We start from the raw sequence: 55,410 nt of genomic DNA on the forward strand, positions 1-55,410 counted from the left end.
CAGGTCCGTGGTGAGGTGCGGGCGGGCGGTGTGGCCGCCGGGGCCGTCGAGGGTGACCTCGAGGCGGTCGCACGCGGAGGTGATGGGGCCGGGCCGCAGCCCGATCTTCCCGGCGTCGACGCGCGGGTCGCAGTGGACCGCGAGGATCCGGCCCACACCGTCCAGGACGCCCGCCGCGACGGCGTCGGCGGCACCGCCCGGCAGCACCTCCTCGGCGGGCTGGAACAGCAGCCGTACGGCCGCGGGGAGGCGGCCCTGGCGGTCGAGCTCGGCGAGGACGAGTCCGGCGCCCAGGACGGCCGTGGTGTGGACGTCGTGCCCGCAGGCGTGGGCCCGGTTCTGCTCCTGGGAGCGGTACGCGACGGTCTTCACGTCCGGGATGGGCAGCGCGTCCAGATCGGCGCGGATCGCCAGCATCGGCCGTCCGCGGTCCCAGGTCCCGATGTCACAGATGAGCCCCGTGCCGCCGGGAAGCACCTGCGGGCGCAGTCCCGCGGCCTGCAGACGGGCCTTGACCGCGGCGGTGGTACGGAACTCCTGGTTGCCGAGCTCGGGGTGCATGTGCAAGTCCCTGCGGAACGCGATCAGTTCGTCACGCAGGGGTTCGGACAGCGTTCCGGGCAGGACTGTGGGCACCGCGCCGGGACCGGGCTCTCGGGACTTCAACTGGTTCACCTTTTGAAGGGTAGGCCCCCGGTGAGATCAACTGCCCGTCGATCACGAAAAGTTCAGCCCCTTAGGGGAAAGAAATCTTGTTCCTTGGGCATGACGGTCACCCTCTGTGGGTACGCTGACTCGAATTGCAATCTTTCGGTACGGGCCGCCGGCCCCGCCGCGCCCGAGGCCGCGGCGACGGGCACGGGCGACCGGTGAGCCGGCCGCCCGACCGTCGGGGCGACAGTGCGCCGGGGCCGGGGCGACCGGCGACAGGGCGCCGGGCGCTCCCTTACGCCCCGGGGCCTACGCGCGCGTGAGCGGCTCCTGGAGTTCCGTCACCCACCGGCCGCGATCCTCCGGGCACTCCAGGTACAGCTCGCGGGCGTAGCCGGCGGAGCGGTGACCGCTGTCGGCGATCCACGCGGCCAGGGCCTGCTCGGTCGGGAGGACGTCGTCCATCGAACCGCGGTGGACGATGGTGGCGGCCTCCTCGATGCCCGGCAGGACGTGCACGAGCACGCCCTCCGCGACGGTGCCCTCGGGGACGGTCGTGCCGGCGTGCACGACGACCGATCCGTCGCCCCGGCCCGCGTCCTCGTAGTACGCGATGCCCGGGCCGAACCCGGTGACGCCGGCGGCCTCCAGGCGGCGGCACAGCTCGTCGTACAGCGGGCCGATGACCGGGCTGATGTCCTTCGGGCCGAAGCTGCCGGCGGTGCCGCTCAGCTCGGCGATCCGGACGGCGGGGATCTTCTTGACGACGACGTCCTGGGTGGACATGCGTCCCTCGCTCTCGATGGCTCGGAGCCGCGCACCGACCTGGGCGAGCCGGGCCCGCGCCTCCTCCAGGGCCGTCTCCAGCTCGGCCTGGCGCAGGCGCAGCATGCCGCGCAGTTCGTCCGCGCCGATCTCGTCGTCGAGGACGGCCCCCACCTGTTCGAGGGTGAAGCCGAGCTCCTTGAGCGCGATGACGCGGTTGAGCCGGGCGAGCTGGTCCGCGGAGTAGAAGCGGTAGCCGCTGTGCGGGTCGACATGGGCCGGGCGCAGCAGTCCGATCGCGTCGTAGTGACGCAGCATGCGGACCGACACCCGCCCGTAGCGGGCGAAGTCTCCGATGGTGAACATGACGGCCCCTACGGAACGGCCTCACACGGTGTCAGGGTCAAGCGGCGCTGCTGAGCGACAGCTTCACGGCGAAGCCGAGGAAGAGCGCGCCGGCGGCGGAGGTGGCTCCCGCCGAGAGGCGCTTGCGGCGCCGGAACGCGGCGGCCAGGCGGGTGCCGCCGAATATGAGGGTGGTCAGGTAGAGGAAGCTGCCGAGCTGCAGCAGGGTGCCGAGGACCAGGAAGGACAGCGCCGGGTAGGCGTAGGACGGGTCCACGAACTGCACGAAGAAGGAGATCAGGAAGAGGATCGCCTTCGGGTTGAAGAGGCTGATGATCAGCGCCCGCCGGTACGGGCGCTCCACCGGCCCCGCGGCGTCGGCGGCGCCGTCGCCCGGCTCGGCCCCGGCGGCCCGCCCGCGGGTCCGCCACATCTCGCGGGCGGCGCGCAGCATCCCGTACGCCATCCACGCCAGATAGCCCGCGCCCGCGTACTTGACGATGGTGAAGAGCAGCGGGGTGGTCTGCAGCAGCGAGGCCGCGCCGAGGGCGGCCAGGGTCATCAGGACCGTGTCGCCGGTGAACACGCCTGCCGCGGCCCGGTATCCGGTCCTGGTGCCCTTGCGTGCGGCGACGGACAGCACGTACAGCGAGTTCGGCCCCGGGAGGAGGATGATGAGGACGAGCCCGGCGAGATAGGTCGGCAGATCGGTGACACCCAGCATGGAGCGGAGTGTCGCACGGCGGTACGACACTCCGCTCCCGTGTTTCGCATCGCGGAAGCTCCGCGTCCGGAAGGGGCCTCGGCGGGGCTCGCTCCGCGTCCGGAAGGGGCCTCGCCCGGGCCCGCCCCGCGTACCGAAGGGGTCTCGGCGGGGTCGGGCCGGGCCGTCAGAAGGCGTCGGTGGGGACGTAGGTGCCCCAGACCTCGCGCAGCGCGTCGCAGACCTCGCCGACCGTGGCCCGCGCCTTGAGCGCCGCCTTCATCGGGTAGAGGACGTTGTCCGTGCCCGCCGCGGCCTTCTTCAGCTCCGCGAGGGCCGTGTCGACGGCCGCCTGGTCGCGTTCGGCGCGCAGCCGCGCGAGCCGTGCGGCCTGCTGGGCCTCGATCGCCGGGTCGACCCGCAGCGGCTCGTAGGGCTCCTCGACGTCCAGGGCGAAGCGGTTGACGCCGACGACGACCCGCTCGCCGGCGTCGGTCTCCTGCGCGATGCGATAGGCGGAGCGCTCGATCTCGTTCTTCTGGAAGCCGCGCTCGATCGCGCTGACCGCGCCACCGAGGTCCTCGACCTTCCGCATGAGCTCCAGGGCCGCGGCCTCGACCTCGTCCGTCATCCGCTCGACGGCGTACGAGCCGGCGAACGGGTCGACGGTCGCGGTGACGTCGGTCTCGTAGGCGAGGACCTGCTGGGTGCGCAGCGCGAGCCGGGCGGACTTGTCCGTCGGCAGGGCGATGGCCTCGTCGAAGGAGTTGGTGTGCAGCGACTGCGTGCCGCCGAGGACGGCGGCGAGGGCCTGGACCGCGACCCGGACCAGGTTGACCTCGGGCTGCTGGGCGGTCAGCTGCACGCCGGCGGTCTGGGTGTGGAAGCGGAGCATCTGCGACTTGGGGTCCTTCGCGCCGAACTCCTCCTTCATCACTCGTGCCCAGATCCGGCGGGCCGCGCGGAACTTGGCGACCTCCTCCAGGATCGTCGTGCGCGCCACGAAGAAGAAGGAGAGCCGTGGCGCGAAGTCGTCCACGTCCATGCCGGCGGCGAGCGCGGTGCGGACGTACTCGATGCCGTCGGCGAGGGTGAAGGCGATCTCCTGCGCGGGCGAGGCACCCGCCTCCGCCATGTGGTAGCCGGAGATCGAGATGGTGTTCCACTTCGGGATCTCGGCCCGGCAGTACCGGAAGATGTCCGCGATCAGCCGCAGCGAGGGCTTGGGCGGGAAGATGTACGTGCCGCGGGCGATGTACTCCTTCAGCACGTCGTTCTGGATGGTGCCGGTCAGCCGGTCCGCGGGGACGCCCTGCTCCTCGCCGACGAGCTGGTAGAGCAGGAGCAGCAGCGCGGCCGGGGCGTTGATGGTCATCGACGTGGACACCTTGTCCAGCGGGATCCCGTCGAACAGGACCCGCATGTCGTCGAGCGAGTCGACGGCCACGCCGACCTTGCCGACCTCGCCGTGTGCGATCGGCTCGTCGGAGTCGTGACCCATCTGGGTGGGCAGGTCGAAGGCGACCGAAAGTCCCATGGTGCCGTTGGCGATGAGCTGCTTGTAGCGGGCGTTGGACTCGACGGCCGTGCCGAAGCCGGCGTACTGGCGCATGGTCCACGGGCGGCCGGTGTACATCGACGGGTAGACCCCGCGGGTGAACGGGTACGCGCCGGGTTTCCCCAGCTTCTCGGCCGGGTCCCAGCCCTCCTGGGCCTCCGGCCCGTAGACCGGTTCCACGGGCAGCCCGGACTCCGTCTCGCGCGCCATGTGCTGTGCCTTCCGATCGACGTCGTGGCTGTGTGTCGTGCGAGTTCCCAGCATGCCCGTCTCGTTTCGGTCACGTGCGCAACCACCCGGGCGTGGGAAGCATCACTTCGTACACACGTCGTTCTTCCCGGGGGGCTCCGATGAAGCGTTCGTCCGTCATACGCAGAGCAGTGCTGGCCACCGCCGCCGTGGTACTCGCCGCGGGCTGCACGGCCCAGGCCGCGGGTTCCGGCGGCGGTTCCGGCACCGGCGGCGGTTCCGGTGCGAGTACGGGCACGGGCGCCACGACGCCGCCCGCCGGCACCACGGCATCGCCGGCGACGCCCTCGTCCGACGACAAGCCGTCGGCCACGCCGACGACGGAGCAGCCGAAGGCCAAGGTCCTGATGGACGACGGCGACGAGAACGAGCAGGTGCGCGAGCTGCAGGCGCGGCTGCGTCAGATCGGCTACTTCGACCGGGCGCCCACCGGCTTCTACGGGACGATGACGGCGGGCGCGGTGAAGTCCTTCCAGAAGAAGCGGGAGCTGCCGCAGACCGGCACGGCCGACGAGGTCACCTGGCAGAAGCTGGTCGCCATGACGCACCGGCCGACCGCCGACGAGCTGAAGCCGTCCACCACCAACAAGCTGGACACTCCCGACCCGCGCTGCATGACCGGGCGGGTGATGTGCATCAGCAAGGAGAGCCGGACGCTGGCGTGGATGATCGACGGCAAGGTGGTGTCGTCGTTCGACGTGCGCTTCGGCTCGGAGAACACCCCGACCCGCGAGGGCGAGTTCAAGGTGGAGTGGAAGGCCCGCGACTGGACCTCGACGATCTACCACACGCCCATGCCGTACGCGATGTTCTTCAGCCGCGGCCAGGCGGTGCACTACTCGGCGGACTTCGCGGCCCGCGGCTACAACGGCGCCTCGCACGGCTGCGTGAACGTCCGTGACAAGAGCAAGCTCGCGGCGCTGTTCGACCAGGTGAAGGTGGGCGACAAGGTCGTCGTGCACTGGTGACGTCGACGGGCCGGCGACCCGGGGTGTGACCCCGTGGGAAGAGAGGGCGCGGGTGGGACCGGGGGAACGTGCCCCACCCGCGCCGGTGCGCCGAGCCGAAGGTACGGGGGGAACCCCGGCTCCTTGCGCTCGCCGATGACCAGTCGGCTCATTCAGTACTGCGTCGCGGGGTCGAAAAGTGTCACACCTGCTGTCGGGACTCTTTCGGGACTCTTTCGGGACTACGAACGCGAGCGGTCCCGGCCGTGCGTTCCACCGGGCGTTCCCCCGCCCGGGCCGCCGCCCGCTCCGGCGTTCTTCCCGCCGTCCTCGCCGCGGTTCTTCCCGTGGTTCCGGTCGCCTCGGTCGTTCTTGTCGTCGCCGTCGGAACCGCCCGAGCCGCCGGAACCGGCATCGCCGGAGCCGCCGCTGCCCGAGCTGCCGGAGGACGTCCGTCCGGCGGTGTGCTGCGGCGTGGGGGTGGCGGTGGTGGGCGCGCCGGAGAGGATCCGGTCGCAGTAGCGCTTCACGGTCTCGCCGCTCCTGAGCGCCCTCGCGAGCCGGTCCCGGCCGCCGTCGGCGAGCCGGCCGGAGCGGTAGTCACGGCAGGCCTGGATCACCTTGCTGCGCTCGTCGCCGATCGGCGACCGGCCGTCGGCGGTCGCGTCGGGCGTGGCGGTCCCGCCGTCGGGGCCGCCGGTTCCGGCCGTGGCGGTGCCGGGCCCGTCCGTGGCGCCGGGTGTGGCGGTCTTCCCGTCGCGTCCGGTCGGGACGCCGGGCACCTCCGTGCCGGCGCCGCCGCTGGGCGAGCCCGCGGTGCCGGGACTGCCGGACTCGCCGGTCGGCGGGGTGCCGACGGACACGACCGAGGTGCCGGGCTCCGGATCGGTGGTCAGCGGCAGCATGCCGGTGCCCGCGGCGACGGCGACGCCGCCGACCGTGACGGCGGCGACCGCGGCGGCCAGGCCGTAGCGCAGGGAGCGTCCCCAGCGGCGGCCGCTGAGCAGGGGCGAGATCCGGACACGACCGAGATCGGTGGCGGTCTGGCCGGCGTGCCCGGGCGCGGCGGCGCCGGCCGCGCGCTCGGCGACGGCCTTGCGGAAGGCGGCGAGTGCGGCGGCCTCACCGGGGAGTTCGCCGTCGGGGCCCGCGACCAGGCCCACGGCGGGGGTGCGGGCCGTGTCGAGGGCGCGCGCGAGGAGTTCGGCCTGCGTGCGGGAGGCGTCGTCGACGGGGTCGACCGGCTCGCCGCGCAGCAGCCGCTCCGCGGCCTCCTGGTCGAGCCACTGGTACCGCTCGTCGGCCATCACATGTCCTTCTGCGTCCGCGCGCGCGATTGCGTCACACCGCCGGGTGAACCGGCCTCCGGCCGGGGACCGCGTTGCGGAGGGACGCCGTCCAGGGCGGCGGTGTCACCGGCACCGGCCGCACCGAGGAGTTCGGCGAGTTTCTTGAGGCCGCGGTGGGCGGCGGTACGGACGGCGCCGGGGCGCTTGCCGAGGGTGTCGGCCGCGCTCTTGGCGTCCAGTCCGACGACGACCCGCAGGACGACGGCCTCGGCCTGGTCCTGGGGCAGCTGGGCGATGAGGTGCATGGTGCTGCCGGTGGCCAGGGCCTCCAGGGCCTCGCCCGCGGTGTCCGAGTCGGCCGGCTTGTCGGTGAGCTCGGTCTCGTCGCCGCCGACGGCGGGGCGCCGGCCGCGCATCCGGATGTGGTCCAGGGCGCGGTTGCGGGCGATCCGGGCGGCCCAGCCGCGGAAGCGGTCCGCGTCGCCGTCGAAGCGGTCGAGGTCGCGGGCGATCTGCAGCCAGCTCTCGGAGGCCACGTCCTCGGCGTCGGCGTCGCCGACCAGGGTGCGCAGGTAGCCGAGGAGCCGCGGGTGCACCGCGCGGTACACGGTGCGGAAGGCGTCCTCGTCACCGTTCTGCGCGGCGAGCACTGCGGCCGTCAGCTCCGCCTCGTCCCCCAGCACTCCCCACACCTGTTCGTCGTCGCGCTCATCGCGGCTGGTCGTCACCGCCACGCCGCCCAGGGCGCAGAAGAACGCTACGTCCTTTTCGGGCGCCGCGTCCACGCGGGTCCGGTTCTTTGTGCAACTCGCAACCTTCGGGGTGTGACAGAAAACGCATGCCCGGCGCTGTTAGGAGTACGGGGCCGTGCTGCGGCTCCGCGGACGACGACCGGGGCCTCTCCTGTGGGGGGTGGCGGCCCCGGTCGTCTTCCTTTTCGGGGCCCGTGACCAGGCGAGACGCAGGGCACGAGGCTTCTGCATGACCAACCTGTGACCAACGCGTCCGGGCGTGCACCCGATCCGCCTCGGGCCAATCCCCTGTGCCGCTCTCGTGGCGAGCTACCGGGCCTCCTCCACTCGACGGCTCACGTACTGAGACATCGTGTAGCCCGGCGAACGGTGGCGAACGTCAGCGGAGACCTCTGCCGGGTTCTCTCCCGCGTCCAGGTCGTCGGTGACCTCGCTGCGCCGGCGGTCGTGCACGCCTGCAATCGCCCCGGATCCGGACGTCCTGCGCCATAGCGCGGCCAAGTCAGCGGTTCAGGTCGAGCACGGGCACACCCCGCCCCTCGTACGCTTTCGGCTCGACGGTGGCGACCAGGGCGTCCGCGTCCCACTCCGGCAGGTGCCGGGCGGCATGGATCGCGGCGCCGATGCCTGGCGGAACGCCGTCGCGGTGCAGCTGGGCCACTGCCAGCATCGCCGGGTAATCCAGGTCCACGGTGTGGATGACGTCGAGCTGCCCGATGTGTTCGGCGAGCCCGGGGTGCTCACGATCCGCTTCGAGGGCCGACAGCACCGGCACCCACAGGCAGGTCTCCGTCTCGAAGTGAGCACGGTGGATCAGCGCGGACACCTGCCGGTTCCCCGAGAGCGCCGTCAGGGTCGGCGCGTCGAGGATGAGGTGGTGCAGGATCACGCGGCCGCGTCCTGCTGCCGGGCGAACGCCTCGCGGAGCCTGGCCCCCATGGCCGCGCTCTCCTCGTCGCTCACCTCGACACCGAAGTGCTCGGCCAGATACGCCCGAGTGCGCTCGGCGCGCTCGCGGCGCTCCTCCTCGGTCAGCGTCGACTCCGCGAACTCCTGAACCAACGAACGGATCGACGTCCCCCGCGACTCCGCGATCACCGCCAGCCGGTCCCGCACCTCGGCGGGCACCCGAATCATCGCATCAGACATGCCGCGAGTATACGTCGACGTCTACTCCCTGCGTTCACCTGCAAGCGTCAGAAGGCAGCGGGGGAAGGATGTGGCAGTCGCCGGCAATGACGCTGCGGGCGGCGCGACTCTCGTGGGCACGCCGCCGCAGCTCGACTCACGCGACAAAACGGGGTGAATCAATCACCTCAACAAGCAGCGATCACCGCTGACGAATCGAGGTTGATGCTGTGCAGATGTCAGGACAAGGCCAACATCCTGGGCAACGGCATGCCTTCTCATCTGTCACACCACCTTGGGCGTCAGGGCACCCCCAGGAGCTCCGACACTGTCCTTAGATCTGCCGCAGAAAGCGCGCTCAGACCATCTGGGTTACGCGGGCTGATTTCCGAGTCACAGAGATTCAGGCCGTCGTCGCTGGTGTACCAACGTGCTGGATCCCATTGCAGGTTGTCCGACGCAATAGATTCGGCGAGCTCCTCTGCGTCAGAAGCTCCTCCCGTAGCACGCAGAGCATCCGCAATAGCACCATGCCGGCACCGGCACCCACAGGCGGGTCTCCGTCTCGAGGTGAGCGCGGTGGACCAACGCCGGCGCCTGCCACTCGCCCCGCCCCGCCTCTCACCCGACGCACCTCCACTCGACTGTCAACCACCCGTTGACACCCTGCGACTGTCAACCTAAGGTTGCACCCATGACGAATCCCCTCGGCATGAACCACCCGGTGCGCCTCGACGACCTGATCGAAGCGATCAAGAAGTCCCACTCGGACGCCCTCGACCAGCTCTCCGGCGCGGTCATCGCGGCGGACCACCTCGGCGACGTCGCCGACCACCTCATCGGACACTTCGTGGACCAGGCACGGCGGGCCGGCGCCTCCTGGACCGACATCGGCAAGAGCATGGGCGTCACCCGGCAGGCCGCCCAGAAGCGCTTCGTCCCCAAGGACGACAAGGAGGCGGACACGGCGAAGATGGACCCGAACGCCGGCTTCAGCCGGTTCACGCCCCGGGCCCGCAACGTCGTGATGGCCGCACAGAACGAGGCCTCCGCCGCCCGCAACGACAAGACGGTCCCGGCCCACCTGGCCCTCGGCCTGCTGGCCGAGCCGGACGGACTCGCCGGGCACTGGATCTCCGGCCAGGGCGTCACCCCGGAGCGGCTCCGCGAGGCGCTCACCGCCACGCTGCCGCCGGCCGTCGAGGAGGTGCCCGCGCTCATCCCGTACGACGCGGAGGCCAAGAAGGTCCTGGAGCTCACCTTCCGGGAGGCCCTGCGACTCGGCCACAACTACGTGGGCACCGAGCACATCCTGCTCGCGCTCCTGGAGTTCGAGGACGGCAAGGGCGTCCTCGCGGGCCTCGGCCTGGACAAGGCCCGGGCCGAACGGGAGATCGCGGAGGCGATCGACTCGCTGATGATCACGGACCCCGCCTCGGAGTCCTGACCACCGGGCGGACCCGCCCGGAAGAGACGGCCTGAGCCGGGCCGGCCGCACGACGGGGGTTGCGGCCGGCCCGTACGGCTCAGGCGGTGCTGCCCGTACGGCTGAGGCAGTGCTGCCCGTACGGCTCAGGCGGTGCTGCCCGTACGGCTCAGGCGGCGCGGCCCGTACGGCTCAGGCCGTGCGGGCTCTGCGGGAGACGACCGCGCGCAGGACGCGGCCGCCCTCGGTCGAGAGGTCACGGGCACGGCGCAGCCCGGTCGGGCCGTGCGCCACGGCCTCGAGGACGGTCTGCTGCCGCAGGAGTTCGCCCGCGTGCAGCGGGCCCGCCTCAGTGGCGTCGTGCCGGGCGTGCGCGGCGAGCGCCGCCTCGGAGCAGCTCCGGGCCCATTCCCGCAGGGCCTCCTCGGCCCAGTCGGCGGGCGCGCCGTCGAGCATCCCGCGCACCAGGACGGCGGCCTCGTCGCCGGGCCCGGCGGCCGCGCCGCCGAGTTCGACCCGCGCCTTGGCGACGGCCTCGCCCCAGGCGCCGCCGTCGCCACGGGCGACGGTGGCCCAGACGGGCCGGAGGACGTCCGCGCCGTCGGGCGCGAGCAGCGGCAGACACCGGTCGAGGCAGGCGAGCCCGGCGGCGGCGAGGCCCCGCGCGTCGGCGCGGTCGATCAGTTCCTGCAGGCTCGTGCTCGTCACGGACGTCATGGACGCCTCCTTGCCGGCTTTGCGGACGCAGTACGTCCCCTACTGCGCCGTCCGGCGCGTTTTCGTCACGGCGCGGCCGGAATCATGCCAGTCGCCTTCGCGTGCTGCATAGAGGCCGGACGGCGGACGACGAGGAGTCCACGTGACGCGGACCGCTCCGCCTCACCGCACCCGGCCCGCCAGTGCCTGGAAGGCCGCCCAGGTGAGGGCCGGTTTCCGGGCGTCCCAGAGTTTCTGGGCGGTCGCCGCCAGGGGCATGCGGATGCCGGCCGCGACCTGGGCCTGCGTCTGGGCGTTCGGCAGGTCGCCCCAGATCGCGAAGCTGCCGCCGAGGATCTGGGAGTCGTAGCGGGCGGGGACCGGGGTGCTGCCCCGCAGGACGAGCGGCGTCCACTGCTCGTAGATGAGGCGGCCGGTCGGATAGACGAACTGGTTCGGCTGGCCGAGCACGTAGTAGAGGTACTTGTCGTTGTAGTTGATCACCTTGCGGCCCGCGCTCAGGTAGGAGACGGGCGTCCTGGCGCCGATCTCCTTGCCCGTCCAGTAGCCGACCTGGAGGTCCTTGTCGGCGCTGGTGACGCCGCCCGCGAAGAAGCCGTCGTTCCAGACCCGCATCGCCTTGCCGGTCGGGCGGATCACGGCCGCCCGGTCGTTCAGCCAGCCGGTCGCCAGGTCCTGGACCCGGCCCGAGGCCCCGTACTTCGCGGCCGCGGCGCGGGCCAGCTGCGGATACGTCGCCTCCGGGTTCTTCGCCATCAGGGCCACGTACTCGTCGCCGCCCAGGTTCCAGTACGCGCCGGGGAACAGCGCGGCGTACTCGCGGAGCAGCTCGTCGACGATCTTCGCCGAGGCGGGCTTCGAGATGTCGACGGCGCCGCGCGGAGTGCGGCCGGTCGCGCTGACGAGCTGCAGCTCGGGGTGCGCGGCGATGACCGCGCCCAGGTGTCCCGGCGAGTCGATCTCGGGGACCACCGTGATGTGCAGGCTCGCGGCGAGGTCCAGGATCCGCCGCACCTCGGCCTTGCCGAGGTGCTGCTGCGAGACCACCTCGGGGTGGCTGTCGGAGGCGATGCGGAAGCCCTGGTCGTCGGAGAAGTGCAGGCCGAGCTGGTTGAGCTTGAGGTCGGCCATCTCGCGCAGCCGGGCCTCGATCCAGTCCGCCGTGTAGTGCTTGCGGGCGATGTCGACCATCAGCCCGCGCTGGGGCTTCGCCGGGGCGTCGGTGACCACGCCCTCGGGTATCGCGCCGGTGGACCTGACGGACTGCTTGAGGGTGCGGGTGCCGTAGAAGACGCCGGCCTGGTCGGGCCCGGTGATGCGGACGCCGCCGCCCCGGACGCTCAGCGTGTACGACTCGGCGGCGCCCGTCCCGCCGAGGGCGAGGCTGACGTCGCCGGGCCGGGCGGCGGCGGTGCCGCGGTACGGGACGCGCAGCTCGGCGGCGATCAGCCGGGCCTCGTCGGCCAGCGCGGACGCGTCCTTCGCGGCGACCACGACGGCGGTGTCCCGGCCCGGCTTCCAGCCGGGGCCGCGTGCCGCCCGGTGGGCGAGGACGGCCGGGACGACCTGCGGCGCCTTCGACAGCGGATACGTCTTCGTGGGCGTCGGGCTCGGCACCGGAGCCGGCGGGCTCGCGGGCGGACCGCTCACGGCCGGGCTGGACGCGCCGGTCGAGCCGGTGCTTCCGGTGCCGGCGGGCGGCCCGGCGGAGGTGCCGTTCGAACAGGCCGCCACGGTGGTCAGTGCCACCGCGGCAGCCAGGAGTGCGGGGCCCCGGCGGGGCCTCCGTATGGAGTACCGCATCATCCGGAATCCTCTCTCACCACATGAAACACGGCATCCCGTGACCTATCGGCCGCATGCGGAAGCATCCGGCTACTCTCGGGACCTGTAGAGCTTACGGGGCGATTCGGGCCTTCCGCCGCATCCGTCCGTATCCGGCCCTTTCCGTCCCTCTCGTCGACACCGGCGACGAAACCCATCCGTTCAGGTGAAATTCGCGCATCCGTCGGACACCTCCCCCTCGCCGCTCCGATAGCGTGGCGTCACATCCTCCCCACCCTTCTCCCCGACACCTCCACACCTCCAGGCCGTCCGGCCCTTCCCACCTCGCTCCCGGAGTCCCCGCTGACCAGCGACACCCACGCCGCCTCCTGCCGGACCCCGGTGTCCCCCGCCATACCTGCCCAGCAGGGCACCGGCCGGCACCTCACCGGACTCGTGCGCTTCAACGCGGACCCGCCCGCGGCGGCCGAGGCGCTGCTGCTCGACTGCTGCGGCAGCCGCCGCTGGGCCGAGCGGGTGGCCGCGCACCGGCCGTACCCGACCCTCGACGCGCTGCTCGCCGCAGCCGACGAGGCCGGCTACGACCTGTCGGGACCCGACCTGGACGAGGCGCTGGCGCGCGAGACCTCGGCGCTGCCGCACCCGGACGCGCCGCCCGCCGCCCGCACCGCGCTCGGCGCCGCCGTCGCCGCGTACGAGAGCAGCTTCGGGCACGCCTTCGTGATCAGCCTGGACGGCGTCCCGGCGGGCGAACGGCTCGACCAGGCGCTCGCGGGCATCCGGTCACGCCTTGGCAACGAAAGGGAAGAGGAGCGGGTGATCGCCGCCGAGGAGCTGCGCCGGCTCGCCCGCACCCGGCTCACGCGTTCGATCGCCGCGCGGTGAGTTCGCCCGGAATGCGGCGATTCGGGGTCGGACGATAGCCCGTCCGTGCCTGTTTGATCACACCTATGGACCCCGCGCGAGCGAACCGACAAGTCGTCGCTACGATGACCGGGGCCGGTGGACCGTACCCGGCCGGGCCAGACCGACAGAGAAGCCGGCCGGCCCTGATCCCCGCTCCCGGAGGGTTTTTCCGTGCCGGCTGGAACGCTGTACCGCGGCCGGGAAGGAATGTGGTCCTGGGTGGCTCACCGAGTCACCGGCGTCCTCATCTTCTTCTTCCTGTTCGTACACGTGCTGGACACCGCTCTCGTCCGCGTCTCCCCCGAGGCGTACGACGAGGTCGTCGCGACCTACAAGACGCCGATCGTCGCTCTGTTGGAGTACGGCCTGGTCGCCGCCATCCTCTTCCACGCGCTGAACGGCCTCAGGGTCATCGCCGTGGACTTCTGGGCCAAGGGCCCGCGCTACCAGAAGCAGATGCTCTGGACCGTCGTGGGCATCTGGGTCGTACTGATGGCGGGTTCGCTGTACCCCGTCCTCGGCCACGCCGCACGTGAACTGTTCGGGAGCTGACGCCACTCATGTCCGCTGACACCTCCACCGCGATCGGTCCCGTCGAGGGCGGCGCCCACTACGACGTGGACAACCCGGCCCCGTACATCGAGGCCCCCCGCAAGCGCACCGGCAAGACCCCGCGGGCGACGCGCGGCAACTTCGAGATGGCCGCGTGGCTCTTCATGCGCCTCTCGGGTGTCGTCCTCGTCGTCCTGGTCCTCGGCCACCTGCTGATCCAGCTCTTCCTGGACGGCGGCGTCTCCAAGATCGGCTTCGCCTTCGTGGCCGGCCGCTGGGCGTCCCCGTTCTGGCAGGTCTGGGACCTGCTGATGCTGTGGCTGGCCATGCTGCACGGCGCCAACGGCCTCCGCACGGTCATCAACGACTACGCGGAGCGTGCCAACACGCGCCTGTGGCTCAAGGGCCTGCTGTACACCGCCACGGTGTTCACCATCCTTCTGGGCACGCTGGTGATCTTCACCTTCGACCCGAACATCCGCTAGGCACGGGGCTGAGGTAATCCACGTCATGAAGTTCCACAAGTACGACACCGTCATCGTCGGCGCCGGCGGCGCCGGCATGCGCGCCGCCATCGAGGCGACGAAGCGCAGCCGCACCGCCGTGCTGACGAAGCTCTACCCGACCCGCTCCCACACGGGCGCCGCGCAGGGCGGCATGGCCGCCGCGCTCGCCAACGTGGAGGAGGACAACTGGGAGTGGCACACCTTCGACACGGTCAAGGGCGGTGACTACCTGGTCGACCAGGACGCCGCCGAGATCCTGGCGAAGGAGGCCATCGACGCCGTCCTCGACCTGGAGAAGATGGGCCTGCCGTTCAACCGCACCCCGAACGGCACCATCGACCAGCGCCGCTTCGGCGGTCACTCCCGCAACCACGGCGAGGCCCCGGTCCGCCGGTCCTGCTACGCCGCGGACCGCACCGGTCACATGATCCTCCAGACGCTGTACCAGAACTGCGTCAAGGAGGGCGTGGAGTTCTTCAACGAGTTCTACGTCCTGGACCAGCTGATCACCGAGGTCGACGGCGTCAAGAAGTCGGCCGGCGTGATCGCCTACGAGCTGGCCACCGGCGAGATCCACGTCTTCCAGGCGAAGGCCGTGATCTACGCGTCCGGCGGCACCGGCAAGTTCTTCAAGGTGACCTCCAACGCCCACACCCTGACCGGTGACGGCCAGGCCGCGTGCTACCGCCGTGGTCTGCCGCTGGAGGACATGGAGTTCTTCCAGTTCCACCCGACGGGCATCTGGCGCATGGGCATCCTGCTGACGGAGGGCGCCCGCGGTGAGGGCGGCATCCTCCGCAACAAGGACGGCGAGCGCTTCATGGAGAAGTACGCGCCGGTCATGAAGGACCTCGCGTCCCGTGACGTCGTCTCCCGCTCCATCTACACGGAGATCCGCGAGGGCCGCGGCTGCGGTCCCGAGGGCGACCACGTCTACCTGGACCTGACGCACCTCCCGCCGGAGCAGCTGGACGCCAAGCTCCCGGACATCACCGAGTTCGCCCGTACGTACCTCGGCATCGAGCCGTACACGGACCCGATCCCGATCCAGCCCACCGCGCACTACGCCATGGGCGGCATCCCGACCAACGTCGAGGGTGAGGTCCTCTCGGACAACACCACCGTCGTCCCGGGTCTGTACGCGGCCGGCGAGGTCGCCTGTGTCTCCGTGCACGGCGCCAACCGCCTCGGCACCAACTCCCTGCTCGACATCAACGTGTTCGGCAAGCGCTCGGGCATCGCCGCCGCCGAGTACGCCGCCAAGAACGACTACGTCGAGCTGCCGGAGAACCCGGAGGCCTTCGTCGTCGAGCAGATCGAGAACCTGCGCAACTCCACGGGCAACGAGCGGGTCGCCGACCTGCGCCGCGAGCTCCAGGAGACGATGGACGCCAACGTGATGGTGTTCCGTACGGAGCAGACCATCAAGACGGCCGTCGAGAAGATCCGCGAGCTGCGCGAGCGCTACAAGAACGTGTCCGTCCAGGACAAGGGCAAGCGCTTCAACACCGACCTCCTGGAGGCCATCGAGCTGGGCAACCTGCTCGAGCTCGCCGAGGTCATGGCCGTCTCGGCCCTGGCGCGCAAGGAGTCCCGCGGCGGTCACTACCGCGAGGACTACCCGAACCGCGACGACGTCAACTTCATGCGCCACACCATGGCGTACCGCGAGGTCGGCGAGGACGGCTCCGAGACCGTCCGTCTCGACTACAAGCCGGTCGTCCAGACCCGCTACCAGCCGATGGAGCGTAAGTACTGATGGCTACCCCCGTTCTGGACAAGGTGGAGAAGGACTCCGCCGCGTCCCCGTACATCACGGTCACCTTCCGGATCCGCCGCTACAACCCCGAGGTGTCGGACGCGGCGGTCTGGGAGGACTTCCAGATCGAGATCGACCCGAAGGAGCGCGTGCTCGACGGTCTCCACAAGATCAAGTGGGACCTGGACGGCACGCTGACCTTCCGCCGTTCCTGCGCGCACGGCATCTGCGGCTCGGACGCGATGCGGATCAACGGCAAGAACCGCCTCGCCTGCAAGACGCTGATCAAGGACATCAACCCCGAGAAGCCGATCACCGTCGAGGCCATCAAGGGCCTCACGGTGATGAAGGACCTCGTGGTCGACATGGAGCCCTTCTTCCAGGCGTACCGGGACGTCATGCCGTTCCTGGTCACCAAGGGCAACGAGCCGACCCGCGAGCGGCTGCAGTCGGCGGAGGACCGCGAGCGCTTCGACGACACGACGAAGTGCATCCTCTGCGCGGCCTGCACCTCCTCCTGCCCGGTCTTCTGGAACGACGGCCAGTACTTCGGTCCGGCCGCGATCGTCAACGCGCACCGCTTCATCTTCGACTCGCGTGACGAGGCCGGCGAGCAGCGCCTGGAGATCCTGAACGACAAGGACGGCGTGTGGCGTTGCCGCACGACGTTCAACTGCACGGACGCCTGCCCGCGTGGCATCGAGATCACGAAGGCGATCCAGGAGGTGAAGCGCGCGCTCATCACGCGTCGCTTCTGACCCCCCTCCGGGACCCGGTCACCACGAGGAAGCCCGCTTCTGTACGCTGCGACGTGCAGAAGCGGGCTTTTTCACAGGCGCACGCACGGCGCGCGCCGGAGGACGGGGACTGATGAGCGATCCGAACCCTTACAAGGCGGACGACTCGGGCAACTACGAGTGGGGACCGGGCCAGCAGGCGGGAACGCCGGGCTACGGCTACCCGCAGACGCCGCCGGCCTACCAGCCGACCCTGCCGGGCGGGGTTCCGGTGCCGCCGCAGAACGCCCCGGTGCCGGCCATGCCGATGACGGGCGGGGCTCCGGTGCTGAGCCTCGGCGACATCTCGGTGGTCGGCGACCAGATCATCACGCCGGCCGGCGCGATGCCGCTCAAGGGCGCCGTGTGGAACGCGATGGACATGTCGCGGACCGAGGAGAAGCTGCCGACGGTCGCGATCGTGCTCGCGGTCATCTTCTTCCTGTTCTGTCTGCTGGGTCTGCTGTTCCTGCTGATGAAGGAGAAGCAGACCACCGGCTTCATCCAGGTCACGGTGACGAGCGGCGGCAGGCACCACTCGACGATGATCCCGGCGACCGGCCCGGACACCTTCCACTGGGTGATGGGCCAGCTGAACTACGCCCGGTCGCTGAGCGTCTGACGCATCGTCATCTGAGCCCGGCGGCGGCTGGCGGTGCTTCGCGCCGGCAGGGTCCGGAGGGCCGGGCGCGGCTCCGGCCATGAACCGCCGGACGGGCCTACCGGACCGGCCTAGGCGTGCCAGTGCGGGACCGTGGGGTCTTCCTCGGCGGCGAGCATGATGCGGCGGAGCAGGTCGTTGAGGGTGGCGCGCTCCTCGGGGGCGAGGACGCCGAGGAGACGGCGTTCCTCGTGGCCGAGGACGTCCACGGCGCCGAGCCAGGTCTCGCGCCCCGAGTCGGTGAGCCGGACGACCACCCGGCGGCGGTCCGTCGCGGACTGCGCGCGGCTGACGAAGCCGCGCCTCTCCAGGGCGTCGAGGCGGCCGATGACGGAGGCGGGGGCGAGACCCAGGTCCTGGGCGAGTTCGGAGGGCGCGGCGCTTCCGCCGCGTCCGGCGAGCTTGTGCAGCGTGTCGAACTCGTGGCGTTCGAGGTCGAAGTCGACGAGCGACTGCTCGCGGACGCGGCGGAAGTAGACGGAGAGCTTCTTCATCCGGGTGACGGCGCCCTCGACGACGGGGTCGAGGCCGGGCAGCACGGGCTGCCAGCGGGCCACGTGCTCGTCCGTCCAGTCGTGCCGGGGCGCGGACGAGGCCTGGGGTGCGGACGAGCCTTGCGGAGCGGATGAGCCCTGCTGGGCGGGCGAGTCCTGCTGGGCGGGCGAGTCCTGCCGGGCAGGCGAGTCCTGCTGGGCGGGCGAGTCCTGCTGGGCGGGCGAGTCCTGCGGGGCGGGCGAGCCCTGCCGGGCAGGCGAGTCCTGCGGGGCAGGCGAGTCCTGCGGGGCGGAGGTGTCCGGCTGTCCGGCGTGTCCGGCGCCCGGCCGTTCCCCGCCGGGGCCGGCGGGGCCGTCTGCGCTCGGGTGCCGGGTCGGTGCCATGGGGCGATCGTACGTCGGCACGCGGGCGAAGCCCCGGCTCCCCGCCGCTCCGGCGAACGCGAGCCTTGCCCCGTACGGGGCGAAGACCGCCCCCGTGCCCGGGGGCCAGGCCCGGGGGCCGGGTCCGGGGCCGGAGCTCCCGCTGGTGCGTTCAGGAGTGGCTGACGGACGCGGGGAGGAAGTCGAGGAGCAGCTTCGTGGTCTCCTCGGGGCGCTCCAGGGCGGGCAGGTGGCCGGCCCAGTCGAGTTCGGCGCGGCGCACATCCGGGAAGAGCCCGGCGATGCGGTCGCCGATGGTGCGGAAGTCCGGCAGGTCGTGCGCGCCGGTGGCGACGAGCACCGGGACGGTGATCGCGGCGAGGTCGGCGTCGGTCACCTCGACCTCGCCGGGGTCGAACTCGTCGGGCGCGGGCAGCTGGAGCTCGAAGGCGCGGGTCTGCATGCGGAGGACCAGGTCACGGGCGTCGGCGTCGGCGTCGGGACCGAGCCAGAGGTCGGCGTTGAGGGCGGCGGCCGCGGCGATGTCGCCGTCCTCGAGCAGCGCGTCCTCACGCACGAAGAACGCCCTCAGCTCCGGCCCCGCCTCGTGACCGGGGGCGGCGGCGCAGAGCAGGGCGAGGGCGGTGGTGCGGCCGGGGTGGCGGACGGTGAACTCCAGTGCCACCTCGCCGCCGAAGGAGGAGCCGACGATCGCGGCGCGTTCCACACCGAGGTGGTCGAGCAGCTCGCGTATGTCGTCGGCGTGGACGTGGGGGCCGTCGATCGGAGTGTCGCCGAAGCCCCGGAGGTCGCACCGCACCACCCGGTGTCCGGCGTCGGCGAGGGCGTGGAACTGGGCGTCCCACATGCGCCGGTCACAGACGCCGGAGTGGAGGAGCAGAACGGTGGAGGGGCCGTCGCCGGCCACATCGTGAGCAAGTGTCATGGGCGCACCCTAGATCGTGGAGAACGCGCACCACCAGGGGTTTCCTCATGGATCGGCACCCGCGCTTGAACACGTTCAAAGAGAGGTCTACAGTCATGCCTGTCAGCTTTGAACGCGTTCAAGGGAGCGTGAGGGCATGGACCTCACTGTCGTCGCGTACGTCGCCTACCTGCTCGTCAGTGTCGGGCTCACCATCTGGGTCGCCCGCACCCTCAGCCGTAACGGAAAGGTCTTCCTCGCCGACGTGCTGCACGGGAACGAGAAGCTCGCGGACGCCGTGAACCATCTGCTCGTCGTCGGCTTCTACCTCGTCAACTTCGGCTTCGTGGCCCTCTATCTGAGCCAGGACGAGGCCGTCCCGGACGCCCGCGGCCTCTTCGAGGCCCTCTCGGTCAAGCTCGGCGTGGTCCTGCTCGTCCTCGGCGCGCTGCACCTCGCCAACGTCTACGTGCTCAACAAGATCCGCCGCCGGGGCGTCATGGAGCGCCGCCAGGTCCCGCCGGTCCCGCCGCACGGCTGGACGGCTCCTGGCAAGGGCGGCCCCACCGGCCCGCAGGGCCCCGGCCCCTGGGCGGCCCCGGCGCCCGGCGCCTGACGCCCGCCCGGCCGGGAGCAGTCGTGAACCCGAACGCGCCCGTGCGGCGCCTGACCGTCCTGTACGACGCGGACTGTCCGCTCTGCGTCCACCTGAGGCACTGGCTGCTCCGTCAGCCGCAGCTGGTGCCCCTGGACCTGGTCCCGGCCGGATCCCGGGAGGCGCGCAGGCGCTTCCCGGACCTCGACCACGCGTCCACCCTGCGGGAGATCACCGTCGTCGGCGACGCCGGCCAGGTCTACCGCTCCACCGCCGCCTGGATCGTCTGTCTCTGGGCCCTGGCCGAACACCGGCCCCGGGCCCACTGGCTGGCCACACCCACCGGGCAGCCGTTCGCCCGGGCCACGGTCCTCGCCGCCGCCAAGTGGCGCGAGGCCCTGAAGTCCGGCCGCGACACCGTACCCGGCGAGGACGGGGGTCTCGCCGGGTACCGGGGTCCCGGCGGGTACGGGGGTCCCGCCGGAAACGGGGGCCCCGCCGGGGACGGGGGTCCCGGCGGGGACGGGGGTCCCGGCGGGGACGGGGGTCCCGGCGGGGACGGGTGCGCCGACGGACGGTGCGGGGTCCACAGCTCGTCCCGCTAGGCTCGGTCCCGTGGACGCGAGGGAAGAGATGGAAGAGAAGCAGGACAAGGCCGCCGGCAAGGCGCCGAAGAGCGAGCAGACCCGGGCGCTCATCCTGGAGACCGCGCTCCGACTGTTCAAGGAGCGCGGTTACGACAAGACGACGATGCGGGCCATCGCCCAGGAGGCCGGGGTCTCCGTCGGCAACGCGTACTACTACTTCTCCTCCAAGGAGCACCTCGTCCAGGGCTTCTACGACCGGATCGCCCAGGAGCACCAGGCGGCCGTCGAGCCGATCCTGGAGGGCGGCGAGAAGGACCTGACCGTCCGGATCCGCGGGGTGCTCCTCGCCTGGCTCGACATCGCCGGGCCGTACCACGAGTTCGCGGCCCAGTTCTTCAAGAACGCCGCCGACCCGGACAGCCCGCTCAGCCCCTTCTCGCCCGAGTCGGAGGGCCCGCGGGAGGCGGCGATCGAGGTCCACCGCCGGGTCATCCGCGGCGCCGCGGTCAAGGTCGACCCCGAACTGGCCGAGCCGCTGCCGCGCCTGCTCTGGCTGCAGCAGATGGGCCTGGTGCTCTTCTGGGTGTACGACCGTTCCGAGGGCGCCGCCAACAGCCGCCGCCTGGTGGAGCGGCTCGCCCCGGTCACGGCCCGGGCCATCTCGCTGTCCCGCTTCCGGATCCTGCGCCCGCTGGTCACCGACCTCCACGACGTCCTGTCCGACTTCATGCCGACGGCCGCCGGAATGGCGGCCTCCGGCAAGCCGAAGCGGACCGGCCGGAAGTCGTAGGAGCCGAAGAGGCCGAAGAAGCCGAAGGGGCCGGTTCCGGGACCACGATCCCCGAACCGGCCCCTTCGGCCGAGCCCTCCGGACGGCGCGACCTCACGCCCCGGCTCGGACCCCCTAGATCCAGCCGAGCTCCCACAGGCGCCACAGGCCCGTGCCGTCCGTCAGGTACTGGGAGCCGGCCACCTCGTCGGTGGCCACCACGTAGTCCTTCTTCTGCCACAGCGGCACCAGCGGCACGTCCTCGGCGACCTCGCTCTGGATGTGCTTGAAGTCCTCGGCCGCCCGCGCCCGGTCGCTGTACTGCTGCGACGCGGCGATCAGCGAGTCGACCCGCTTGCTGGAGTACCCGCTGTGCAGCGCGTTCCCGGTGCCGACGAGCGGCGCGGCGAAGTTGTCGGAGTCCGGGAAGTCGGGGAACCAGCCGACCGGGTAGGCGTCGAACGTGCCTTGCGCGTAGGCCTTCTGGAAGGACCGCCAGCCGACCGGGACGACCTCCACCTCGAACAGACCGCTCTCCTCCAGCTGCTTCTTGATCTCGGCCGCCTCGGCGGCGTACGTGGCGTCCGCGCGGTGGCCGAGGGTGAACCTCACGGGCGTGTCGACGTCCGCGTCCCTCAGCAGCCGCTTGGCGACGGCCGCGCTGGGCTCGGGGTAGGCGTCGTAGAAGGAGGTGCTGTGACCGAGGAAGCCCTGCGGGACCAGCGAGTACAGCGGCTCGACCGTGCCCTGGTAGGGGCCGGTGGTGATGGCCGGGCGGTCGAGGAGGGCGGCGACGGCCTGTCGTACCGCCTTGTCCGCCATCGCCGAGCCGGACCGGACGTTGAAGTTGAGGTTGCGGACCTCGGCGGTCGCCACCTCCGTGATCCGGGTGTCGTCCTGGGACTCGTCCTTCAGGGTGTTGATGAAGCCCGGCGGCAACTGCCGGTTCGTGACGTCCAGTTCCTTCGCCCGCCAGGCGGCGGCGAGCTGCTCGGACTCCTTGAAGTACTTCACGACGACGGTGTGGCCCACTCGGGAAACCGCGCCCCTGTAGCGCGGGTTGGGCTCGAAGCGGGCGAGCTCGCCGGGCCGGTACTCCTTGAGGACGTACGGCCCCGAGCCGTCCACCGCCGTGCCCTCGCGCAGCTTCTTGGCCGGGTACAGGGTGCGGTCGACGATCGATCCCGCGCCCGTCGCCAGCTTCAGCGGGAAGGTGGCGTCACGGCCGCTGAGATGGAAGGTGACCTTCTGGCCGTCCGCCTCGACCGTCCTCAGGGTCGGGAAGAGCGGCGCCGGGCCGACGTCCGTCCTGATGGCCAGGATGCGTTCGACGGAGTACTTGACGTCCTCGCCGGTGATCTTCCGACCGTTGGCGAAGGTGACGTCGTCGCGGACCGTGCACTCGTACGTCGTCAGCCGGTTGCCGACGAACCGGCAGCTCTCGGCGGCGTCCGGAACCGGCGTGGTGAAGCCGGGCTTGAAGGTGAGCAACGACTGGTAGACGTTGCTGTACAACGCCCAGGAACCGGCGTCATAGGCGCCTGCCGGGTCGAGCGAGGTCACCTCGTCCGTGGTGCCGACGGTGATCGGGTCGGTCCGCACGTCGTCGGAGGGCAGCAGCTGCCAGCCTCCGATCCCGGCGACCACCAGAACTCCGCACGTAATCAGAATCCGCAGACGGACCGTCGACCGCATGAGTCGTTTCCTTCATCGCGTTCCCCACCCCTGGTCGCGGCGGGATGCGAAACCGGCCGCGATGGCTCATCCCATCACACGAATTTCACTGGTGGAAGGGTAAACCTTCACACCACGCACATATGTCCCGGGATAAGGGATTGCGGACGCGGAGTGACCGAACGGTACGCGCCGGTCACCAAGCGGACGGTGACGAACCGTCAGGCCTGCTTCGACGCGAGCTCCACGACCGTGATGTCGGAGGGCGCACCGACCCGGACCGGCGGACCCCAGGCACCCGCGCCGCGCGACACGTACAACTGCGTGTCTCCGTAACGCTCGAGCCCCGCGACGGTGGGATTGGCGAGCTCGGCGATGAGGCCGCCGGGCCACAACTGCCCGCCGTGGGTGTGCCCGGAGAGCTGGAGGTCGACGCCGTGCCGGACGGCGTCGTCGATGACGATCGGCTGGTGCGCGAGGAGCACGGCGGTACGGGACCGGTCCCGGTCCCCCAGTGCCCTGCCGAAGTCCGGGCCCCGGCCCTCCCGTTCACCCGCGACGTCGTCCACGCCGGCCAGGTCGAAGCCGGCGCCGATCTCGACCCGGGCGTTGCGCAGCGGGTGCATGCCGAGCTCCCGGACGTGGTCGACCCAGGCGTCGGCACCGGAGAAGTACTCGTGGTTGCCCGTCACGAAGAACGCGCCGTCACGCGCCCTGAGCCGAGCGAGCGGCTCGGCGGCCGGCCCCAGGTCGGCCACCGAGCCGTCGACCATGTCACCGACGACGGCGACGAGATCCGGCTGGGTGGCGTTGATCGTGTCGACGATCCGCTGGGTGTGGGCGCGCCCCAGGATGGGCCCGAGGTGGATGTCCGACACGACGGCGATCCGGTACCCGTGCGCCCCGCGCGGCAGCTTCGCCAGCGGCACGGTCACCCGCTTGACCCGCGGCCCGCGCAGCACCCCGTACGTCCCGTACCCGACCGTCCCGACGGCGACGGCGGCAGCGGCCCCGGAGACGACCCGGTTGACGAACAGCCGGCGGGAGAGATCGGGGGCGGGAGCCCCCGGAGCCCCCGAAGCGGCGTCGGCGGCCCCGTCAGGAGCCACAAGGGCGGACCCGGCCTCCGCGGCGACGGCCCCTGCCGCGGGAACAGCCGGCGCCCCGGCTGCGGGCACATCCGAGGACCCGACCGCGGGCACAGCCGGCACCCCGGTCGCAGGCACGGCCGAGGCGTCCGCCGGCGAAGCCGCGGGGCTCCCCGCCGCCGAAGCCGCCGGGTTCCCCGCAACCGAAGCCGCCCGGACCCCAGTCCCGGCCGCCGCGCCCGCCCGCCGCGCGAGCAGCCGCCGCAGCAGCGGCCGCAGCGGCTCCGTCACGACCAGCGCGAGCGTCACGTACAGGAGCACCGCGAGCCACAGGAAGCCGGGCCAGGCGAAGACCTGCTCGACGACGAAGGGCGCACCGGCGCGCCCGGAGACGAGCGCCGCGACCGACAGCAGCGGCAGCGCGACGGCGGCGATGGTCCCGGCCCGCCGGGCCGCGCTTCCCGGCCGGGTGAGATCGCGCACCAGACGGCGCCACACGTACCAGTGCACCGCGCCCAGCAGCGCGAGGACCACGACCAAGACCACCAGGAACACGACCATTCCCCGCCCCACCCTCTCCGTACCCGCCGACTCCGCCGACTCCGCCGGCCCTGCCGGCCCTGCTCGCGCCGAAGACCGCGCACGCCGCGCGACCCGATCACCGCGACCACCGTCACCAAGACCCCGGCTGCAAGATCGTGGCAGACCCGTTCGATACTGGCAGGGCACGGCCACCCCACTCCGAAGGACACCCCATGAAGCTCAGCCGACGCGCCTCCTGGTTCCTGCTCGCGTTCGGCGTCTGGTCCTGGGTGATCTGGGTGACCTTCGCGAAGAACCTCTGGAAGGACGGGAGCGGCCTCGCCTTCGACGACGCGGGCAACCCGACGGCGTACTTCTGGGTGCACCTCGCCCTCGCTGTCACGTCGTTCATCCTAGGGACGGCCGTCGGCGTGATCGGACTGAGGGGCGTACGAGCGAACGCGGACAAGTAGAGGTCCCGCCCGCGCGGCTCGGGGAAGACCGCTTGGACGGGGCGAACGGAAGCCGCCACGGCCTGATGGCGCGAGCGATCAGGGTTCCGATGTGACCGGGCGTGGGGGACCGTTTTGCTCCAGCATTCGCCAGGTATCGCCAGGGCGCGACAGATGCGTGCCACCCACGCGCCGGTGTTTGGTGGTGTCTCCCGTACACATCAAGGGAGTGACCATGGAACAGCAGCCAAAGCAAGGCGTCCCCGCTTTCGAACTCCGCTTCGGCGGCCTGCACTTGACCGTGCGGCGCATCCCGGGATGGCTCGTCGCCCTAGTCACCACCAGTGGGGCAACCCTCACGTGGTGGACTCAGCGCTAGACCGCGCGCCCGAACTGCCTGCCGGCCTTGAGCTGGTGGCACCCCCGGGCACAGCACGTTGAACGTTGCCCATCGTTTCGGCTCTCCAGGGCGTCGTGTGCGCCCTGGCGAGTCAGCCGGGACGGTTCGCTGACCACCACCACGTCGACCTCGCCCGCGCGGACAGCCGGCATGAGGTCTTCGAAGCCCGGGCGGACGGCGATGGGATCCCCACCGGTCCGACCGACGTCTTTGAACGTGTGAATCACCTCCCACCCCCCGGCTCGCCGTCGGCGCCTCGCCGGCTGCCATCCGGGCTTCCGGCGACGCCTCGGAGGAGTCGGGGCGCGCCGTGGACCGCCGGGCGCAGACAGCCACCCGCACCGTGTCCAGATGCACGTCTCCCACGGGCACGAAGGGGGACAAGGTCTCTCACCTGCTCTTTTCTGCCCTTGAAGCCCTAGTGGTCGGCTACGTGAAGAAAGTGATCCAGATGAACCAGCTCCACACTCCGCACGCGAGCGGGAACCAGGAGACGGGGCGGCCGAGCTTCACGGTTCCCATGTCACCGGGCGGTCGGACGGCCCTGCGGACGGGTGGCGGAGTGGGGGTCAAGCGGCCACCGGGGTTCGGAAGGGGGTTGCGGGGATGTACGTTCTCGATCGTGTCCGCTTCGAAGATGACCGCGAAGGCCTCGAACGCCTCGAAGGCCGCCCTGGCGGCGAGCGCCGCCGCCGTGCTGCTCCCGCTGCTCGCCGCCGCCCCCGCGCACGCGGACGGCAAGCCCCCGCAGCCGCAGCCGCCCGCCCGGATGTCGAGCGTCGGCGGCCCGCTGCTGGCCCGGCCCGGCACCCAGGTGCAGCTCGGCCCGGGCGCCCCGGTGCTGCCCAAGGAGCTCAGCGCGCGGGCGTGGATCGTCGCGGACGCGGAGAGCGGACAGGTCCTCGCCGCGCACAACGCGCACTGGCCGCTGGCCCCCGCCTCCACCCTCAAGATGCTCTTCGCGGACACCCTGCTGCCCAAGTTCCCCAAGACCCAGAACCACACGGTCCTCGCCCAGGACCTGAACGGCCTCGGCGCCGGGTCGAGCCTCGTCGGCATCAAGGAGAAGCAGACCTACAGCGTCCACGACCTGTGGATGGGCGTCTTCCTGCGCTCCGGCAACGACGCCGTGCACGTCCTCACCGCGATGAACGACGGCAAGGACCGGACCGTCCGCGAGATGCAGGAGCGGGCCGTGGAGCTCCAGGCCCTGGACACCACGGTCAAGACCCCCGACGGCTACGACGAGCCGGGCCAGGTCTCCTCCGCGTACGACCTCACGCTCATCGCCCGCAGCGGCATGCAGAAGCCGGACTTCCGGGAGTACGCCGCGACCGCGCGCGCCAAGTTCCCCGGTGAGGCCAAGCCCGGCAAGAAGCGCGAGACCTTCGAGATCCAGAACACCAACCGGCTGCTCACCGGCGACCTCGGCGTCCCCGCGTACCAGGGCATCGCCGGCGTCAAGAACGGCAACACCACGCACGCCGGCGCGACCTTCACCGGCGTCGCCGAGCGCAACGGCCGGGTGCTGCTCGTCACCGTCATGAACCCGTCGTCGAAGGAGCAGCACGCCGTCTACAAAGAGACCGCGCGACTGCTCGACTGGGGCTTCGCCGCGTCCGGGAAGGTGACGCCGGTCGGCGAGCTGGTGCCGCCGAAGTCGGCCCGTACGACCCCCGGAACGACCGCGGGAACCGGTTCGAACGGCACGTCGCCCGCTCCGGGCAAGAACGCGTCGGCCGGCACCGGCCACGCCGCGGTCGCCGCCGGCAAGTCCGGCGGCGTGGGCATCGCCCTCGCCGTGGCGGGCGGCGTGCTGGTGCTGCTCGCGGGCGCGGTGCTCCTGGTCAACCACCGCTGGCCGCTGGCGGGGGCAGGGCGTCGTTCCCGTGGGGCGGACGCGGCGGACGCGGCGGATGGTGCGAGCGGGGCGGGCAGTGCGAGCGGGGCAGATGGCGCGGACGAGGTGGCCGGGGCGAACGGGGAGCCGGACGTCGAGGCGGCCTCCGCTTCGGCTTCGGTCTCCGCTGCGGCTTCGGCTTCGGTCTCCGCTACGGCTTCGGCTTCGGTCTCCGCTACGGCTTCGGCTTCGGTCTCCGCTACGGCTTCGGCTTCGGCCTCCGATTCGGGCGAGGGGGCCGCGGATGCGGCTGCGGACGGGAAGATGGGTGCTTCCGGTGGGAAGGCCGGAGCCGCCGGCAAGGCGTCGGCCGGTGAGGCCGGGGCCGCGGTCGACGGGAGCGTGAATTCGTAGTCGGCTCGGGGCTGAGCGGGCCGGGGCGGGCGGGCCCGGGGCCCCTACCGGCCCGGGTCGTCCTTCCCGGACTCGGTCGTCGCGGACTCGGTCTTCGCGGACTCGGTGTTCGCGGTCTGGCCCGCCGTCCTGCCCGTGGCCGTCCACGCCGCGCAGAACAGCAGCAGCTTCGCGGTGAAGTTGATCCACAGCAGCAGGGCCACCGGCACGCCGAACGCCCCGTACATCGACTTCGCCGCCACGCCCCTCATGTAGCCGCCCAGCAGCAGCTTGAGGAGTTCGAAGCCGATCGCGCCGAGCAGCGCCGCGATCACCAGGTCGCGGCGCCTCGGCTCGACGCCCGGCAGCAGCGTCAGCACGTACGACAGGATCAGGAAGTCGGCGATGACCGCCACCAGGATCGCGGCCGTCTCGATCAGCGCCCGGCCGGGCCCGGTGTGCGCGATGCCGAGCTGTTCGGCGCTCCAGCCGACGGCGGTGGAGCCGAGCCAGGACGCGGCGAACGAGCAGAGCATCACCCCGCCGAGGCCGAGCAGCACGACCGCGTCCTTGCCCTTGCGCAGGATCGGGTTCTCCTCGTCGGCCGCGTCGAGGCGCCAGACCGCGCGCAGGCACTCGCGCATCGAGCCGACCCAGCCGATGCCCATGAAAAGCAGCACGACACCGGCGACCAGACCGACGGTGCCGGCGTTGTCGACGAGGCCGCCGATGTTGAGCTGGTCCGAGATGCCCGGGACCTGGTCGGCGATCTTGTCCTCGATCTTCTGGAGCTGCTCCTCGGAGAGCAGCGCGGCGCCCACCGCGGCGGCCACGGTGATCAGCGGGAAGAGCGCGAGGAAGCTGAGGAACGTGATGGCCGCGGCGAGCCGCGCCCAGCGGACCTCGTCCAGCTGTTCGTAGGAGTGCCAGGCGTGGGTCTTCATCAGCCGCTTGACCCACGGGCCGACGACGGGGAGCTTGGTCAGCCAGTCCATGCCGTACGCGCCTCTTCCTCGGTTGCCTGACGGGACGAGATCCGGAACACCAGGGTCCGCGTACCCCAGAATCGCAGACATGTAGCAAGGACCATGCCCACACCGAGTCCTGACACCGTGTCGGCCCGGGCCGAGGTGAGGCCGAGGCCGTGGTGCGAGACGAGGAGACAGAGCAGCTGGACGGCGGCTCCGGCGACGTTGACGGCGAAGAAGACCGCGTAGTCGCGCAGGGCGACGGCGCGGCGGCGGTAGGTGCGGCGAGAGGTTCGGCGGTAGGTGCCGAGCGCGTTGCCGAGGTACGCCACGGTGCAGCCGGCCAGGAAGGAGACGGCCTTGGCCGTGAGCGGGTCCTGGCCGAGGGGTCCGCGCAGCCAGAGGAAGAGGGCGAGGTCGGCGGCGTAGGCGGCGAGCCCGGCGGCGGCGAAGCCGAGGACTTCGCCGCCGCGCGAGCGTACGCCCGGCCCGCCGCCCGCACGGCCCGTCGATCCGCCGCTTGCCCAGCCCCTCGGCCCGCCGTCCGAGCGGATCGGTCGGCCGCCCGGCCCGCCGTCCGCGTAGCCTGCCGGTCCGCCGGTGCTCGCAGATCCGCCGGTGCTCACAGGTCCGCCGGTGCTCACAGGTCCGCCGGTGCTCACAGGTCCGCGACCGCCATGCCGTACATCGCCGCCCACACCAGGCCGATGACCGCGAGCGGCCGGTCGCGCAGGATCACGTCCTCGGGTTCGCCGGCCGTGCCCCGGTCCGCGAAGACCGCGTACCGCAGGACGGCCAGCACGAAGGCGACCACGGAGAGCTGACGCCACGGCAGCAGCGAGCCGGTCGCGACGCCGCCGCTCTCCAGGGCCCACAGGCAGTAGCCGAGGACGGCGACCCCGGCCGCCAGCTGCCAGACGAAACGGAGGTACCCGGCCGTGTACTGGGTGAGCAGCGCCCGGGTGGCGCCCCGGGCCTCCTCCATCTGTACGGCCTCGGAGTAGCGCTTGGCCGCCACCATGAACAGCGCGCCGAATCCGGTGGTGATGAGGAACCAGCGCGACAGCGGGATGTCGAGCGCGATCCCGCCGATCATCGCCCGCATGAGGAAGCCGGTGGTGACCACGGTGAGGTCGACGACGAGGACGTGTTTGAGGCGGACGCAGTAGGCGAGTTGCATCGCCAGGTACGCGGCGATGAGCAGCGCCGTCATCGCGTTGCACAGCGCCGCGGCGGCGACCGCCGCGCCGAGCCCGAGGGCGGCGCCGGTCGCGTACGCCACGGGTACGGGGACGAGTCCCGCGGCGACCGGGCGGTGCCGTTTGACGGGGTGGGCGCGGTCGGCGGTGGCGTCGCGGGCGTCGTTGACGAGGTACACGGCGGAGGCGGCGGCCGTGAACAGGGCGAAGACCAGGCCGAGTCGGGCGGCGCTGTGCCAGGAGGCGAGCTGTCCGGCGGCGACGGGCGCGGCGACGACGAGGGTGTTCTTGACCCACTGCCGGGGCCGCGCGGTGCGCACGAGCCCGGCGGCGAGGGCGAGGGTCCCGGGGCGGGCGGAGGTGCGGGCCGGTGAGGCGGGTGGGGCGGGTGACGCACCGGGCGGGTCGAGGAGGGTGGTGGCGGTGGTGGTGGCGGCGGTGGTGGTCGGACCCGTGGCGGCCGGGCGGGTGGCGGTCGGGCCGAGGGGGGCCGGGCCGGCGGCGGCCGGGGTGGAGGCGCCCGTGGCCGTGGAGGTGGCGGTGGCCGTGGAGGCGCCCGTGGCCGTCGAGGTGGCGGTGGCCGTCGAGGTGGCGGTGGACGCGGCCCGTTCAGCCACGGGTGCCTCCCGAGGGGGTCGCGCGCAGCCAGGCCCGGCCGGCCGCGGCCGTGGCCGCGCCGAGGAGCGCGCCGGCGGCGACGTCGCTCGGGTAGTGGACGCCGACGACCAGCCGCGAGAGGCACATCGCCGCGGCGGCCGGGACGGCGACGGGCCGGAGCGGCGGATGCAGCACGGTGAAGGCGACGGCCGCGGCGGCGGCCGAGCTCGCGTGGGAGCTGGGGAACGAGTGCCGTCCGGCGGTGCGGACCAGGGGTGCGTACCGCTCGGGGTGCGGCCTGGGGCGCCGTACGACCCGCTTCACGCCCATCCCGGCCAGGTGCGCGGCCGCGACGAGTGCGGTGCCGCGCAGCCAGGCCGTGCGCCGTGCCGGATCGAGCGCGGCGGCGGTGGTCCCGGCGGCGAGCCAGAGCGCGGCGTGCTCGCCGCCGTGCGAGAGGCCACGCGCGAGCCCGCCCACGACGGGCCACCGCCCGGCGCCCCGCGCCACCTCCAGCACACGCCGGTCGATCGCGGCGCCCGCGGCGCGGGCGGCGCGGGCAGCCGTGCCGCCGACGGCGGCCCCGCGTCCGGCCCGGGTCCCGGACTCCGAACGGACCACGGCCTCGGTACCGATCCCGGACCCCGGCCCCTGTCCGGCCGTGCCGCCCCCGCCGGGGGCCTTCGCGGCGGGGGTTGCTTCGGGGGCGGTTGTCCGCTCCGTGTGTCGCATGCTTCTCACCCGCCTCCCCGGTGTGCCGTCAACCAGGGGCGACTCTGACGCCCGGAGGCGGCCTTCGGCACGGCACGCTTTCCTGACACTCGTTTAATCACCCATTTCGACGAACCGCCCACCAATCCCGGCATAAGCGACAGTCCCGGCTATACGGTCACTCCATGGCAGCCGAGACCGACTTCGAGACGGGCGTCGACACCCGCGTCGCCCCCGCCCTCGACCCCGACGCCGACCCCGCACTCGCCGCCGCCGCGGACTCCGCCGAGGACTCCGCCGAGGACGTCGGCATCGACACCCTCACCGGCTGGGGCCGCACCGCCCCCACGCACGCGCGCGTGATCCGTCCGCGTACGTACGAGGAGGCCGCGGCCGCCGTCCGCGCCTGCGGCGCCCGGGGGTCGATCGCGCGCGGTCTCGGCCGGGCCTACGGGGACGCCGCCCAGAACGCCGGCGGCTCCGTGCTCGACATGACCGCGCTCGCCCGGATCCGCGCCGTCGACGCCGAGGCCGGGCTCGTCGTCTGCGACGCCGGCGTCAGCCTGCACCACCTCATGGAGGTGCTCCTGCCGCTCGGCTGGTTCGTGCCGGTCACCCCCGGCACCCGTTACGTCACCGTCGGCGGGGCCGTCGGCGCCGACATCCACGGCAAGAACCACCACGTCTCCGGCTCGTTCTCCCGCCACGTCGTCTCCCTCGACCTGCTCACCGCCGACGGCCACGTCCACACCGTCGCCCCCGGCACCCCCCTCTTCGACGCCACCGCCGGCGGCATGGGCCTGACCGGCGTGATCCTCTCCGTCACCCTCCGGCTGCTCCCCGTCGAGACCTCCCTCATGTCCGTCGACACCGAACGGGCCACCGACCTCGACGACCTGATGGCCCGGCTGACCGCCGGGGACCACCGCCACCGCTACTCCGTCGCCTGGATCGACCTGCTCGCCCGCGGCGCCTCCACCGGCCGCGCCGTCCTCACCCGCGGCGACCACGCCCCGTACGACGCCCTGCCGGTACGCGCCCGGCGCGCCCGCCGCTCGCCCCTGGCGTTCCGGCCCGGACAGCTGCCGTCCCCGCCCGCGTACGTCCCCGAGGGCCTGCTCGGCCGCACCACGGTCGGCCTCTTCAACGAGCTCTGGTACCGCAAGGCCCCGCGCCGCTCCACGGGCCGGCTCCAGCGGCTCTCCTCCTTCTTCCACCCGCTCGACGGCGTGCCGCACTGGAACCGGGTCTACGGGCGCGGTGGCTTCGTGCAGTACCAGTTCGTCGTCGGTCACGGGCAGGAGGAGACCCTGCGCCGGGTCGTGCGCCGGATCGCGACCCGCGGCTGTCCGTCCTTCCTCGCCGTCCTCAAGCGCTTCGGCGAGGCCGATCCCGGCTGGCTGTCCTTCCCGATGCCCGGCTGGACCCTCGCGCTCGACATCCCGGCCTCGCTCAGCGGTCTCGGTGCCTTCCTCGACGAGCTGGACGAGGAGGTCGTCGCGGCCGGCGGGCGGGTCTACCTCGCCAAGGACTCCCGGCTGCGGCCGGAGCTGCTCGCGGCGATGTACCCGCGGCTCGCCGACTTCCGCGAGCTCCGCGCCGCGCTCGACCCGCACGCCGTCTTCGTCTCCGACCTGGCCCGTCGCCTCGGTCTGTGAGCCCCGGGCTCTCCCCGGAGCCCGCCGCCCGGCCCGCCCACACACACACACACACACACACACACACACTCGTCCCCGCCGTCCCCGCCGCCCCTCCCGTCCGGTCCGGTCCCCTCCCCTCCCGGCCCCTCCCGTCCCCTCCTGTCCGGTCCCGTCCGTCCCGTCCTCACCCCGCCCCCGCCCGTCCCGCCCTCACCCTGGAGGCCGTACGCCATGAAGGACGCCTTCGGCGCACCCCAGTCCCTGCTCGTTCTCGGCGGCACCTCCGAGATCGGCCTCGCCACCGCCCGCCGGCTGATCGCCCGCCGCACCCGCACGGTGTGGCTGGCCGGCCGCCCCTCCCCCGGCCTCACCGCCGCGGCCGCCTCGTTGCGCGCGCTCGGTGCCGACGTGCACACCGTCCCGTTCGACGCGCTGGACACCGCGTCGCACGAGGAACGGCTCGGCAAGATCTTCGCCGAGGGTGACGTCGACACGGTGCTGCTCGCCTTCGGCGTCCTCGGCGACCAGGTGCGCGACGAGTCCGACCCGCTCGCGGCCGTACGGGTCGCCCAGACGAACTACACCGGCGCCGTCTCGGCCGGTCTCGTCTGCGCCCAGGCCCTCCAGACGCAGGGCCACGGCTCGCTGGTGGTGCTGTCCTCGGTGGCCGGTGAGCGGGCCCGGCGGGCGAACTTCATCTACGGCTCGTCGAAGGCCGGGCTCGACGCCTTCGCGCAGGGGCTCGGGGACGCGATGCACGGCACGGGCGTGCACGTGATGGTGGTCAGGCCCGGGTTCGTGCGCACCCGGATGACCGCGGGCCGGGAGGAGGCGCCGCTCGCGACCACGCCGGAGGCCGTCGCGACCGCGATCGAGCTGGGGCTGCGGCGCCGCTCGGAGACGGTGTGGGTGCCGGGCGCGCTGCGCGTGGTGATGTCGGCGCTGCGGCACGTGCCGCGCCCGCTGTTCCGGCGCCTGCCGGTGTGACGGCGAGGAGGATCAGGCCTGCCGGCAAGCTTGCTCGCGGGTCTGGCGGCAGGCCGAGCCTGCGCGCCTGCCCGCTTGCACGCCTGCCGTACGGGTCCGGGTCGAGCCGGTCCGGGTCGGGCCGGTCCGGGTCGGGCCGGTCCTGTTCGGGCCGGTCCCAGGTCGGGCCGGTCCCGGCTCGGGCCCGGCCTCCGCCCGGGGGCAGGGCAGCCGGCTCAGACCGCCGGTGTCGTCGCCGGGGTGTCGACCGGGCTGCCGCCCTGGGCCGGGACCGCCGTGATGGTGCGGCCGCTGCCGAACTCGTAGTCGCACAGCTTGCGCCACACCGCGTCCGCGCCCTGCTCGTACAGCGCGAAGGAGCGGCAGGTCCACCGCGCCGCGTAGCCGGAGAGCTCCTCGAAGGCGCGGTCCATGGCCTCCTCGGCGATGCCGTGGGCGACGGTGACGTGCGGGTGGTACGGGAACTGCAGCTCGCGCGGGACCGGTCCGGCCGCGTCGCGGATCCGCTGCTGGAGCAGGTCGCAGCCGGCGGCGCCCTCGACGAGCTTCACGAAGACGACCGGGGAGAGCGGCCGGAAGGTGCCGGTGCCGTCGAGCCGCATCGTGAACGGCTCGCTCAGCGCGGCGATGCCGGCGAGGTGCGCCTCGATCTCCGGCAGCCGCTCCTCGTCCACCTCGGTCGGCGGGAGCAGGGTGACATGGGTCGGGATGCCGTGCGCGGCGGGATCCCCGAAGCCCGCGCGCCGCTCCTGGAGCAGGCTGCCGTGAGGCTCCGGGACCGCGATCGAAACGCCGAGCGTTACGGTCCCCACGTCGTTCTCCTCCGTCGTGCGTCGTGCGTCGTCCGTCGTGCGTGGAAATGTGTGGTGGTGCAGCCGCCAGTGTGCGTCCTGCACCACCCTTTGTGCCAGAGTCCTCGGACCCGGTGTCCGCCTCAGTGCTTGGCGGGCAGGAAGCCGATCCGCTCGTAGGTCTGCGCGAGGGTCTCGGCGGCGACCGCGCGGGCCTTCTCCGCGCCCTTGGCCAGCACGGAATCCAGCGTCTCCGGGTCGTCCAGGTACTCCTGGGTGCGGGTCCGGAACGGTGTGACGAAGTCCACCATCACCTCGGCCAGGTCCGTCTTCAGGGCGCCGTACATCTTGCCCTCGTAGCTCTTCTCCAGGTCGGCGACCGACGTGTCGGTGAGCACGGACATGATCGTGAGCAGGTTGGAGACGCCGGCCTTGTTCTCCGGGTCGAAGCGGATGACCGTGTCGGTGTCGGTGACCGCGCTCTTGACCTTCTTCGCCGTCGCCTTCGGCTCGTCGAGCAGGTTGATCAGGCCCTTGGGGGTGGACGCCGACTTGCTCATCTTGACCGCCGGGTCCTGCAGGTCGTAGATCTTGGCCGTCTCCTTGAGGATGTACGGCGACGGGATCGTGAACGTCTCGCCGAAGCGGCCGTTGAAGCGCTCCGCGAGGTCGCGGGTCAGCTCGATGTGCTGGCGCTGGTCCTCGCCGACCGGGACCTGGTGGGCCTGGTAGAGCAGGATGTCGGCGACCTGGAGGATCGGGTACGTGAAGAGGCCGACGGTGGCGCGGTCGGCGCCCTGCTTCGCGGACTTGTCCTTGAACTGGGTCATGCGGGAGGCCTCGCCGAAGCCGGTGAGGCAGTTCATGACCCAGCCGAGCTGGGCGTGCTCGGGCACGTGGCTCTGGACGAAGAGGGTGCAGCGCTCCGGGTCGAGACCGGCGGCGAGCAGCTGGGCGGCGGCGAGCCGGGTGTTGGCGCGCAGCTCGGCCGGGTCCTGCGGGACCGTGATCGCGTGCAGGTCCACGACCATGTAGAAGGCGTCGTGGGACTCCTGCAGCGCGACCCACTGACGGACGGCGCCGAGGTAGTTGCCGAGGTGGAACGAGCCTGCGGTGGGCTGGATTCCGGAGAGCACACGAGGTCGATCAGAGGCCATGCTCATCATTCTCTCAGGTGCGGGGAGCGTTCCCGGACTGCCCGCCCGCCGTGGGGCGGTGAGACGCGGAACACACGTCCCGGCCGGGCCGGCGGGCGCGCCGTCGCGGCAGGTTTCCCGGGCCGGCCGGCGAGCGACGATAAGAAGGGGAGCCACACCCGCCCCAGCCGCAGGACGAACGGAGATCCCGTGTCGAAGACGCAAGACGAGATCACTGCCGCGGACGCGCACAGCGCCCACAACTACCACCCGCTTCCCCTCGTCGTCGCCTCCGCCGAGGGGGCGTGGATGACCGACGTCGAGGGGCGCCGCTTCCTCGACATGCTCGCCGGCTACTCGGCGCTGAACTTCGGTCACGGCAACCGGCGCCTGCTGGACGCCGCGCGGGCCCAGCTGGAGCGGGTGACGCTCACCTCGCGGGCCTTCCACCACGACCGGTTCGGGGAGTTCTGCGCGCGCCTGGCGGAGCTGTGCGGCAAGGAGACGGTGCTGCCGATGAACACGGGCGCGGAGGCCGTGGAGACGGCGGTGAAGACCGCGCGGAAGTGGGGCTACGAGGTGAAGGGCGTGCCGGACGGGCACGCGAAGATCGTCGTCGCGGCGAACAACTTCCACGGCCGGACGACGACGATCGTCAGCTTCTCCACCGACCACGAGGCGCGCGACCACTACGGCCCGTACACGCCGGGCTTCGAGATCGTGCCGTACGGCGACCTGACGGCGCTGGAGGCGGCGGTCACGGAGAACACGGTGGCCGTGCTCCTGGAGCCGGTCCAGGGCGAGGCGGGTGTGCTGGTCCCGCCGCCCGGCTATCTCCGCGGGGTGCGGGAGCTGACGGCTCGGCGGAACGTGCTGTTCATGGCGGACGAGATCCAGTCCGGTCTGGGCCGTACGGGCAAGACCTTCGCCTGCGAGCACGAGGACGTGGTGCCCGACGTCTACGTGCTCGGCAAGGCGCTGGGCGGCGGTGTCGTGCCGGTGTCGGCGGTGGTCGCGGACCGGGACGTCCTCGGGGTGTTCCGGCCGGGCGAGCACGGCTCCACGTTCGGCGGCAATCCGCTGGCCTGCGCGGTGGGCCTCGAGGTGATCGCGATGCTGCGGACCGGCGAGTACCAGCAGCGGGCGGCGGAGCTGGGCGAGCACCTGCACGCGGAGCTGAGGCTGCTGGTGGGCGGCGGCGCGGTGGAGGAGGTGCGCGGGCGCGGCCTGTGGGCGGGCGTCGACATCGCGCCGTCGAAGGGGACGGGGCGGCAGGTGTCGGAGCGGCTGATGGAGCGGGGTGTGCTGGTGAAGGACACGCACGGGTCGACGATCCGGATCGCTCCGCCGCTGGTGATCTCGAAGGAGGACCTGGACTGGGGGCTGGAGCAGTTGCGGGCGGTGCTGTCGGAGACGTGACGCAGGGTACGGCCGCCGGGACGGGGCAGGCCGGCCGGGACGGGGCAGGCCGGCCGGGACGGCTGTTGACCGGTGAACCTCCGCCGACCGGTGAACCTCCGCCGCGTCCTGGACGCGGCGGAGGCGGCCGGTCCGGAGCCCGGGCCGCTGGGAGACGGCGTCAGAGAATGACGTGCGGGACGAAGCGGGCGTACTCGTCGGTGACCGGGCCGGTCGACTCGCGGATCCCGAGCCCCGCCGACTCGTCGCCGACGGTCCACGCGCCGAGCACCACCCGGTTGCCGTCGAAGTCGGGCAGCGGGGCCAGTTCCTGGTAGACGCAGGGCTCGTCGCGCGGCACCGGCACCGCGCCGGGCTCGTGCAGGACGACGCCCGCGCCCTCGCGGCCGAGCAGGGGCTTGGAGACGTAGCCGGGGCCGGCGGCGAGCTCGCGCGGGCCGTCGAGATAGGCGGGCAGCAGGTGGGGGTGCCCGGGGTGCAGCTCCCACAGGATCGCGAGGAGCGCCTTGTTGGAGAGCAGCATCTTCCAGGCGGGCTCGATCCAGCAGGTGGTGCCGGTGCCGCCGCCGTTGTCGAGGGTGTCGAGGACGTGCGGGCCGAAGCGGTCCGTGGTGAGCCACTCCCACGGGTAGAGCTTGAAGCAGGCGCGGATGAAGCGGAGCCGCTCGTCGACGAAGCGCCGGGAGATCCGGTCCCAGCCGATCCGCTCGACCGAGAGCGCCTCGGTGTCGAGTCCGGCCTGCTGGGCGGTCTCGCGCAGGTACGCGACCGTCATCAGGTCCTCGCCGAGCTCGTCGTCCTCGGAGTGGACGAAGTGCACCGGGCTGCCGGGCGGCAGCAGGTGGGCCTGCCGCTTCCAGGCGTCGACGAGCCGCTCGTGCAGCGAGTTCCACTGGTCGGCGCCGGGGAAGCGCTCCTCCATCCAGAACCACTGCGGGCTCGCCGCCTCCACCAGGGAGGTGGGCGTGTCGGCGTTGTACTCCAGCATCTTGGCCGGGCCCGTGCCGTCGTACCGCAGGTCGAAGCGGGCGTAGACGGTGGGGAGTTCGGCCCGGCGGCGCCAGGACTCGGCGACCCGGGAGGCGAGCCGCGGATCGGTGATGCCGAGCTCGGCGAAACGATCCTTCTCGACGATGTGCGCCGCCGCCCCCAGGCACATGGCGTGCAGCTCCTCGACGACCTCCTCCAGTGCCTCGACCTCGGGCAGGCTGAAGGAGTAGTAGGCGCTCTCGTCCCAGTAGGGGCGCAGCGAGCCGTCGGGGTAGCGGGTCAGGGGGTAGATCAGGCCCTGTTCCTCGACGGTCCGCTGCCAGCCGGGGCGGGGCTCGATGGTGTGGCGCTCCACGGCCGGATCAGCCGCCGGAGGAGGAGCGGTGGCCGCCGAAGCCGCCGCTGTCGACCGCGGACCTGTCGAAGCTGCCGCCGCTGACCTTGCCCTTGCTGGACGAGCCGCCGTAGTAGTAGCGGCCGCTGGAGCTGCTGCTGCTTCCGCTGCGGCCGTCGCTGTCGCACTTGTAGTCCGGCAGCTCCTTGTACGTCACCGGGTCCACGCAGCGCCGGTCGGGCTCCGAGGAGCAGGCGGTGAGCGTCGCCGCGAGCATGCCCACCCCACCGAGTACCACCGTGGTCGACCTCAGTCTGCGCACGACCCTGTCCTCCCCTGTCTCCCCTGTTCTCCGGACGAGGCGGTCGCCGCGCCCGGTTGCGATCGCACAGTGTAGGCCCGGCGTGGAATCCCGTCGGAGCCCCGTCGCACTAGAGTCCCTTTCGTGCTCCTTGGGATGATGTGCGCACTCGGATCCGCCGTCTGTTTCGGGGCCGCCTCGGTCTTCCAGGCGCTCGGCGCCAGGGCGGCCGAGCCCGGCACGGGCGGCGGCGTCGACGTGGCGCTGATGTGGCGGGCGCTGCGGCAGTGGCGCTACGTGGCCGGGCTCGGCATGGACGGGCTCGGCTTCGTGCTCCAGGTCGTCGCGCTGCGCACCCTGCCGATCTACGCGGTCGGCGCCTCCCTCGCGGCCAGCCTCGCCGTCACGGCGGTGATCGCCTCCCGGATGCTGAAGGTACGGCTCCGCCGCGTCGAGTGGGCGGCGGTCGCGGTGGTGTGCCTCGGCCTCGCCATGCTGGCGCTCGCCTCCGGCGAGGAGGGCCACGAGAATCCGGGCGCGATCCTGGAATGGGGCCTGCTCGCCGCGGCCTTCGGCGTGCTGCTCATCGGCGCCGCGGCCGGCCGGCTCCCGGAACGGTCACGGGCCCTGACCCTCGGCCTCGCGGGCGGCATCGGCTTCGGTGTGGTCGAGATCGCCGTCCGGCTGATCGACTCGCCCGACCCCACCGACCCCGCCCTCTACGCCCTCCTGGTCGGCGGCGGCAGCGCCTTCCTGCTCTACACCTCGGCCCTCCACCGCGGCGCGGTCACCACCGCCACCGCGGGCCTGGTCCTCGGCGAGACCATCGGCCCCGCGGTGGCGGGCGTCGTCTGGCTCGGCGACCGCACCCGCGACGGCCTCGCCTGGCTCGCCCTCCTCGGCTTCGGCATCGCCGTCACCGGCTCCCTCACCCTCGCCCGCTTCGGCGAACCCCCGCCTCCGGCGACACCGGAAGCGACCGCGGACGCGCAGCACCAGCACTGACCGGACCGGCCCCACGACGACCGGAAGGCCGGCCCAGCCGACGACGGCGAGGACCCTCCGCCCCGGGGCGAAGCTCCGGGCCCCCTACGGCAGCGCCCTGCACAACGCCCCCAGTGCCCCCGCCCACCCACTGTCCGTGGGCGTCCCGTACCCCACCACCAACGCGTCCCGCCCGCGCGGCACGTCGGCGTGCCGGAAGCGGTTGATCCCGTTCAGCGCCAGCCCCTGGAAGGCCGCTGCCCGGATCACCGACTCCTCGGTGCCCGCCGGGAGTTCGAGCACGGCGTGCAGACCCGCCGCGATGCCGCTGACGCGCGTCCCGGGCGAGCACTCGGCGACGGCCGCGACGAGCTGGTCGCGGCGCCGCCGGTAGCGCAGCCGCATGGCCCGTACGTGCCGGTCGTACGCGCCCGACGCGAGGAACTCGGCCAAGGTCAGCTGGTCGGTGACGCCGGACATCCAGTCGAGATCGCCCTTCGCCGCCGCCACCTCGTCGACCAGGTGCTCCGGCAGCACCATCCACGCGAGCCGCAGCCCCGGCGCGAGGGACTTGCTGGCGGTGCCGAGGTACACGACCCGCTCCGGGTCGAGGCCCTGCAGCGCGCCGACGGGCTGGCGGTCGTAGCGGAACTCGCCGTCGTAGTCGTCCTCCAGGATCAGGCCGCCGGAGGCCCGCGCCCAGTCGACGGCCGCGGCCCGCCGGTCGGGCCGGAGGGCGCCGCCGGTCGGGAACTGGTGGGCGGGCGTCATCAGGACCGCACCGACCCGGTCCAGGGCACCGGTCCCCAACTCCTCGGTGCGGGTGCCCCGTTCGTCGAAGGGCAGCGCCGGCATCCGGATGCCCTCGCGGCCCAGCAGGTCCCAGTGGACGTCGAGTCCGTACGACTCCACGGCCACCTCCCGCACCCCGCGCTCCCGCATCACCCGGCTCATCAGCATGAGGCCGTGCACGAACCCCGAGCAGACGACGATCCGTTCGGGCCGCGCGTGGACGCCACGGGCTCGCGCCAGGTACTCGGCGAGCACCGTGCGCAGTTCGATCCGGCCGCGCGGATCGCCGTAGCCGAAGGCCTCGTGGGGCGCGGCCATGAGGGCCTTGCGGGCCGCCTTGAGCCAGTCGGCGCGCGGGAAGGAGCCGAGGTCGGGGGTGCCGGGCAGCAGGCTGTGGGCGGGCTTGCGCGACGCGGGGGTGACGGCGGCGGCGCCGCCCGACGGGGCCGCGCGGCGCGGCGCGGGCCGGGGCGCCGAGCGCGGGGCCACACGGGTGCCGGAACCCTGCCGCGCGGTCAGCCAGCCCTCGGCGACCAGTTCCGCGTACGCGTCGGCGACGGTGTTGCGGGCCACGCCCAGGTCGACGGCGAGCGAACGCGAGGACGGCAGCCGGGTCCCGGCCGTGAGCCGCCCGCTGCGCACGGCTTCCCGCAGGGCGTTCATGAGTCCGTCGCGCAGGCCCTGCCCGCGCAGCTCCAGGTGCAGGTCGGCGCCGAAAGTGGCCCAGTCATCCGCCATGGGAATGGACCATACCCGGGCACCACCCCGACCGTACGGTCGACGGCATGACCACCACGACGACGGGCACCGCATCCACGACCACCGCACCCACGACCGGCGCACCCGTGACCACCGCGGCGACCACCGGCGCCGGCACGGCCGCCCCCACCGCCGCCACCGGCGCACAGGGCGCGGCGCAGAGCGCGCCGCACGGCGCCCTCGCTCCCGAGCACCCGCCGCGGCTGGCCTTCGCCGAGCTGCACCCCGAGTTCTACAAGGCCATGACCCGCCTGGAGATCGCCGCGGCGAAGCACGTGGACCCGACGCTGTACGAGCTGGTCAAGATCCGTGCCTCGCAGATCAACAACTGCGCCTTCTGCCTGGACATGCACACCAAGGACGCGCTCGCGGCCGGCGAGAGCGTCCAGCGGATCGTGCAGCTGGCCGCCTGGCGCGAGTCCCGGCACTTCTACACCGAGCGCGAGCTGGCCGCCCTCGCCCTGACCGAGGCGGTCACCGTGCTCACCGACGGCTTCGTGCCCGACGAGGTGTACGCGGAGGCCGCCCGCCACTTCGACGAGACCTCGCTGGCGCACGTCATCGGCGCGATCATCGCGATCAACTCGTGGAACCGGATCGCCGTGACCTGCCGCTTCACACCGGGCCACTACACGCCGGGCGGGTCCAGGCGATGAGCGCCTCCCCCGCCGGGTCCGCCGGCGCCGACGTCCTGCGTGCCCTGCACCTCGACCGGCCGGCCGGGCGGCCGCTGGTCCTGCCGGGGCCGTGGGACGCGGCCTCCGCGCGGGTCTTCGAGGAGGCCGGTTTCCCGGCCCTGGCCACGCCGAGCGCCGGGATCGACGCGGCGCTCGGCAACCCGGACGGGACCACACGGCCGGAGGAGATGCTGGCGGCCGTGGCGCGGATCGCGCGGGCGGTGTCCGTGCCGGTCAGCGCCGACCTGGAGGACGGCTACGGGCTGCCGGCCGAGGAGCTCGTGGCGCGGGTCCTGGAGACCGGCGCGGTCGGACTGAACCTGGAGGACTCCGACCGCTCCGGCCACCGGCTGCGCGACCCGCGCGAGCAGGCCGAACGGCTCGCGGCGGTACGGGCGGCGGCCGGGCCGGCGCTGTTCGTCAACGCCCGGGTCGACACCTACCTCCACGGCGGGACGGCCGAGGAGGCCGCCGAGCGGGCGGTGCTCTACCGCGCGGCGGGCGCGGACTGCGTCTTCCCGGTCCTCGCGCCGCCCGCGGACCTGCCGCGGCTGCGGGCGGCGGGTGTCGAGGGCCCGCTCAACTTCCTGGCGCGGCCGGGCGACCCGTCGTGCGCCGAGCTCGGCGCGCTGGGCGCCACCCGGATCACGTTCGGCCCGGGTCTCCTGCGCCGCACGCTGGCACACCTCGCCGGCCTGGCCGCCGGCCTGACGGCGGGTCCGGCCACTGTTCCGGCCCCCGGCCCGGCCGCCTGACCGGCCGTCGGCCGCGCCCCCGGGCCGGCGGCCGGTCAGGCGGCGGAGACGACGGCCGAGGGGACCGGGGCGCCGGCCCGGCGCACGCCCTGAGGCCGGACACGGCGGTGCCCCCGGCCGGCGGCGGCCAGGGGCACCGTCACGTCAGAGGCGCGGCTCTCAGATGAGGCCGAGCTCGCGGACCGCGTCGCGCTCCTCGGAGAGCTCCTGGACCGAGGCGTCGATGCGGGCGCGGGAGAAGTCGTTGATCTCCAGGCCCTGGACGATCTCGTACTTGCCGTCCTTGCAGGTGACGGGGAAGGAGGAGATCAGGCCCTCCGGGACGCCGTAGGAGCCGTCCGACGGGATGCCCATGGAGGTCCAGTTGCCCTCGGCGGTGCCGTTGACCCAGGTGTGGACGTGGTCGATGGCCGCGTTGGCGGCGGAGGCGGCCGAGGACGCGCCACGGGCGTCGATGATCGCGGCGCCGCGCTTGGCGACGGTCGGGATGAAGGTGTCGGCGAGCCAGGCCTCGTCGTTCACGACCTCGGCGGCGTTCTTGCCGGCGATCTCCGCGTGGAAGATGTCCGGGTACTGCGTCGCGGAGTGGTTGCCCCAGATGGTGAGGCGCTTGATGTCCTCGACGGAGGCACCGGTCTTCTGGGCCAGCTGCGTCAGGGCGCGGTTGTGGTCCAGGCGGGTCATCGCGGTGAAGCGCTCGGCCGGGACGTCCGGGGCGGACTGCTGGGCGATCAGGGCGTTGGTGTTGGCCGGGTTGCCGACGACCAGGACCTTGATGTCGTCCGCGGCGTGGGCGTTGATCGCCTGGCCCTGCGGCTTGAAGATGCCGCCGTTGGCGGCGAGCAGGTCGCCGCGCTCCATGCCGGCGGTGCGCGGGCGGGCGCCCACGAGGAGGGCGACGTTGGCGCCGTCGAAGCCCTGGTTCGGGTCGTCGAAGATGTCGATGCCCTTGAGGAGCGGGAAGGCGCAGTCGTCGAGCTCCATGGCGGTGCCCTCGGCGGCCTTGACGCCCTGGGGGATCTCGAGGAGGCGCAGCTTGACCGGCACGTCCGCGCCGAGCAGGTGGCCGGAGGCGATGCGGAACAGCAGCGCGTAGCCGATCTGGCCGGCCGCGCCGGTCACGGTGACATTCACGGGAGTGCGGGTCATGGCGATCTCCGTAAGACAGCTGGCGGGTGGGGTTTCCCTTGCCCCTGAGGTGTCCCTGAAGGCGGCCCCTGAGGCTGGACGGCTCCTCGTGATCGATCGATGTCTCGACGTGAAGAGATATCCGGCGTCAGGCTATCGGACCGGGACCGGTGCGCACCTCCACCCCCTTGTGGTGCGGCTCACTGCCACCCGGCTGCCGACGCCCCCGGGACGGGTTCCGGGCCGGGCGCCGGCAGGCGCCGTGGCACGTAGCGGAATGGTCACCTCCGTCACCTCCGTGCCACAACGGCCCGGCGGGCCTTGAACCACGTTGGCACGTACATGACCCTTGATCGCAGCGGCGCCCGTCCTCCCACGGGGGAGAGGACGGGCGCCGTCATCGTTTCGGGTGAGCCCGCGATCCCGGGTGACGCCTCGGGTCGCGCCAGGCGGCCGTGACCGTCAGGCGGTGCCGGCCGCCAGGCGGTGCCGGCCGTCAGGCGGTGCCGGCCCCACGCGGCCGTGACCGTCAGGCGGCCGTGACCTCAGGCGCTCCCGGCCGTCAGGTGAGGGTCAGGTGGAGGATGTCCTCCAGGAACGGGATCCGCAGCCACGGCGCCGGCTGCACCATGAGCGCCAGCAGCACGATGAGCCCTCCCATCACGCCGTACGTGATCATGTCCGTGAAGCGCGAGCGCACCGCGAGCATCCCGACCGACGGCAGGGTGCGGCGCAGCACCGCCCCGGTCAGCAGCGCCGCCCCGACGAGCAGCGTGCCGACCCGGAACGACTGCGGGAACAGGTCCGTGCCGACGATCAGCAGACCGAGCGCGGCGAGACCGAGCACGGTCAGCAGCGGCCACTGGCGCGCGGGCGCCGACGCGTCGCCGGGCGCGGCCCGGCCACCGCCCTCGGGGCGGGCGGTCGTGGTGGTGAGCGTGGCCCGCGGGTGCCGACGCGAAGCCGTGCCGCCGCCGAGACCGGCGACGCCGCCCTCGGCGGGCTCCTCCGGGGTCTCCGGGCCGCCGGAGGCGTCGGAGGAGGACACGGTCAGCGGACCCCGGCCGCGCGCTCGGCGGCCTCGACGACGTTGACCAGGAGCTGGGCCCGGGTCATCGGGCCGACGCCGCCGGGGTTCGGGGAGATCCAGCCGGCCACCTCGGCGACACCGGGGTGCACGTCGCCGACGATCTTGCCCTCGTCGTTGCGGGAGACGCCGACGTCGAGCACGGCCGCGCCCGGCTTCACGTCCTCCGGCTTGATCAGGTGGGGCACGCCGGCCGCCGCGACGATGATGTCCGCGCGCCGCAGGTGCGCCGCGAGGTCCTTGGTGCCGGTGTGGCACTGGGTGACGGTGGCGTTCTCGGAGCGGCGGGTGAGCAGCAGCGGCATCGGGCGGCCGATGGTGACGCCGCGACCGACGACCACGACCTCGGCGCCCTTGATCTCCACGCCGTGCTTGCGCAGCAGCTGGATGATGCCGTACGGCGTGCAGGGCAGCGGCGCGGGCTCGTTGAGGACCAGCCGGCCGAGGTTCATCGGGTGCAGGCCGTCGGCGTCCTTGGCCGGGTCCATCAGCTCGAGGATGCGGTTCTCGTCGATGCCCTTGGGCAGCGGCAGCTGCACGATGTATCCGGTGCAGGCCGGGTCCTCGTTGAGCTCCCGCACGACGGCCTCGATCTCCGCCTGGGTGGCGGTGGCGGGCAGCTCGCGCTGGATGGAGGCGATGCCGACCTGGGCGCAGTCGCGGTGCTTGCCGGCGACGTACTTCTGGCTGCCCGGGTCGTCGCCGACCAGGATCGTGCCGAGGCCGGGCGTGACGCCCTGCTCCTTGAGGGCCGCCACTCGGGCGGTCAGATCGGACTTGATCGCGGCTGCGGTGGCCTTGCCATCGAGAATCTGGGCGCTCATGCGGCCATCCTCCCGGATGACCCCCGCCGGATTCCAATTCGGATCCGGAGATTGCACTTGCACAACTGCGCCGTCTACCGACTGGACAAGGGGTGGACGTTCTGACCACGATGATCTGCGCAGTTCCGCGAGCAGTGCCGGGGGGCAGAACCGCTCATACGTCGTGAAACACGTGGTGACATCTCCTCCGCGCAGGGCCGCGTCGTCCCCGCACAGGAAACAACGGAGGAGTCTCCCGATGAGCTTCGGCGACCCGAACAACCCCTACGGCCAGCAGCAGGGGCAGCAGCCCGGCTATGGCCACCCGCAGCAGTCCCCGCAGGGCGTCCCGCCGCAGCAGGGCTACGGCTACCCGGCGGCGCCGGCGTACGGCGGCGGCTACCCCGGCGCGCCCATGGAGATGCCCGGCGGCGTGAAGGCCGCCCGGGTCATGCTCTGGGTGATCGCGGGCCTCCAGGTCATCGGCCTGGCGCTCCTGGTTCTCGGCCTCGCCGCGGTCCAGAAGCTCAAGGACGACCCGTCGCTCAAGGCGGACTCGAACTTCGACGCGGTCACGAAGTTCGGCACCGGCATGATCTACGCGCTGATCGTCCTCGCCATCCTGTTCCTGGCGGGCGCGATCTGGGGTGCGATCCAGTGCGGCAAGGGCGGCAGCGGTGCGCGCGTCGGTCTGATCGTGCTCTCCTCGCTGACGATCGTGTTCAGCCTCTACCCGTGGTTCCCGCTCAGCCTGATCCACCTGGTCCTCGCGATCCTGGTCCTGGTCTTCGTCGCGAAGTCCGACGGTGCCGCCTGGTTCAAGCGTCCGCGCGTCTGAGCCACCGCGTCCGTACGGCAAGGGGCCGGGTTCCGACAGGAACCCGGCCCCTTCCGCGTGCCCGGGCCCCTTCCGCGTGCGGCGGGGCGGCCCGTGCCGCTCACTGCCGCTTCAGCACCACGAACTGCCCCGCCTGCTCGGTCACCGCGTACCGCGCCTCCGGGTGCAGCTGTGCGGCGAGGCCGACCGGGTCGGTGACCGGCTGGGACCAGCCGGAGGCGAGGTCGAAGGCGAGGTAGTCGGGGTTCACGCCCTGCGCGCCGCCGACCCAGTAGACCGTGTGGTCGCCGGTCAGGTGGGCCATCAGCGTCACGTTGGTCTCCACGCTGCTGCCCTCCGGCACCGCCGCCACCGCCCGCCGGGCGTCGAGGGTGCGGGCGTCGACGGCGTAGGTCTCGGGCTTGGTCAGCTCGCGCAGCGGCATGTCCAGGGCGTGCACCAGCGCGACCGCGGTGACGACCGGGACGGCGACCTTCCCGTACGCCACGAGCCAGGGCCGCGGCGAGGTGCGCACCGCGCGGACCGCGTCGACCAGGGCCAGGAAGACCACCGGCATGAGGATCGCGCTGTAGTGCCAGTACATGCCCCAGTGGTTGGGGTCGTGGGAGAGGAAGCGCCAGGCGAGGGTCGGCAGCACGAGCAGCATCAGCGGCGAGCGCAGGCAGAGGAAGCCGGTGACGCCGACGAGGAAGAGGAGCATCTCCCACTTCTCGCCGTGCTGGAAGGCGCCGAGCACGGAGTCGAGGAAGGACACCTCGGCGCCGTCGCCGCCCTTCTCGATCTTGGCCCAGTAGTCGTACTGGCCGACCCGGCTCGCCGCCGGGATGAGCACCAGCACCGTCAGCGCGAAGAAGGCCGTCCCGAAGCCGGCGAGGGCCGCGCCGAGCCGCTTCCGGCCCTTCACGAAGAGGACCGCGCCGACCATGGCGACGGTCAGGCCCATGTCCTCCTTGACGAACACCAGCGGCACGGACCAGCCGGCCGCCGCGCTCCAGCGGCCGAGCAGCAGGGCCCGGCAGACCAGGGCGAGCAGCGGGACGGCGAAGGCGATCTCGTGGAAGTCGGACTTCACCGCCTCCTGCAGGCCCCAGGACAGCCCGTACGCCACGGTCAGCGAGATGCCGGCGGCCCGGCTGCCGAGCACCTGCTGCGCGGTGCGGCCGACCACGACGGCGGAGGCGGCGAACAGCGCCGCCTGGGCGAGGAGCAGGGCGAGCGGGGAGGACCACACCCAGTAGAGCGGCGCGAGGAGCGCCGTCACCGGGCTGAAGTGGTCCCCGAGTATGAGGAAGCCGGGCCCCTTGATGTCGACGATCGGCGCGCGCAGCTCCGCGTAGGCGCGGACGGACTGCTCGAAGATCCCGAGGTCCCAGGAGGGCGAGCGGAAGCGCTCGTACCGGATCCAGGAGTACAGGAAGTACAGGGCGCCGAGGACGGTCGCGATGATCGCGTACGGCCGCGCGGGCGCCGTCGCGAGGCCGCCGTCCGGCCTGCCGCCGTCGGCTTCGGGGACGGAGGTCTCCGCCGCGGAACCGCTCTGCACATCCAACACCGCGCCCCCATGGACCGCCGCCGACAAAAGAGCAACCCATTAGAACAGAGTCACCCGACCGGCGGAATCGCCGACGTTTCGTGGTGGTTTGTCACCTCTTCCCGCGCCGTGCGCCCGGCAGACCCCGGGGAAGGGAGGCGCCGAGTACGGCGTCGAGCGCGCGGGCGGACGCGGGAACGGCCCGCCGGTCGGGGACCGGCGGGCCGTTCGCCTTCCGGATCAGTGGAAGAAGTGACGCGTCCCGGTGAAGTACATCGTCACGCCCGCCTTCTTCGCCGCCTCGACGACCAGCTCGTCGCGCACCGAACCGCCCGGCTGCACGACCGCCTTCACGCCCGCGGCCGTGAGGATCTCCAGCCCGTCCGGGAAGGGGAAGAAGGCGTCCGACGCGGCGTACGAGCCGCGGGCGCGCTCCTCGCCGGCCCGCTCGACGGCCAGCTTCGCGGAGTCGACGCGGTTGACCTGGCCCATGCCGACGCCGACCGAGGCGCCGTCCTTGGCGAGGAGGATCGCGTTGGACTTGACCGCGCGGCAGGCCTTCCAGGCGAAGGCGAGCTCGGCCAGCTCGTCCGCCGGGAGGGCCTCGCCGGTCGCGAGGGTCCAGTTCGCCGGGTCGTCGCCCTCGGCCTGGAAGACGTCGAGGTGCTGGACGACCGCGCCGCCGGAGATCGGCTTGATGTCGTCGATCATCGCCGCCGGGTAGCCGTCGACCTTGAGGATGCGGATGTTCTTCTTCTTCGCCAGGATCTCGACGGCGCCGTCCTCGTAGTCCGGAGCGGCGATGACCTCGGTGAAGATCTCGGCGACCTGCTCCGCCATCGCCACCGACACCGGGCGGTTGACCGCGATCACACCGCCGAACGCGGACAGCGGGTCGCACTCGTGCGCCTTGCGGTGCGCCTCGGCGACGTCGGCGCCGACCGCGATGCCGCACGGGTTGGCGTGCTTGATGATGGCGACGCAGGGCGCCTCGTGGTCGTAGGCGGCGCGGCGCGCGGCCTCGGTGTCCACGTAGTTGTTGAAGGACATCTCCTTGCCGTGCAGCTGCTCGGCGTGGGCGAGGCCGCCCTTCAGGCCGTCGCTGTAGAGCGCGGCGATCTGGTGCGGGTTCTCGCCGTAGCGGAGGGAGGACTTGCGCTCCCAGGTCTTGCCGAGGAACTCGGGCAGGTCCGCGTCCTCGTCGGCGGCGTAGCCGTCGGTGAACCAGGAGGCGACGGCGACGTCGTAGGCGGCGGTGTGCTGGAAGGCCTCGGCGGCGAGCCGCTTGCGGGCCTTCAGGTCGAAGCCGCCGGAACGGACGGCGCCGAGGACGTCCGCGTACCGCTCGGGGCTGGTGACGATGGCGACCGACGGGTGGTTCTTGGCCGCGGCGCGGACCATCGACGGGCCGCCGATGTCGATCTGCTCGACGCACTCGTCCGGCGTGGCGCCGGAGGCGACGGTCTCGCGGAACGGGTACAGGTTGACGACGACCAGGTCGAAGGGCTCGACGCCGAGCTCGGCGAGCTGCTCGCGGTGCGACTCGAGGCGCAGGTCGGCGAGGATGCCGGCGTGCACGCGCGGGTGCAGGGTCTTGACGCGGCCGTCCAGGCACTCGGGGAAGCCGGTCAGCTCCTCGACCTTGGTGACCGGGACGCCGGCCGCGGCGATCTTCGACGCGGTGGAGCCGGTGGAGACCAGCTCGACCCCGGCCTCGTGCAGACCGCGGGCCAGCTCCTCCAGGCCCGTCTTGTCGTAGACGCTGACCAGCGCGCGGCGGATGGGCTTAACGGTGTCCGTGTTCACCGACATGAACCTTTCGTCCCTCAATGCTGTAGCCGTTGCGGGCGAGGCGCCCCACGACCTCGACGAGCAGCGAGCGCTCGACTTCCTTGATGCGCTCGTGGAGCGCGTCCTCATCGTCCTCGTCCCGCACCTCGACCACGCCCTGGGCGATGATCGGGCCGGTGTCGACTCCGTCGTCGACGAAGTGGACGGTGCACCCGGTCACCTTCGCGCCGTAGGCGAGGGCGTCGCGCACGCCGTGCGCGCCGGGAAAACTGGGCAGGAGCGCCGGGTGGGTGTTGACGACCCGGCCGCCGAAGCGGGCCAGGAACTCCTTGCCGACGATCTTCATGAAGCCGGCCGACACGACGAGATCGGGCTCGTACGCGGCGGTGGCCTCGGTCAGTGCGCGGTCCCACTCGTCGCGGCTCGCGTGGTCCTTGACGCGGCACACGAAGGTGGGAAGCCCGGCGCGCTCGGCCCGCTCGAGACCGGCGATGCCCTCGCGGTCCGCGCCGACGGCGACGACCTCGGCGCCGTAGCCCTCGGGGTCGGCGGCGATCGCGTCGAGCAGGGCCTGGAGGTTCGTGCCGGAGCCGGAGACCAGGACGACGAGGCGGGCGGCAGCCACTGGGGTCACTCTTTCCGTGGTGTTTGTGCGGTCGTACGAACGAATCGCGTCCCTGGATACGGGGAACCCTACGAAGGGGCCGACCGTCAGCAACGATACCGGCACTCGGGAAGGCCCCCACGGGACGGGGGCGGGACCGGGCGGTAGCGTCAGGGTCCGACGACACGCCACTGACACGCCACACACAGGCCGCACCAGCGCCGCGCCACAGTCCCACCCGCGCACACAGACAGAGGGAAGACGTCCAGCACATGCCGGATCGCCAGTCCACGAACGACAACAACCCGTTCGCTCCGCCGCCGGAGGGGCAGCCGGACCAGCCGTGGCAGCCGCGGCTCCCGGAGGGCTCCCGGGGGTCCGATGACGGTTCGGGCGCGGGCCCGGGCTGGAGCAGCAGTCAGCCGGGGAGATCCTCCGACGGCTTCGGCGGGCGCCCCGAGCGGAACCCCGGCGGCCAGGGCGGCGGCCAGGGCGGATCCGGTGGTTCCGGCGGCGGGCCCGAGGGCGGGCAGGGCCCGGGGCTCCGCTGGGACCCGACCGACCCGGCCCAGCGGCGCGCGCGGTACGCGGTGCTGTCGGGCATGTGGGCCTTCTTCTTCTCCTTCTTCGTGCAGGAGGTCGCCCTGCTGCTCGGCGCGCTCGGCGTGTACTGGGCGATCAGCGCCCTGCGCACCCGGACCCGGGCCCCGGAGGCGGCGGAGGGCGTCGACGGCCCGCCGGCGGCCGCGCAGGTGATGGCAGCGGCGACCGCGAACCGCGCCAAGCAGACGTCGGCGATCAGCGGCCTCGTCGCGTCCGCGCTGGCCCTGATGATCGTCGCGAGCGGCTTCCTGGTGCACCTGGTGTACCAGGACTTCTACGAGTGCCGTGCCGATGCCCTGACCAAGCAGAGCCAGCTGGCCTGCAACGACCTGCTGCCGAAGCCGCTGCAGGACACGCTGGGCGTGCGGGAGTAGTCACTCGGGCGCCGGCTCCCGCGACGGCTCCGGCGGCTGCGGCGCCTCGGCGGTCGGACCGGGATGCGGGGAGCTCGGCCCGGGATGCGGGGAGCTCGGCCCGGGATGCGGCCCGGCGCCGGGGCCGGGGCCCGGGGGTGCGCTCCGGGACGGCGGCTCCCAGGCGGCCGGCAGGAAGCCGTAGCCCTCGTCCCCGCCCTCGTCGTCCAGCGCGTCGAGGGCCTCCAGGGCGTCGAGCGCGGCGAGCGCTCCGGCCGTGCTCTCGCGCGCTCCGTCCGAGGCGGTCCGGGCGCCCTGGACTCCCGGGCCAGGCGCCGAGTCGCCGTCGGCGGAGCCGGGCACGGACGGCCGTGCGGGTCCCCCGGGGCCGGACGCGCCACCGGAAACGGCACCGGCGGCGCCCCCGGGCGCACCCTGGTGACCCGGGCCGGCGACCGCCCGCGCCGCCGGAGCCGCCGCCTCGGCCGCCCGTTCCCTCGCCTTGCGTTCGGCGCGGCGGCCCCAGGCCCGTACCGCGAAGGCGACCGGCAGTCCCACCACCGCGCACCACAGCACCGCGGCCGCACCCGTCCGCCACCACACCGGACCGAAGGCCAGGAGCCGTCCCGAGCCCAGCGGGCCGCCGGCCAGGGCGGACAGGACGGCGACGGCCGTCCCGCAGGCCGCGGACGCGCACAGCGCGGTCAGCGCCGTCTCCTTCCCGGACCGGTGGCGGGCCGCCCGGCCCACCAGGCGGCCGAGCACCACCGCCGCCACGGCCGGGACCGCGGCCGCCGCCCAGTGCGGCCACCGGCCGGGGCCCTCGCCGGGCAGGGCCGCGAGCAGCGGGAAGTCCGGCACGGCCGGGGTGCCGGTGAAACCGAGCGGGGTGACCAGGGCGCCCGTGCCGAGCGAGAAGCCAGGGCCGAGCCCGTAGGCCAGTCCCCAGACGACGGCGTTCGGCAGCAGCGCGAGGACGAGCAGGGCGAGTGCCGCCCGGCCCGACCACTCGCCCGCGAGCCCGTCGAAGGACGCCTGGGCGTCGCCCACGTGCCACAGCAGCGAGGCCGCCGCGAGCAGCGCGCCGCCCGCCGCGAGAGCGACCAGGGCGAGTCCGGCGGCGCGCAGGGCGAGCGCGTACCGCTCACGGTCCGGCAGCGGCCGCCCGCGGGCCGTCCAGACGCCCGTGCCCGCCGCGGCGAGGACCGTGACGGGCGTCCAGGCACCCGTGACGAGCAGCTCGGCGGGCAGTGTCCCGGCCTCCGTATAAACCACGACGGCGGCCGCGACCAGCAGGTATCCGCCGGTGACGGCGGCCGCCGCGCCGAGCGGCGAGGGCACGGGACCGCCGTCCCTGTCGAGGGTGTCCCGGGCCGCCCGGTGCGCGAGCCACAGCGGCAGGACGGTGAGCAGCAGCGGCGTGACGCCGAGCGGGGCGGGGACGCCGGAGACGGTGCCGGTGCGGAGCAGGTCCCCGCCGTGGGCGAGCAGCCACAGGCCGGCGGCGGTGTGCAGGGCGCCGCCGGGTCCGCTGTCCGGGAACGGGGAGGCGATCCAGGCCGCGGTCACGAGCACGGCGAGCGCCCCGAGCCCGAGGCCCGCCGCGACGGCGCCGTGCACGAGAGCGGTGGCCAGGGGTGCGGCGGAGCGGTGTCCCTGGACCGGTGTGTCGGGCGCCGCGGGCGGGCGCTGCTCGGTCACGTGCGTCACGGAGGTCATGCTGCCAGCGACACGCTGTTCGTCCGCGTAACAGGCGAATGACCGTTGTGTCGCTCAAGATACGTTTATGTACTTTTCCGCACGGAGCCGTGCTGTGGGAGGTCGACGCCGATGAGTCCGACGAGCCCCTCCGTCTCCCTTCCTTCGCCCAAGGAGCGGCGCCGCCTGCGGGAGGCACTCTCCCTGAGCGAGGACCAGGTCGCGGAGGCCCTGGGCGTCACCCGGGCCACCGTCCGCGCCTGGGAGACCGGTCGCAGTTCCCCGAGAGGACGCAAGCGGGAGGCGTACGCGAAGCTGCTCGGCATCTACGAGGAGCCGACCGCGCCCCGCCCGGAGAAGCCCGCCCGCCCGTCCTCGGCCGCCACGCGCCCGCGACCCGCCGCCATGGGCACCGCGCGCCCGCCGAAGACCCCCACGGCAGCGCCGGCCGGCCGGCCGGCCCCGGAGCCCGTGGAACCCCACCGTCCCTGGGAGGCCGCATCCCAGCCGCCGGAGGAGCGCCTGAAACCTGCCGGCCCGCCCGCCGGGCCGACCGACTCGCCCCGCTCGACCGTCGGGTCGGGCGGGGATGCCGTCGGGACCGACGGGGGTGCCGGCGGGACCGGCACGGGCGCCGGCGCGGACGCCGTCGGGACCGACGCGGGTGCCGGCGGGACCGACAGGGGTGCCGACGCGGGTGCCGGCGGGGGTGCCGGCGCTCCCGTGGAGGTGCGGCCCGCCACGCCGGGCCGCGAGGACGTCACCCCGCCCGAGGCCGGCGGGCCCGGTGCTCCCGGGCTCACGCCCGAGGAGGCGTTCGACGCGCTCTACGCGTACGCCGCGCCCTCGCTGGTCCACCAGACGTATCTGCTCACCGGGCGCCGCCGGCTCTCCCGCGAGTCCGTCGAGTTCGCCTTCCACCACGCCTGGCAGCACTGGCCCGAGGTCGCCGTCGACCGTGACCCGGTGGGCTGGGTGCGCGCGGCGGCGTACGAGTACGCGCTGTCGCCCTGGCACCGGTTCCGGCGCCGCCACCGGCATCCCGACTCCGCGCCGACCGAGGCCTCCCGGCGGGCGCTGCTCGGGGCGCTCCTGGAACTGCCGCCGCCGTACCGCCGCACCGTCCTGCTCTACGACGGTCTCGGCCTCGATCTGCCGGAGACGGCCGCGGAGACCGAGGCGAGCACCCCGGCCGCCGGGAACCGGCTGCTGCACGCCCGTACGGTCATCGGACGGCGGGTCCCCGAGCTCTCCGACCCGGAGGCGCTGCACCGCCGGCTGGCCGCGCTCGTCGCGGAGGCGCCGACGGCCACGCTGCCGGCGGCGCGCGCCGTGCGGACGGGGAGCGAGCGGCGGTCGAGGCGGCTGACCCGGACGGTGATCGGGGTGACGGCGGCGCTGATCTGCGTCACGGCGGTCACCGCGGCGACCGCGCCGACCCGGTACATCCCGGCCATCGCGCCGGGCATGGTCGTCGACGGCGTCCCGGTCCGCGGCGGCCCGCAGAAGCTGGGCCCGGAGGACAAGGAACTGCGCGACATGCTGCGTACGGCCCCGAACCCGGGCCCCGAGCGTCTGGTCCCGGCGGCGGAGTAGGGCCCGTACGCGCGTGGGCCCCGCCCCACCCGGTTTCCCGGGTGGGGCGGGGCCCACTGCCGTGCGGTGGCCGTCAGGCCGTTGCCGTCGGACGGCCGTCACACGGTTGCGTCAGGCGATCGCCCGCGTCAGCCCGCGAGGATCGCGCGCGCCAGCTTGGCGGTCTCGGTCGGGGTCTTGCCGACCTTCACACCGGCGGCCTCGAGGGCCTCCTTCTTCGCCTGGGCGGTGCCGGAGGAGCCGGAGACGATGGCGCCGGCGTGGCCCATGGTCTTGCCCTCGGGCGCGGTGAAGCCCGCGACGTAGCCGACGACCGGCTTGGTGACGTTGGCCTTGATGAAGTCGGCCGCACGCTCCTCGGCGTCGCCGCCGATCTCGCCGATCATGACGATCAGGTCGGTCTCCGGGTCGGCCTCGAAGGCCGCCAGGCAGTCGATGTGCGTGGTGCCGATGACCGGGTCGCCACCGATGCCGACGGCGGAGGAGAAGCCGATGTCACGGAGCTCGTACATCATCTGGTACGTCAGCGTGCCGGACTTCGAGACCAGGCCGATGCGGCCCGGCTTGGTGATGTCGCCCGGGATGATGCCGGCGTTCGACTGGCCCGGGGTGATGAGGCCGGGGCAGTTCGGGCCGATGAGGCGGGTCTTGTTGCCCTTCTCCACGGCGTACGCGTAGAACGCGGCGGAGTCGTGGACGGCGATGCCCTCGGTGATGACGACGGCGAGCGGGATCTCGGCGTCGATCGCCTCGACCACGGC

General features: G+C 72.8%; 54 protein-coding genes and 1 pseudogene (2 of these 55 running past the window's edge). 22 read left to right on the forward strand and 33 right to left on the reverse strand.

The genetic code is table 11. From position 1 onward, the window contains the following. From ESG85_RS23370 to ESG85_RS23385, 4 genes are all read right to left on the reverse strand, one after another. Positions 1-675, reverse strand: the 5' portion of a protein-coding gene (locus ESG85_RS23370) for an amidohydrolase (RefSeq protein ID WP_128982393.1). Its footprint begins 567 nt before the window's first position; the window shows 675 of its 1,242 coding nt (coding positions 1-675); the start codon lies at positions 673-675; its stop codon lies beyond the left edge, outside the window. Between the two features lie 285 nt (positions 676-960). Beyond that, positions 961-1,782, reverse strand: a complete 822-nt coding sequence (locus ESG85_RS23375) for a MerR family transcriptional regulator (RefSeq protein ID WP_128982395.1) — start codon at positions 1,780-1,782, stop codon at positions 961-963. Positions 1,783-1,819: 37 nt separating this feature from the next. Further along, the gene (leuE, locus tag ESG85_RS23380; protein ID WP_128982397.1) at positions 1,820-2,485 is read right to left on the reverse strand and encodes a leucine efflux protein LeuE; all 666 of its coding nucleotides are present in this window, start codon (positions 2,483-2,485) and stop codon (positions 1,820-1,822) included. Positions 2,486-2,651: 166 nt separating this feature from the next. After that, positions 2,652-4,232: an acyl-CoA mutase large subunit family protein gene (locus ESG85_RS23385; protein ID WP_128982399.1), complete on the reverse strand. Its 1,581-nt coding sequence runs from the start codon at positions 4,230-4,232 to the stop codon at positions 2,652-2,654. A gap of 140 nt (positions 4,233-4,372) precedes the next feature. Here ESG85_RS23385 and ESG85_RS23390 point away from each other — a divergent pair, with 140 nt between their 5' ends. Beyond that, positions 4,373-5,239, forward strand: a complete 867-nt coding sequence (locus ESG85_RS23390; RefSeq protein ID WP_128982401.1) for a L,D-transpeptidase family protein — start codon at positions 4,373-4,375, stop codon at positions 5,237-5,239. A 221-nt stretch (positions 5,240-5,460) separates the two neighbouring features. Here the strand turns inward: ESG85_RS23390 and ESG85_RS23395 are convergent, their stop codons facing one another. The 4 genes from ESG85_RS23395 to ESG85_RS23410 all read right to left on the reverse strand — a co-directional run bounded on the left by ESG85_RS23395 (position 5,461) and on the right by ESG85_RS23410 (position 8,408). After that, a complete protein-coding gene (locus tag ESG85_RS23395; protein ID WP_128982403.1) occupies positions 5,461-6,525 on the reverse strand; it encodes a hypothetical protein in 1,065 nt (354 codons plus the stop codon). Then, positions 6,525-7,190: an RNA polymerase sigma factor gene (locus tag ESG85_RS23400; RefSeq protein WP_128982489.1), complete on the reverse strand. Its 666-nt coding sequence runs from the start codon at positions 7,188-7,190 to the stop codon at positions 6,525-6,527. Before ESG85_RS23400 ends, ESG85_RS23395 begins: the two co-directional genes overlap by 1 nt. Before the next feature lie 571 nt (positions 7,191-7,761). Next, on the reverse strand, positions 7,762-8,148 hold the full coding sequence (locus tag ESG85_RS23405; RefSeq protein ID WP_128982405.1) for a PIN domain-containing protein: 387 nt from the start codon (positions 8,146-8,148) through the stop codon (positions 7,762-7,764). Beyond that, positions 8,145-8,408: a hypothetical protein gene (locus tag ESG85_RS23410; RefSeq protein ID WP_128982407.1), complete on the reverse strand. Its 264-nt coding sequence runs from the start codon at positions 8,406-8,408 to the stop codon at positions 8,145-8,147. The genes ESG85_RS23405 and ESG85_RS23410 overlap by 4 nt, the downstream gene beginning before the upstream one ends. Before the next feature lie 673 nt (positions 8,409-9,081). Here ESG85_RS23410 and ESG85_RS23415 point away from each other — a divergent pair. Next, on the forward strand, positions 9,082-9,834 hold the full coding sequence (locus tag ESG85_RS23415; RefSeq protein WP_128982409.1) for a Clp protease N-terminal domain-containing protein: 753 nt from the start codon (positions 9,082-9,084) through the stop codon (positions 9,832-9,834). Positions 9,835-10,005: 171 nt separating this feature from the next. Here ESG85_RS23415 and ESG85_RS23420 read toward each other — a convergent pair whose 3' ends face one another. Together ESG85_RS23420 and ESG85_RS23425 are read right to left on the reverse strand one after the other, a co-directional pair. Further along, positions 10,006-10,530 carry a hypothetical protein gene (locus tag ESG85_RS23420; protein WP_128982411.1) on the reverse strand — a complete coding sequence of 175 codons (525 nt, stop codon included), beginning with the start codon at positions 10,528-10,530 and terminating at the stop codon, positions 10,006-10,008. Between the two features lie 162 nt (positions 10,531-10,692). After that, on the reverse strand, positions 10,693-12,336 hold the full coding sequence (locus tag ESG85_RS23425; RefSeq protein ID WP_128982413.1) for a beta-N-acetylhexosaminidase: 1,644 nt from the start codon (positions 12,334-12,336) through the stop codon (positions 10,693-10,695). A 360-nt stretch (positions 12,337-12,696) separates the two neighbouring features. Between ESG85_RS23425 and ESG85_RS23430 the strand changes: the two genes are divergently transcribed. The 6 genes from ESG85_RS23430 to ESG85_RS23455 all read left to right on the forward strand — a co-directional run bounded on the left by ESG85_RS23430 (position 12,697) and on the right by ESG85_RS23455 (position 17,436). Continuing rightward, positions 12,697-13,200: a 2-oxo-4-hydroxy-4-carboxy-5-ureidoimidazoline decarboxylase gene (locus tag ESG85_RS23430; protein WP_128982415.1), complete on the forward strand. Its 504-nt coding sequence runs from the start codon at positions 12,697-12,699 to the stop codon at positions 13,198-13,200. 192 nt (positions 13,201-13,392) lie between these two features. Next, complete coding sequence (gene sdhC, locus ESG85_RS23435; RefSeq protein ID WP_128982417.1) at positions 13,393-13,773, forward strand: succinate dehydrogenase, cytochrome b556 subunit; 381 nt, start codon at positions 13,393-13,395, stop codon at positions 13,771-13,773. An 8-nt stretch (positions 13,774-13,781) separates the two neighbouring features. Further along, entirely contained in the window at positions 13,782-14,258 is a 477-nt protein-coding gene (locus ESG85_RS23440) for a succinate dehydrogenase hydrophobic membrane anchor subunit (protein ID WP_128982419.1), read from the forward strand. A gap of 25 nt (positions 14,259-14,283) precedes the next feature. Next, positions 14,284-16,038 carry a succinate dehydrogenase flavoprotein subunit gene (gene sdhA / locus ESG85_RS23445; RefSeq protein WP_128982421.1) on the forward strand — a complete coding sequence of 585 codons (1,755 nt, stop codon included), beginning with the start codon at positions 14,284-14,286 and terminating at the stop codon, positions 16,036-16,038. Beyond that, complete coding sequence (locus ESG85_RS23450; RefSeq protein ID WP_128982423.1) at positions 16,038-16,796, forward strand: succinate dehydrogenase iron-sulfur subunit; 759 nt, start codon at positions 16,038-16,040, stop codon at positions 16,794-16,796. Before sdhA ends, ESG85_RS23450 begins: the two co-directional genes overlap by 1 nt. 112 nt (positions 16,797-16,908) lie before the next feature. Next, positions 16,909-17,436 (forward strand): hypothetical protein, encoded by a 528-nt coding sequence (locus tag ESG85_RS23455; protein WP_128982425.1) that lies wholly within the window; start codon positions 16,909-16,911, stop codon positions 17,434-17,436. Between the two features lie 110 nt (positions 17,437-17,546). On the opposite strand, the gene ESG85_RS23460 is transcribed toward ESG85_RS23455, so the two are convergent. Continuing rightward, complete coding sequence (locus tag ESG85_RS23460; RefSeq protein ID WP_128982491.1) at positions 17,547-18,032, reverse strand: MarR family winged helix-turn-helix transcriptional regulator; 486 nt, start codon at positions 18,030-18,032, stop codon at positions 17,547-17,549. Positions 18,033-18,504: 472 nt separating this feature from the next. Beyond that, positions 18,505-19,278, reverse strand: coding sequence for an alpha/beta fold hydrolase (locus tag ESG85_RS23465; protein WP_128982427.1), 774 nt, complete (start codon positions 19,276-19,278; stop codon positions 18,505-18,507). A 136-nt stretch (positions 19,279-19,414) separates the two neighbouring features. Between ESG85_RS23465 and ESG85_RS23470 the strand changes: the two genes are divergently transcribed. Genes ESG85_RS23470 through ESG85_RS23480 form a run of 3 tightly spaced genes read left to right on the forward strand, consistent with a single transcriptional unit; the run spans position 19,415 to position 21,229 of the window. Next, positions 19,415-19,873 carry a hypothetical protein gene (locus ESG85_RS23470; protein WP_128982429.1) on the forward strand — a complete coding sequence of 153 codons (459 nt, stop codon included), beginning with the start codon at positions 19,415-19,417 and terminating at the stop codon, positions 19,871-19,873. A 23-nt stretch (positions 19,874-19,896) separates the two neighbouring features. Continuing rightward, positions 19,897-20,457 carry a thiol-disulfide oxidoreductase DCC family protein gene (locus ESG85_RS23475; protein ID WP_425471270.1) on the forward strand — a complete coding sequence of 187 codons (561 nt, stop codon included), beginning with the start codon at positions 19,897-19,899 and terminating at the stop codon, positions 20,455-20,457. A 28-nt stretch (positions 20,458-20,485) separates the two neighbouring features. After that, the gene (locus ESG85_RS23480) at positions 20,486-21,229 is read left to right on the forward strand and encodes a TetR/AcrR family transcriptional regulator (RefSeq protein ID WP_128982494.1); all 744 of its coding nucleotides are present in this window, start codon (positions 20,486-20,488) and stop codon (positions 21,227-21,229) included. A gap of 114 nt (positions 21,230-21,343) precedes the next feature. On the opposite strand, the gene ESG85_RS23485 is transcribed toward ESG85_RS23480, so the two are convergent. Further along, positions 21,344-22,903, reverse strand: a complete 1,560-nt coding sequence (locus tag ESG85_RS23485; protein WP_128982431.1) for an ABC transporter substrate-binding protein — start codon at positions 22,901-22,903, stop codon at positions 21,344-21,346. A gap of 200 nt (positions 22,904-23,103) precedes the next feature. Continuing rightward, complete coding sequence (locus ESG85_RS23490; protein WP_128982433.1) at positions 23,104-24,531, reverse strand: metallophosphoesterase; 1,428 nt, start codon at positions 24,529-24,531, stop codon at positions 23,104-23,106. A gap of 194 nt (positions 24,532-24,725) precedes the next feature. On the opposite strand from ESG85_RS23490, the gene ESG85_RS35510 reads away from it, so the two are divergent. Further along, on the forward strand, positions 24,726-24,965 hold the full coding sequence (locus ESG85_RS35510; RefSeq protein ID WP_128982435.1) for an SCO4848 family membrane protein: 240 nt from the start codon (positions 24,726-24,728) through the stop codon (positions 24,963-24,965). 354 nt (positions 24,966-25,319) lie between these two features. On the opposite strand, the gene ESG85_RS36135 is transcribed toward ESG85_RS35510, so the two are convergent. Together ESG85_RS36135 and ESG85_RS36990 are read right to left on the reverse strand one after the other, a co-directional pair. Beyond that, complete coding sequence (locus ESG85_RS36135; protein WP_246095234.1) at positions 25,320-25,571, reverse strand: recombinase family protein; 252 nt, start codon at positions 25,569-25,571, stop codon at positions 25,320-25,322. Positions 25,572-25,782: 211 nt separating this feature from the next. Continuing rightward, positions 25,783-25,857, reverse strand: a pseudogene (locus tag ESG85_RS36990) (SCO4848 family membrane protein); the annotation flags it as partial. Positions 25,858-25,966: 109 nt separating this feature from the next. On the opposite strand from ESG85_RS36990, the gene ESG85_RS23505 reads away from it, so the two are divergent. Next, positions 25,967-27,598, forward strand: coding sequence for a D-alanyl-D-alanine carboxypeptidase family protein (locus ESG85_RS23505; protein WP_425471271.1), 1,632 nt, complete (start codon positions 25,967-25,969; stop codon positions 27,596-27,598). A gap of 44 nt (positions 27,599-27,642) precedes the next feature. Here the strand turns inward: ESG85_RS23505 and ESG85_RS23510 are convergent, their stop codons facing one another. The 4 genes from ESG85_RS23510 to ESG85_RS23525 all read right to left on the reverse strand — a co-directional run bounded on the left by ESG85_RS23510 (position 27,643) and on the right by ESG85_RS23525 (position 30,872). Then, the gene (locus ESG85_RS23510; RefSeq protein ID WP_128982437.1) at positions 27,643-28,572 is read right to left on the reverse strand and encodes a YihY/virulence factor BrkB family protein; all 930 of its coding nucleotides are present in this window, start codon (positions 28,570-28,572) and stop codon (positions 27,643-27,645) included. Continuing rightward, positions 28,560-29,099 carry a GtrA family protein gene (locus ESG85_RS23515; protein WP_128982496.1) on the reverse strand — a complete coding sequence of 180 codons (540 nt, stop codon included), beginning with the start codon at positions 29,097-29,099 and terminating at the stop codon, positions 28,560-28,562. The genes ESG85_RS23510 and ESG85_RS23515 overlap by 13 nt, the downstream gene beginning before the upstream one ends. A 104-nt stretch (positions 29,100-29,203) precedes the next feature. Further along, entirely contained in the window at positions 29,204-30,361 is a 1,158-nt protein-coding gene (locus tag ESG85_RS23520) for a decaprenyl-phosphate phosphoribosyltransferase (protein WP_246095236.1), read from the reverse strand. Continuing rightward, on the reverse strand, positions 30,354-30,872 hold the full coding sequence (locus tag ESG85_RS23525) for a phosphatase PAP2 family protein (protein WP_374050396.1): 519 nt from the start codon (positions 30,870-30,872) through the stop codon (positions 30,354-30,356). Before ESG85_RS23525 ends, ESG85_RS23520 begins: the two co-directional genes overlap by 8 nt. Positions 30,873-31,237: 365 nt before the next feature. Here ESG85_RS23525 and dprE1 point away from each other — a divergent pair, with 365 nt between their 5' ends. After that, complete coding sequence (dprE1, locus tag ESG85_RS23530; protein WP_128982441.1) at positions 31,238-32,710, forward strand: decaprenylphosphoryl-beta-D-ribose oxidase; 1,473 nt, start codon at positions 31,238-31,240, stop codon at positions 32,708-32,710. Positions 32,711-32,923: 213 nt separating this feature from the next. Beyond that, entirely contained in the window at positions 32,924-33,679 is a 756-nt protein-coding gene (gene dprE2 / locus ESG85_RS23535) for a decaprenylphospho-beta-D-erythro-pentofuranosid-2-ulose 2-reductase (protein WP_128982443.1), read from the forward strand. 215 nt (positions 33,680-33,894) lie between these two features. Here dprE2 and ESG85_RS23540 read toward each other — a convergent pair whose 3' ends face one another. Both ESG85_RS23540 and trpS read right to left on the reverse strand, forming a co-directional pair. Next, positions 33,895-34,491: a 2'-5' RNA ligase family protein gene (locus tag ESG85_RS23540; protein ID WP_128982445.1), complete on the reverse strand. Its 597-nt coding sequence runs from the start codon at positions 34,489-34,491 to the stop codon at positions 33,895-33,897. Between the two features lie 122 nt (positions 34,492-34,613). Further along, positions 34,614-35,627 (reverse strand): tryptophan--tRNA ligase, encoded by a 1,014-nt coding sequence (trpS, locus tag ESG85_RS23545; RefSeq protein ID WP_128982447.1) that lies wholly within the window; start codon positions 35,625-35,627, stop codon positions 34,614-34,616. Positions 35,628-35,816: 189 nt separating this feature from the next. Here trpS and rocD point away from each other — a divergent pair, with 189 nt between their 5' ends. Beyond that, positions 35,817-37,025, forward strand: a complete 1,209-nt coding sequence (gene rocD, locus ESG85_RS23550; protein WP_128982449.1) for an ornithine--oxo-acid transaminase — start codon at positions 35,817-35,819, stop codon at positions 37,023-37,025. Between the two features lie 160 nt (positions 37,026-37,185). On the opposite strand, the gene ESG85_RS23555 is transcribed toward rocD, so the two are convergent. Beyond that, positions 37,186-38,370 carry a glutathionylspermidine synthase family protein gene (locus ESG85_RS23555; RefSeq protein WP_128982451.1) on the reverse strand — a complete coding sequence of 395 codons (1,185 nt, stop codon included), beginning with the start codon at positions 38,368-38,370 and terminating at the stop codon, positions 37,186-37,188. Positions 38,371-38,377: 7 nt separating this feature from the next. Continuing rightward, complete coding sequence (locus tag ESG85_RS23560; protein ID WP_128982500.1) at positions 38,378-38,626, reverse strand: hypothetical protein; 249 nt, start codon at positions 38,624-38,626, stop codon at positions 38,378-38,380. Between the two features lie 180 nt (positions 38,627-38,806). Here ESG85_RS23560 and ESG85_RS23565 point away from each other — a divergent pair, with 180 nt between their 5' ends. After that, the gene (locus tag ESG85_RS23565) at positions 38,807-39,655 is read left to right on the forward strand and encodes a DMT family protein (RefSeq protein WP_128982502.1); all 849 of its coding nucleotides are present in this window, start codon (positions 38,807-38,809) and stop codon (positions 39,653-39,655) included. 84 nt (positions 39,656-39,739) lie between these two features. On the opposite strand, the gene pdxR is transcribed toward ESG85_RS23565, so the two are convergent. After that, on the reverse strand, positions 39,740-41,164 hold the full coding sequence (gene pdxR / locus ESG85_RS23570) for a MocR-like pyridoxine biosynthesis transcription factor PdxR (RefSeq protein ID WP_128982454.1): 1,425 nt from the start codon (positions 41,162-41,164) through the stop codon (positions 39,740-39,742). Positions 41,165-41,271: 107 nt separating this feature from the next. On the opposite strand from pdxR, the gene ESG85_RS23575 reads away from it, so the two are divergent. Both ESG85_RS23575 and ESG85_RS23580 read left to right on the forward strand, forming a co-directional pair. Then, a complete protein-coding gene (locus tag ESG85_RS23575) occupies positions 41,272-41,841 on the forward strand; it encodes a carboxymuconolactone decarboxylase family protein (RefSeq protein ID WP_425471272.1) in 570 nt (189 codons plus the stop codon). Next, positions 41,838-42,617 (forward strand): isocitrate lyase/PEP mutase family protein, encoded by a 780-nt coding sequence (locus ESG85_RS23580; protein WP_128982458.1) that lies wholly within the window; start codon positions 41,838-41,840, stop codon positions 42,615-42,617. Before ESG85_RS23575 ends, ESG85_RS23580 begins: the two co-directional genes overlap by 4 nt. Before the next feature lie 159 nt (positions 42,618-42,776). On the opposite strand, the gene ESG85_RS23585 is transcribed toward ESG85_RS23580, so the two are convergent. The 3 genes from ESG85_RS23585 to ESG85_RS23595 form a co-directional block, all read right to left on the reverse strand. Further along, positions 42,777-43,766 (reverse strand): malate dehydrogenase, encoded by a 990-nt coding sequence (locus tag ESG85_RS23585; RefSeq protein WP_128982460.1) that lies wholly within the window; start codon positions 43,764-43,766, stop codon positions 42,777-42,779. 541 nt (positions 43,767-44,307) lie between these two features. Next, complete coding sequence (locus ESG85_RS23590) at positions 44,308-44,793, reverse strand: DUF3017 domain-containing protein (RefSeq protein WP_374050283.1); 486 nt, start codon at positions 44,791-44,793, stop codon at positions 44,308-44,310. 2 nt (positions 44,794-44,795) lie between these two features. Further along, entirely contained in the window at positions 44,796-45,656 is an 861-nt protein-coding gene (locus ESG85_RS23595) for a bifunctional methylenetetrahydrofolate dehydrogenase/methenyltetrahydrofolate cyclohydrolase (protein ID WP_128982462.1), read from the reverse strand. 238 nt (positions 45,657-45,894) lie between these two features. Here ESG85_RS23595 and ESG85_RS23600 point away from each other — a divergent pair, with 238 nt between their 5' ends. Further along, positions 45,895-46,473 carry a hypothetical protein gene (locus ESG85_RS23600; protein WP_128982464.1) on the forward strand — a complete coding sequence of 193 codons (579 nt, stop codon included), beginning with the start codon at positions 45,895-45,897 and terminating at the stop codon, positions 46,471-46,473. A gap of 100 nt (positions 46,474-46,573) precedes the next feature. Here ESG85_RS23600 and ESG85_RS23605 read toward each other — a convergent pair whose 3' ends face one another. The 3 genes from ESG85_RS23605 to purN all read right to left on the reverse strand — a co-directional run bounded on the left by ESG85_RS23605 (position 46,574) and on the right by purN (position 50,420). After that, a complete protein-coding gene (locus ESG85_RS23605; RefSeq protein ID WP_128982466.1) occupies positions 46,574-48,025 on the reverse strand; it encodes a DUF2079 domain-containing protein in 1,452 nt (483 codons plus the stop codon). A gap of 219 nt (positions 48,026-48,244) precedes the next feature. After that, positions 48,245-49,816, reverse strand: a complete 1,572-nt coding sequence (purH, locus tag ESG85_RS23610; RefSeq protein ID WP_128982468.1) for a bifunctional phosphoribosylaminoimidazolecarboxamide formyltransferase/IMP cyclohydrolase — start codon at positions 49,814-49,816, stop codon at positions 48,245-48,247. Continuing rightward, a complete protein-coding gene (gene purN / locus ESG85_RS23615; RefSeq protein WP_128982470.1) occupies positions 49,791-50,420 on the reverse strand; it encodes a phosphoribosylglycinamide formyltransferase in 630 nt (209 codons plus the stop codon). Before purN ends, purH begins: the two co-directional genes overlap by 26 nt. A 251-nt stretch (positions 50,421-50,671) precedes the next feature. Between purN and ESG85_RS23620 the strand changes: the two genes are divergently transcribed. Then, a complete protein-coding gene (locus ESG85_RS23620) occupies positions 50,672-51,376 on the forward strand; it encodes a hypothetical protein (protein WP_128982472.1) in 705 nt (234 codons plus the stop codon). Here the strand turns inward: ESG85_RS23620 and ESG85_RS23625 are convergent, their stop codons facing one another. Next, positions 51,377-53,065 (reverse strand): cell division protein PerM, encoded by a 1,689-nt coding sequence (locus tag ESG85_RS23625; protein WP_181019090.1) that lies wholly within the window; start codon positions 53,063-53,065, stop codon positions 51,377-51,379. Between the two features lie 120 nt (positions 53,066-53,185). On the opposite strand from ESG85_RS23625, the gene ESG85_RS23630 reads away from it, so the two are divergent. Further along, complete coding sequence (locus ESG85_RS23630) at positions 53,186-54,649, forward strand: helix-turn-helix domain-containing protein (protein ID WP_128982474.1); 1,464 nt, start codon at positions 53,186-53,188, stop codon at positions 54,647-54,649. Between the two features lie 128 nt (positions 54,650-54,777). Here the strand turns inward: ESG85_RS23630 and sucD are convergent, their stop codons facing one another. Continuing rightward, on the reverse strand, positions 54,778-55,410 hold the 3' portion of the coding sequence (sucD, locus tag ESG85_RS23635; RefSeq protein ID WP_128982476.1) for a succinate--CoA ligase subunit alpha. The gene runs 252 nt beyond the window's last position; 633 of the gene's 885 nt are visible here — the last part of the coding sequence; its start codon lies beyond the right edge, outside the window — the gene reads right to left on this strand; it ends in the stop codon at positions 54,778-54,780.

Source organism: Streptomyces roseicoloratus (assembly GCF_004117935.1).
Classification (GTDB): Bacteria; Actinomycetota; Actinomycetes; order Streptomycetales; family Streptomycetaceae; genus Streptomyces; species Streptomyces roseicoloratus.

Coding starts and splice junctions, on each gene's coding strand:
- ESG85_RS23420 (WP_128982411.1), bottom strand. CDS start 10,530: ATGACGTCCGTGACGAGCACGAGCCTGCAGGAACTGATCGACCGCGCC.
- trpS (WP_128982447.1), bottom strand. CDS start 35,627: ATGGCCTCTGATCGACCTCGTGTGCTCTCCGGAATCCAGCCCACCGCA.
- ESG85_RS23440 (WP_128982419.1), top strand. CDS start 13,782: ATGTCCGCTGACACCTCCACCGCGATCGGTCCCGTCGAGGGCGGCGCC.
- ESG85_RS23510 (WP_128982437.1), bottom strand. CDS start 28,572: ATGGACTGGCTGACCAAGCTCCCCGTCGTCGGCCCGTGGGTCAAGCGG.
- sdhA (WP_128982421.1), top strand. CDS start 14,284: ATGAAGTTCCACAAGTACGACACCGTCATCGTCGGCGCCGGCGGCGCC.
- ESG85_RS23410 (WP_128982407.1), bottom strand. CDS start 8,408: ATGTCTGATGCGATGATTCGGGTGCCCGCCGAGGTGCGGGACCGGCTG.
- ESG85_RS23485 (WP_128982431.1), bottom strand. CDS start 22,903: ATGCGGTCGACGGTCCGTCTGCGGATTCTGATTACGTGCGGAGTTCTG.
- ESG85_RS23580 (WP_128982458.1), top strand. CDS start 41,838: ATGAGCGCCTCCCCCGCCGGGTCCGCCGGCGCCGACGTCCTGCGTGCC.
- ESG85_RS35510 (WP_128982435.1), top strand. CDS start 24,726: ATGAAGCTCAGCCGACGCGCCTCCTGGTTCCTGCTCGCGTTCGGCGTC.
- ESG85_RS23470 (WP_128982429.1), top strand. CDS start 19,415: ATGGACCTCACTGTCGTCGCGTACGTCGCCTACCTGCTCGTCAGTGTC.
- ESG85_RS23565 (WP_128982502.1), top strand. CDS start 38,807: ATGATGTGCGCACTCGGATCCGCCGTCTGTTTCGGGGCCGCCTCGGTC.
- ESG85_RS23560 (WP_128982500.1), bottom strand. CDS start 38,626: ATGCTCGCGGCGACGCTCACCGCCTGCTCCTCGGAGCCCGACCGGCGC.
- pdxR (WP_128982454.1), bottom strand. CDS start 41,164: ATGGCGGATGACTGGGCCACTTTCGGCGCCGACCTGCACCTGGAGCTG.
- ESG85_RS23465 (WP_128982427.1), bottom strand. CDS start 19,278: ATGACACTTGCTCACGATGTGGCCGGCGACGGCCCCTCCACCGTTCTG.
- ESG85_RS23600 (WP_128982464.1), top strand. CDS start 45,895: ATGAGCTTCGGCGACCCGAACAACCCCTACGGCCAGCAGCAGGGGCAG.
- ESG85_RS23490 (WP_128982433.1), bottom strand. CDS start 24,531: ATGGTCGTGTTCCTGGTGGTCTTGGTCGTGGTCCTCGCGCTGCTGGGC.
- ESG85_RS23415 (WP_128982409.1), top strand. CDS start 9,082: ATGACGAATCCCCTCGGCATGAACCACCCGGTGCGCCTCGACGACCTG.
- ESG85_RS23450 (WP_128982423.1), top strand. CDS start 16,038: ATGGCTACCCCCGTTCTGGACAAGGTGGAGAAGGACTCCGCCGCGTCC.
- ESG85_RS23385 (WP_128982399.1), bottom strand. CDS start 4,232: ATGGCGCGCGAGACGGAGTCCGGGCTGCCCGTGGAACCGGTCTACGGG.
- ESG85_RS23395 (WP_128982403.1), bottom strand. CDS start 6,525: ATGGCCGACGAGCGGTACCAGTGGCTCGACCAGGAGGCCGCGGAGCGG.
- ESG85_RS23630 (WP_128982474.1), top strand. CDS start 53,186: ATGAGTCCGACGAGCCCCTCCGTCTCCCTTCCTTCGCCCAAGGAGCGG.
- ESG85_RS23480 (WP_128982494.1), top strand. CDS start 20,486: ATGGAAGAGAAGCAGGACAAGGCCGCCGGCAAGGCGCCGAAGAGCGAG.
- ESG85_RS23585 (WP_128982460.1), bottom strand. CDS start 43,766: ATGACCCGCACTCCCGTGAATGTCACCGTGACCGGCGCGGCCGGCCAG.
- ESG85_RS23595 (WP_128982462.1), bottom strand. CDS start 45,656: ATGAGCGCCCAGATTCTCGATGGCAAGGCCACCGCAGCCGCGATCAAG.
- ESG85_RS23620 (WP_128982472.1), top strand. CDS start 50,672: ATGCCGGATCGCCAGTCCACGAACGACAACAACCCGTTCGCTCCGCCG.
- dprE1 (WP_128982441.1), top strand. CDS start 31,238: ATGGCAGCCGAGACCGACTTCGAGACGGGCGTCGACACCCGCGTCGCC.
- ESG85_RS23455 (WP_128982425.1), top strand. CDS start 16,909: ATGAGCGATCCGAACCCTTACAAGGCGGACGACTCGGGCAACTACGAG.
- ESG85_RS23390 (WP_128982401.1), top strand. CDS start 4,373: ATGAAGCGTTCGTCCGTCATACGCAGAGCAGTGCTGGCCACCGCCGCC.
- ESG85_RS23425 (WP_128982413.1), bottom strand. CDS start 12,336: ATGATGCGGTACTCCATACGGAGGCCCCGCCGGGGCCCCGCACTCCTG.
- purH (WP_128982468.1), bottom strand. CDS start 49,816: ATGTCGGTGAACACGGACACCGTTAAGCCCATCCGCCGCGCGCTGGTC.
- dprE2 (WP_128982443.1), top strand. CDS start 32,924: ATGAAGGACGCCTTCGGCGCACCCCAGTCCCTGCTCGTTCTCGGCGGC.
- leuE (WP_128982397.1), bottom strand. CDS start 2,485: ATGCTGGGTGTCACCGATCTGCCGACCTATCTCGCCGGGCTCGTCCTC.
- ESG85_RS23375 (WP_128982395.1), bottom strand. CDS start 1,782: ATGTTCACCATCGGAGACTTCGCCCGCTACGGGCGGGTGTCGGTCCGC.